Source organism: Segatella paludivivens DSM 17968 = JCM 13650, from assembly GCF_000373185.1.
In the GTDB taxonomy this organism is placed as follows: Bacteria; Bacteroidota; Bacteroidia; order Bacteroidales; family Bacteroidaceae; genus Prevotella; species Prevotella paludivivens.
The window spans coordinates 57,672-115,342 of the sequence record NZ_KB890638.1; the positions used below are offsets into that span (position 1 = coordinate 57,672).

The following is a 57,671-nucleotide window of genomic DNA, read 5'->3' on the forward strand; positions in this document are numbered from 1 at the left end:
TGCAGGAACATACAATAACTATAAAGTAAACATATCATTCATAAATTCAGAAAATATAACTGAAGAGAATGTTGCAGAAGCATTGAAAGGTCAAGACGGCATCATGATTTGTCCAGGATTCGGACAGCGCGGTATTGAAGGCAAGATCATTGCAGCACATTATACACGTTGCAACGACATTCCTACATTCGGAGTTTGCCTAGGTATGCAAATGATGGTTATTGAGTTTGCACGCAACGTACTTGGTTACGCAGACGCAAATAGTAGAGAGATGGACGAAAAGACTCCACATAATGTTATCGACATTATGGAAGAGCAGAAGAATATATCAAATATGGGTGGAACAATGCGACTTGGAGCCTACGAATGTATTCTCAAACAAGGAAGTAGAGTATTTGACATCTACAAGAAGGAGAACATTCAGGAACGTCACCGCCATCGCTATGAGTTCAACAACGAATACCAAACTGAATACGAAAAGAATGGAATGATGTGTGTTGGACGAAACCCAGAAAGTGACTTGGTTGAAATAGTTGAAATACCTGGATTGAAATGGTATATCGGTACACAATATCATCCTGAATATCAATCAACAGTATTGAAACCACATCCACTTTTTGTTGATTTTGTAAAAACAGCAATTGCTAATAAGAAATAATAAATGGATAAAAACAACATTATCGGTTTTCTGTGTATTGCAGCAGTTCTAATAGGATTCAGTTGGTACAACCAACCTTCCAAAGAAGAACAAAGAAAAACTTTCGTACAGGATTCCATCGCTCAAGCACATAAGCTAGAGTCAGAAAAGACAGCTAAGCTGGCTCAGACTCAAAAACAAGAAGAGGTAAAGAAAAATGTATTAGAAGATACAACTGCCCTATTCCACGAAGCCCTTCAAGGTAATGCACAAAAAGTTGTATTGAAAAACAACAAGATTGAGATTACCCTTAATACAAAAGGTGCAACTGTAGAAAAAGCAGTCATCAAGAATTATATAGGTCACGATATCAAAAAGAAAGACGGTTCTAATGACAAAATGGATGTAACTCTTTTTGATGGCGCTGATCAGAGCTTAAACTACACGCTGACAGCTAAAGAGGCAAATATAAGTACAAGTGACTTGTATTTTCAAACTTCTGGCGTTACAGATTCTACGGTTACATTTACAGCTCAAGCTGGATCAGGAAAGGCTATTTCTTTTAAATATGTACTTGGAAAAGACTACATGCTGCACATGCAAATGAGCGCACAAGGTATGGCTGGTCTTTTCGCTCCTAACACCCAGAATATGGATGTTAATTGGAAGGACAAAGCTAGGCAGCAAGAGCGAGGCTTTTCTTTTGAAAACAGATATGCTACATTAACATATCACAAGACAGAAGGTGGAACAGACTACCTGAACGAAAGTAAAGAGAATGTAGACAAAAGTATAGAAGAAAAGATAGACTGGGTAGCTTTTAAAAATCAGTTCTTCAGTGCAGTAATGATTGCTCAGAACGATTTTCAAGAAAATGCCCTTATGACATCTATTCCACAACAGAAAGGTTCTGGATATCTTAAACAGTATGAGGCAAAGATGAAGACATTCTTTGACCCTAGCGGTAAGACTCCTTCTAAATTTGACTTCTATTATGGTCCTAACGATTTCCGCCTTTTACAAAAAGTACAAGGTCAAAGCAAGTTTGGCAAAGACCTACAGATGGAAAGACTTGTTTATCTAGGATGGCCTTTATTCAGAATAATCAACAGATGGTTTACTCTTTATGTATTCGACTTCCTTACTGGTATGAACATCAATATGGGTATCATCTTGATTCTTATCACACTACTTTTGAAACTCTTAACCTATCCTATGGTAAAGAAGAGCTACATGAGTTCTGCAAAGATGAGGGTATTGAAGCCTAAGTTGGATGCTGCCACGGCACAATTCAGCAAGCCAGAAGACCAAATGCAAAAGCAACAGGCCATGATGGCTGAATATTCCAAATACGGAGTCAGTCCATTATCGGGGTGCTTACCCATGCTGATACAAATGCCTATTTGGATTGCAATGTTCAACTTTGTGCCAAATGCTATACAGTTACGTGGAGAGAGTTTCTTGTGGATAAAGGATTTAAGTACATTTGACCCAATATTAGAATGGAACAAAAACATTTGGCTAATCGGTGACCACTTGAGTTTAACTTGTATTCTCTTCTGTATTGCCAATGTATTATATACACTGATGACAATGCGTCAACAAAAAGATCAGATGGTAGGTCAGCAAGCAGATCAAATGAAGATGATGCAATGGATGATGTATGCTATGCCATTGATGTTCTTCTTCATGTTCAATGATTACAGTGCCGGTCTTAACTTCTACTATTTCATTAGTTTGTTCTTCAGTGCTACCATTATGTGGGCTTTGCGCAAGACAACAAACGACGAGAAACTTCTGGGGATTCTGGAAAAGCGTTATAATAAAAATCAAAACAATCCAAGCAAGAAAACAAGTGGACTTGCCGCTCGTCTTCAAGCTATTCAGGAAATGCAGAAGAAACAACAAGAAGAAGTGCATAAAAAGCAGGACGACTTGAACAAAAAGAAAAAAGGACTTTAATATAAAGATAACCACAGATTCAAAAGACTGCACAGATTTTAATATATACATATATTTATTTAAAAATTAAAATCTGTGCTTTATGTTGAAATCTGTGGTTTTTTACTTTTAATTACATCAATGAATAAAACTATTGCTTTAGCAATGACAGCCACGATGCTGGCTGTATCGCCAAAAATTGATGCCCAAACAATGATTGGACCAAACAACATTAAACTAGAATCAGACCTAATGACCCCCGAAGCACTTTGGGCTATGGGAAGAATTGGCTCTTCAGAGGCATCACCTGACGGTAAACAAATTGTTTATCAAGTATCATACTACAGTGTGAAGGAAAACAAAAGCCACACAATGCTTTTCGTACAGAATGCTGACGGTAAGAACAAACGCCAACTAACGAAAGACGAAAAGAGCGAAAGTGACGCTACATGGATTGAAAGCGGAAAGAAAATCGCATTTATTCGCAGTGGTGAAATATGGAGTATGAATGCCGACGGAAGTGAACGTAAGCAGCTTTCAAATACAGATGGAAGTGTAGAAGGCTTTAAGTTCTCTCCTGACGGAAAAAGAGTTGTCTTTATAAAGAGCATTCCATATTATGGATCTATTAAAAAGAATCCAGATGACCTCCCTAAAGCAAGTGGACGTCTTATCACAGACATGAACTATCGCCACTGGGATCATTATGTAGAAACTATTGCACATCCTTTTGTAGCAGAAGTAACAAATGATGGTATCAGTAATGCCAAAGACATAATGGAAGGTCAGCCATACGAGTCACCAGTAGCACCATTTGGTGGTATAGAGCAGATTGCATGGAGTATGGATTCCAAAAGTATTGCATACACAAGCAGAAAAAAGGAAGGTGTTGAATATGCTATTTCAACAGACGCCGACATATATCTTTACAACCTTGCTACAGGAAAGACTGTAAACATATGCAAGCCTGAAGGCTATAAAGAGCCTATAATTGATGCCACTAAGAGTATGAGAGACCAAGAAGTCAATCATCAGCAAGGCGACATGCATGTTGGCTATGACGTAAATCCTAAATTCTCGGCTGACGGCAGATATATTGCTTGGCAAAGTATGGCTCGTAACGGTTATGAGAGTGATCGCAACAGACTTTGCGTTATGGAAATTGCAACTGGCAAAAAGAAATACGTAACAGAAAGTTTCGATTCAAATGTTGACGACTACTGCTGGAGCAAAGATTCAAAGAGCATCTATTTCATGGGAGTTTGGCATGCAACTGAAATGTTATACCAGACAAATCTTGAAGGGAAAATAATGCAAATAACCGATGGTTGGTATGATTATGGAAGCGTACAGCTAGCCAACAATAACAATTATCTCCTAGCAAGCCGTCATTCACATCAATATGGTGATGAACTATATATAGTGAAACCTGGTAAGGAAAAGAAAGCAAAAGTAGAACAAGTAACATTTGAAAATAAGCACATCTACGATCAACTAGCATTGGGTAAGACTCAGCAGCGTTGGGTTAAGACAACTGATGGTAAAGAGATGCTAGTATGGCTGGTATTACCACCACATTTTGATATCAACAAAAAATACCCTACTCTGTTATTCTGCGAAGGTGGACCACAAAGTCCTGTAAGTCAGTTCTGGAGTTATCGTTGGAACCTTCAGATTATGGCTGCAAACGGTTATATAGTCGTTGCACCAAACCGCAGAGGATTACCAGGATTCGGAAGTGAATGGAATGAGGAAGTAAGCGGAGACTGGACAGGTCAATGCATGAATGATTATCTTAGTGCTATTGATGACGCAGCAGAATTACCTTTTGTAGACAAAGATCGTCTTGGATGTGTAGGAGCTAGTTTCGGAGGCTTCTCTGTTTATTATCTTGCAAGCCATCACAACAAGCGTTTCAAAGCTTTCATTGCACATGACGGAGCATTTAATCTTGAAAGCATGTACACAGATACAGAAGAAGCTTGGTTCAGCAACTGGGAATACGAAGACGCGTTCTGGAATAAGAATGCTAGTGCTAACGCAGTAAAGACATATAATAATAGTCCACACAAATTTGTTGATAAATGGGATACCCCAATTCTTGTCATTCATGGAGAAAAGGACTATCGTATCAATGCAAATCAAGGTATGGGAGCTTTCAATGCTGCAAGAATGCGCGGTATTCCAGCAGAGTTACTTTTATTCCCTGATGAAAATCACTGGGTATTGAAACCACAAAATGGTATTCTGTGGCAAAGAACATTCTTCAACTGGTTAGACAAATGGTTGAAAAAATAAAATTATTATAATATTATGGGAGAGAAAATTAGACAAATACTCAGTGATTCTTCAAGTGCCAGATGGACAGCGCTTCTGATAGTTTCATTTACAATGATGATGGGATATTTCATTACAGATGTGATGTCACCATTGGAAGTTTTGCTCACAAAGACCACAGCAGAAGGCGGACTTGGATGGTCTTCTTCTGATTATGGCTTCTTTGCAGGCTCATACAGTTATATTAACGTATTCCTATTGATGCTTTTCTTAGGAGGTATCATTTTGGATAAAATGGGGATTCGTTTTACCGGTTTGATGTCATGCAGCTTTATGGTAATTGGTGTTATCATCAAGTATATTGGTGTATCAACAGATTTCGGTAATCAGCATTTCACAATAAGCGCTATTAACTTTGACATCCCTATGTCTGTGGCAGTAGCTTCTTTGGGATTCTCTATATTCGGAATGGGATGTGAAATATGTGGAATAACGGTATCAAAGATTATCACTAAATGGTTTAATGGTCATGAGCTTGCCCTAGCAATGGGAATTCAGGTTGCACTGTCACGTTTAGGCACAGCTGGTGCCATGATGATATCATTGCCTGTTGCTAATGCATTTCATAATAAGGTAAGTGCACCTGTACTTCTTGGTGCCGTACTACTAATTATTGGTGCACTATCTTTTCTCGTATACAATGTAATGGATAAGAAACTCAGTAAATCAGTTGAAGAAGCTGGACGCGAAGAAAGAAACTCTTCTGATGAACCTGATGACAGCGAACAATTCCGTTTTAAGGATTTAAAATTGATATTCTCAAACCCAGGTTTCTGGTGCATAACATTGCTTTGTATGTTATTCTACAGTGGAGTGTTCCCATTCCTGAAATTTGCAACAAAACTAATGGTTGCTAATTATGGTGTCAGCGAACGTTTTGCAGGTATCCTACCAGGACTTATCCCATTCGGAACCATATTCCTGACACCACTGTTCGGAACAATTTATGACAAGGTTGGTAAAGGTGCAACACTTATGCTTATTGGAAGTATAATGCTTACCATCATTCATATAATCTTCGCTCTACACATTCTTCCTTACGGATGGTTTGCTGTTATTATAATGATTACCTTAGGTGTTGCTTTTTCACTTGTACCTTCAGCAATGTGGCCAAGTGTACCAAAGATTATTCCAATGAAACTATTAGGAAGCGCTTATGCTATAATATTTTATATACAGAATATCGGACTAGCCTTGGTACCTGTATTGATAGGAAAAGTAAACGACTACGATCCGACATATACAACTTCAATGAGTATATTTGCAGGATTTGGTGCAGCGGCAGTTGTAGTAGCTACCATTCTCTTGATAATCGACAAGAAGAAAAACTACGGATTGCAAAAAGCCAATATAAAAAAATAAATTAGACATATATTATGTGGGGAAACAACAAGACCACCAGATGGACTGTTCTGTTAATCGTAGCGATTATTATGATGATGGGATATGTATTTTGGGATGTTGTTTCCCCACTTACTACGGACCTTAAATCTCCCTTGGAAAAAGGAGGCATGAATTGGACAACTGCAGAATATGGATTTTATGCAGGAAGCTACAGTATATTCAACATATTTCTTTTCATGCTATTCTTTGGTGGCATCATCCTTGATAAGATGGGGATTCGTTTCACTGGCATACTCGCAACGGGAATGATGTTTTGTGGTGCCTTGATAAACTTTATTGCCATAAAATACATATCAGCACTAGACTATACAGATTTAAAACTAACCTTATTCGGACTGATTCCTCAGCATATAAAATTACAGGTACTGATAGCAGCATTAGGATTCGGTATCTTCGGGGTCGGATGCGACATCACGGGTATCACGGTTTCTAAAGTTATTACAAAATGGTTTACAGGACATGAACTAGCATCTGCGATGGGAATACAAGTTGCTCTAGCAAGACTTGGAACCGCTAGCGCTATCAGTTTCAGTCCTATTATTGCCTTAAATTTCGGAGGTATTCAAGCATCATTGTTAGTTGGTGCTGTGCTGCTTTTATTAGGTTTCATTTTATTTATCATATATAATTTGAAATTCGATGGAATAATAAAAGAAAAAATTATCAATGCTGAAGAAGATAAAGAACCTTATAACATAAAATCCATTATAACACTATTAAAGAATATAGACTTCTGGTTTATCGCCCTACTCTGCGTAAGTTTTTATAGTAGCATAAGACCTTTTTTAAAGTTTGCTACAGACATAATAGTTGAGAAATACGACATGAATGTAATAGCTGCCGGATGGATTACATCTATTCTGCCTTATGGTACAATTATTCTTACGCCGCTATTCGGATATATAAACGATAAATATGGATATGCAAGAAGACTTCTTGTTACAGGTTGCCTTATCGTAGTATTATCATTATTGCTTCTTCTTTCACCTATAGGAGCTGGCACAGCATGGATGCCTATAATAATAATGATTATGATGGGAGTTGCCTTTTCATTAGTTCCTAGCGTTCTTTGGCCAACAGTACCAAAGCTTGTACCATTAAAACAGCTTGGTACAGCTTATAGCATAATTTATTATATACAGAATCTAGGATTAATGCTTGTACCAATGACTGTAGGGAATATTGTTACAAATTATAATGGAAAGATAAACTACACACCAGGAATAATAATTTTCACGGTCTTCGCTGTTTTCGCAACAATTGTTGCTTGCAAGATCAAGAAATAAAGATTATTACAATTCGCTAATAGTTTAGAATAGCAATAATTTAACGAGTTTTCATTCCGATGTGAGGAAACCTCATCTACATTTCCAGCATTAAGTCTGGCGAACTTTAAAGGTTTCATAAATTTTTCTTTTGAATACATATTGTTTATGCTGTTTATACGGCGGCAGATCAGAATGATATTGGTATTCAGGAAGAGTATTTCTATACATCTTAAATTACGATATATATAGTCATGAACACTTAGGTTCTACTCTAGCGATATAGCCACCTACTAAATAATTAAAAACTTTTTTGGAACTTTTTAATGCCGTTTCCTACATGTTTTTATAAAACGTATTGCTATACAACATGTTAGCTTGTATAGGTTTGTCCATTGTTATACATTAAACGGAGTAATAAGGGCCTTATTACTCTGTTGTATTATATGCTTTACCGAGTGATAAGGCCCATATCACTCAAAGGCGTAACGAAAAAGGTGATTTTATTTTTTGCTAAAAAAGGTAGTTTTATATTCTAGAAAAACTTTATAAGCCCAAATATGTATGAAGTAGATAACATAATTGCGAATAAAACGCAAAAATCAGGTGTGATTTGGAGTTTGTTGTCACTTTTTGCCTGATTATGTCACTTCATGTCACTCGCTCATCCCTTACAAACAAAGGGTTTGTGACATTATGACATTAGTGACATTAAAAAAACTTTTTCTGGTAGATGAAAAATTTTGCTCATAAAAAGTTTAGCGGATAGCTATCATAAAAAATCCCAATGACATTTTTATATCATTGGGACTATATTTAAATTTAAGAATATCTTGTTAGCAAACCTTTTCCAACTTCTTCATAACTGCAAAGATGAAAATGAAAGAAGCTAAACATAAAGCTACAAGAACACCCCATACGTATGTCAATGGAACTACCTTCCAAAGGTATGCTGGTATCTGAACAAGGAAGTTACCTATGGCTGTAGCACCAAACCAACATCCCATCATAAGACCCTTATATTTCTCCGGAGCAACCTTACTTACAAAAGATATACCCATAGGAGAAAGCAAAAGCTCTGCAAATGTAAGTATCAAATATGTGCTTACCAACCAGTTTGGAGAAACGCGCTGAGCATCTGTAAGATTATAACTCAAGCCGATTGATGCCATTATCATCACAACATATCCTAAACCTGCAACAAGCATACCATAACCTATTTTACGTGGAGCAGAAGGTTCCTTACCTTTTAAAGCAAGCCAACCAAACAACGCCATGCTAATAGGAGTCAATGCTACAACAAAGCTAGGATTGAACTGCTGGAAGATTGGTGCAGAAATTTGAACACCATTAACTGGTAATTGAGTGTAATCATAGTAAAGATAACCAACAGATGCTAGTATAACCAAAGCAGAAATCAATTTACCACCCATTTTTTTACTCTGAAACAATGAGAATAAAGAATAGATAATAAAGATAACAGCCACGAGATTAGTAACATTAAACATCATTCCTTCAACACCAGTGCTACTTGTTTTTACAAAGTCACGTGCAAAGTATGTTAAAGTAAGACCATTCTGATGGAAAGCCATCCAGAAGAAAACGACCACAGCAAATACTAAGAACAAAGCCACAAGACGAGATTTTGTATCAGCTGCATCCTCTTCAGTTTCAACTTTATTGTTTTCTACAGAAGAATCTTTCTTCGCTACACTATTATCAACATTAGCAAATGTCCAACGGAAACCATAATAAATAGCTATTGATATAATGAGGGAAACACAAGCAACTCCAAAAGCATAATGATATGCTGTCTGCTCAGATGCACCAAGAGACTTTTCAGCCCAATCAATAATTTTCAATGCAGCTGTAGGGGCAAACAATGCACCTATATTTATAGCCATATAGAATATTGAAAAACCAGAATCACGCTGACCAGAATATTTTGCATCATCGTAAAGATTACCTACCATCACCTGAAGATTACCCTTAAACAAACTTGTTCCTATACATATCATCAGCAATGCACCAGACATCAATGTTATTCCCAATGCGCCTGCACCTGCAGGTATAGCCAATAAGAAATACCCAAGAAACATAACTATAATTCCAAATGTTACACACTTACCGTAACCAATTTTGTCAGCCATAGCTCCACCTACTATTGGAAGAAAGTATACTAACATAAGGAAAGTTGAATAAACTGTTCCAGCAAGTCCCTCACCCCATCCAAAGTTTGATTGTAGGAAAAGAACAAAGATAGCAAGCATGGTATAATATCCGAATCGTTCTCCGGTATTAGCCAATGCAAGGGCAAACAGCCCTTTTGGTTGATTTTCAAACATAATATTATTATTTAGATTTTAATATTGACTTCTTGGTTTTAGAAATATCAAATAGATAAGTAGCCTTTATAACTATATTTCCGATATTCGATTTTGAAAAATAATCACGTTTAGATGAACCATATATATTAGCTAAGCCATAGTAATAGCGAGCTTCTAGAAGTATATGACCAATTTTAGGATGACTATATTCAAGTCCACCACCGACAGCTATTCCATAATCAAACTTATTCTCGACTTTCATAGTATCTTGAGCAATTATAGGATTCACTCGTGCTGCGGTGTTACGACTGCTTAATTCAAAGTTCATATCAGTACTCTCGCTTACGAGATAGCCAAATTGAGGTCCTAGATTCACAAAGAATTGCATGCCCTTATATTCTTTTCCCCATGCTAAGTGTGCTAAAACCGGAACTTGAATATAGTTCAATGTTCGACTGTATTTTTCAGCCAATCCTGTTTTTGCATTTATTACAGGTTGATTATTAGTATCCAGAATACTTTCTTTCCATCCTATCTGCGAATAGTTTATCTCACCCACTATAGAGCAAATAGTATTGAAATACTTTTCACTTTTATAGCGCAAAGATATACCGCCGATAATTCCACCATGATATCCTTGATTAACTTTAGGTACGAAAGCCACATTACTCATAACATATCCTCCACTTACACCAATGGAGAATTCATCTCGGTGCTCTCCTATCTGAGCATGTGAAGGCAAGACTCCAAATAGGATTAGGAATACGCCTGACAGTATTTTTTGTTTAGTTTTCATATTTAACCAATGATACATGGAAATCACTCTCTATTAATTAATAAGCAAGGCTTTCAATACTATGATTATACAGATAATGTATCAGCATAAAACTAGTATTCACATAACCACCTTTACCTAATTTTTCAAAACACAAAGGAGTTTGCAGTGAAGAATAAAGATTTTGTGATTTACTTCCGACAAACTTGTTTCCAAATTTAGTGATGCCTCTTATGAAGAACTGAGCATGATCATAACCTGTAATTGCAAAACGAGGCTGTGCTGGCTGCATTTCTACATTAAACCACCCTCTGTAATTTTTCTCCAATGATGTTGTAGCTGCAGAATATTGATTATGATAAAACACAGTTGGTATATAAGTATCGTATCTACAGAAATTATTGAACTCATAATTAGCATATACCAGCCATTCTGTATAACCAAACATACTAATTACAAATCCTGGATAAAGTGATGACATTTTGTCAAGTTTTGCTATCGCAGCACTAAGTTCCTTATAATGATCAGAATTTAGAATCACAACATTATGTTTATTGCGACTAAACGCCTTAGCAAAAGACTCATCAGAAGACTTTATATTCGTGATATTATATGCTATACTTTTAGCCTCAAGCACTTTTCGCAGGTTTGATGTAAAATTACTCTTTCGACTAGTAGAATCATTACAATCAATAAACACAGGATGACTGTCGCTGAAGCGTTCTATATAGGAATTAATCGCAGAGGTATTAAAACTTAAATTATCCTGATATACTTGAAATATATTCGGATTATTAGCAACATCATTACCTGTTATTGAGAATGGAATTACAAGTTTAATATTATATGCCTTGCAAAATTCAGAAAGAGGCTTTACTTGTTTTGAATAAAGCGGTCCGAAAATCAATTCACATTTATTTGCGTAATTATTCAATAAAATTTGCTTGATATCAGCATCAACTGGCACATTCCATGCATGAACATCAATATGGAATCCTTCCGACTTCAATTGATCACATGCCATAAGAATACCACGATAATACTCTATCATCCTGCGGCCGTCGCCATCTACATTATGCAGTGGTAGCATTACACCTACAGATATAGAATTCTTACTTTTAGGACTCTCCATCACATTATCGGCAGCCCAAATTATATTGCTTGAAAACAACAAGACAACAAGTAGTATATTTCTGTAAAAATGTCTCATAATCTTTAAATTTTAACTTGCAAGTGCAAAAATACAAAAAATATGTCATTACACCATATCTGATGTGTTATCTTTTTAGTAACTTTGCACAAATATATATAATAGGGAATGAAAATTAAGATATCTATAATATTGCTATTATGCATTATTACCGTCAAAGTTGCTTTGGCGGATAATTTTCCTATTGTATCACCAACGGTAACAATTATAGATTCAGAGGGAAAAGAAACAACAGGAAACTATAATGGTTCTGCACCAGTAACAACTACCTTTTATGCACAGCCAGAGAATATTGATGGGTGGACAGCATATTACGAGTGGAGATTCATGACAGAAAATGATACTATTCCATATTTGGTAAGATATGAACAGGATACAAAATATACGTTTACAAAATCTGGCACTCATAAAATTGTTCTTTATGCCAAATTTACTAATGGAAGTAATGTCAAAGAAATAACATCAGACCCTTTAACTATCACATTATCAACAAGTAGACTAGAAATGCCTAATGCTTTTTCCCCAAACGGAGATGGCATTAATGATATATATAAAGCAAAAAGTAACTATCAGAGTATTATTGATTTTCATGCATATATATTTAACCGATGGGGACAAAAACTATATGAATGGAATGATATAAATGATGGTTGGGACGGAAAATACAACGGTAAAGACGTCAAAGACGGCGTATATTTTGTTTTAGTAAAAGCTACTGGTGCTGACGGAAAGAAGTACAACATCAAACGAGATGTTAATATTCTTCGTGGCTATACAGAATCAGCAGGCACATCAAATAACGAATAATAAGAAATTAATAGTATTAACTCTTTATGGAAAGAGAAGATAAAAAGATAAATGTATGGGGAGCAAGAGTCCACAATCTTAAGAATGTAGACGTAGAGATTCCCCGCAATTCACTAACTGTCATCACTGGTCTTTCGGGTTCAGGCAAGTCTTCGCTTGCTTTCGATACGATATTTGCTGAAGGACAAAGAAGATATATAGAAACGTTCTCGGCTTATGCCCGCAATTTTCTTGGCAACATGGAAAGACCTGATGTTGACAAGATTACAGGATTGAGTCCTGTTGTCAGCATAGAACAGAAGACAACAAATAAAAATCCACGTTCTACCGTTGGTACTACGACCGAAATTTATGACTACTTAAGACTTCTATATGCACGTGCTGGCACAGCCTACAGTTATGTGACTGGCGAGAAAATGGTCAAGTACACAGAAGAAAAGGTAATTGAAATGATTACCGATAACTATTCTGATAAAAGAATTTTCATACTTGCTCCATTAGTAAGAAACCGTAAAGGTCACTATCGCGAACTGTTTGAAAGTATGCGCAGAAAAGGTTATCTGTATATCAGAATTGATGGGGAGATAAAGGATCTTGTACGTGGAATGAAAACTGATAGATACAAAAACCACAGCATTGAAGTCGTAATTGACAAGATGAAGGTTGAGGATGTATCGCATGAAAGACTCACCAAGAGTATTCAGACAGCCATGAAACAAGGCGATGGACTAATCATGATATTGGACAAAGACACAGATGAAGTCAAATACTTTTCTAAAAGACTCATGTGTCCTACTTCTGGTATATCATACAAAGACCCAGCTCCAAATATATTCTCATTCAATTCTCCAGAAGGAGCATGTCCTCATTGTAAAGGGTTAGGATATGTCAATGAGATAGATCTAAAGAAAGTTATTCCCGACACAAAATTAAACATTCATGACGGTGCGATCATTCCGCTTGGTAAATACAAAAACCAAATGATATTTTGGCAGATAGATTCTATCTTGCACAAATATGATTGCAATATCAAAACTCCTTTTAAAGACATTCCGCAGGAAGCTGTAGATGAAATTTTATATGGTAGTCTTGAAAATGTAAAGATTGACAAAAGCTTAGTACATACAACATCTGACTATTTCGTAAATTTTGACGGTATTATAAAATATCTTCAAACTGTTATTGAGAACGATGATTCTACATCTGGCAAGAAATGGGCAGACCAATTTCTTGCAACAACAGAATGCCCAGAATGTAAAGGACAAAGATTAAACAAAGAGGCTCTTTCATATAAGATTTGGGATAAGAACATCACAGAAGTTGCCAGCATGGATATCAATGATCTAAATGACTGGCTTGATAATGTTGAAGAACATCTTGAACCTCAGCAGAAAAGAATAGCAAAAGAAATTGTAAAGGAAATCAAGACACGCGTGTCATTTTTATTAGAAGTTGGACTTGACTATCTATCACTAAACAGGCAAAGCGCAACTCTGTCTGGAGGTGAAAGCCAAAGAATAAGACTTGCTACTCAAATAGGTAGCCAGTTAATCAACGTACTTTACATACTCGACGAGCCAAGTATCGGTTTGCACCAACGAGATAACGACCGCCTGATAAAATCTCTTAAGGAACTCCGTGACCTTGGAAATACTGTCATTGTTGTTGAACATGACGAAGATATGATGCGTGCAGCTGACTGGATTATTGATATAGGACCTGAAGCCGGAAGAAAAGGTGGTGAAGTCGTATTTCAAGGAACTCCTGAAGAAATGTTGAAGAAACATACCATAACGGCAGACTATCTAAACGGCGAGCGACAGATTGAAATTCCTAAGATAAGGAGAAAAGGCAATGGAAAGAGCATAAAGATATATGGCGCAAGGGGAAATAATCTTAAAAACGTTGATGTAGAGTTCCCACTTGGCAAACTTATCGTAGTTTCGGGTGTATCAGGATCAGGCAAGTCAACTCTTGTAAATGAGACTTTGCAGCCTATCCTATCTCATCATTTCTACAGATCTCTGAAGAAGCCGATGAAATATGATAAAATCAGCGGTATTGATAATATAGACAAAATTGTAAATGTAGATCAAAGCCCTATTGGAAGGACTCCAAGAAGCAATCCGGCAACATACACAGGCGTATTCAGTGAAATTAGAAGTTTATTCGTGAACCTTCCTGAAGCTATGATAAGAGGTTATAAACCTGGAAGATTCTCTTTTAATGTAAAAGGCGGCAGATGTGAGGCATGTGGAGGAAATGGATACAAGACTATAGAAATGAACTTTCTTCCTGATGTAATGATACCTTGTGAGGTTTGTCATGGTAAAAGATATAATAGAGAAACTCTTGAAGTAAGATTCAAAGGAAAATCAATTGCAGATGTCCTTGACATGACTATTAATCAGGCTGTTGATTTCTTTGAGAACGTACCTAGCATATTGCCTAAAATAAAAACTCTACAAGATGTAGGATTAGGATATATAAAACTAGGTCAAAGTTCCACTACCCTTTCAGGAGGCGAAAGCCAACGTGTGAAACTTGCCACAGAACTTGCAAAGAAGGATACAGGCAAGACTCTATACATTCTTGACGAACCAACCACAGGACTTCATTTTGAGGACATAAGAATACTTATGGATGTACTTCAAAAGCTCACAGACAGAGGAAACACGGTAATCATCATAGAACATAATATGGATGTTATAAAACTTGCAGACTATATTATTGATGTCGGTCCAGAAGGTGGTAGAAACGGAGGAACCATTCTAGCAACAGGAACACCTGAAGATATTATCAAAAGTAACAAAGGGTATACTCCAAAGTTCCTTAAACAAGTACTTGAAAATAAACATAAATAAAAACAAAAATCCCTGGAATACAAATATATTCTGGGGATTTTTATAATTACTTTTATTCTGCTTCCTTGCGATCATCAACATTGTCACCCTGTGTTGGTGCCATTGTTTCCTCAAAGTTAGTTATACCAGCCTTGATTAGGATATTATACCATTGAATCAACTTTTTTATATCACTATCGTGAACACGATCTTGATCAAAGTTAGGCAACACTTCTGCGAAATAATCACGAAGTTCCTTACTGCTTGATTTCTTATAATTAAAAGAAGACTCCTTACCAGCTTCTTTTTTATTCAAATTATCAAGTACCTTCCACAATGGTACATCTTCTGCATCAGTGTACATAGCTATATCACCTAGACTTGTTACACGATCTGCTGCAAATGCAGGAATACGCTTATGACTTTCGTCTAATGTTTCAACTATAAGATTCATTTTACCACGAGAAACCAGTTTGTAAAGTCCTGGCTTTCCTGAGATTGAAAGAATTGTTTCCATTTTGTTTAATGATTTATTGTTATAAATTATTTAATTATTGATAATACTCTATCTAATTGTTCTTCAATATCTGCTACACCATCATTGATGATTTCAAAATCAGACATACTTAAAACTTCATCCTGCGTCAACTGTTTGCTTATCCATTCTAAAGCTTTATCACGTGAAATATTATCACGCTGCATTATTCTTGAGATACGAACTTCATTCGGAGCTGTTACACAAATGATTTTATCAAAGGATATTTTCTTGTTGAATCCACTGTCAAAAAGAATCGCACTCTCCAACCAGTTATATCCACTGCATATAAAATCTTCAGCAACAGCGGGATGTATGATATCATTTACAGCAATTCTATTAGCATCGCTTTCCAATAGGAATTGAGCTAAAGCCTGCTTATTAAAGATACCATTTACATAAACATCCTTACCTAAAAGTATATTTAATTTAGCTTGAAGACTCTTATTTTGAGCAATAAGCCTTTTAGCCGCAGCGTCACAATCATATACATGTATGCCACGAATTTTCAAAAGAGAACAAACATAACTCTTTCCAACACCTATGCCACCAGTTATGGCTATCTTACGATTATCTGTCACTATATTGAAACTTCTATTGTTGTTCTATAAGATAATCAACTTGTTTCATCTCCAATCGAGCCATCGTAACATCAGGCGAGTGCTGTCGCAATCTTAGAATACACTTGTCTGAAGGATGAGCCAAAATATCATTATAATCCACGACAACCAGAAATTGATCCGGTTTTACTTTTCTAAACATGCTTGATCCAACAGTAAACTTTACGTTAATCTTTGAAGGGAATGTACGTAATACTTTGCCTTCAGGCATATTCACGGCAACGATAGGCACCTCAACACTTTCTTCAGTTAAGATATCAACATAAAATCCAATCTTAACAATAGAAGGAACTATTTTGACACCATTAATTGGACGAAGTGGAACCCGTCGCATAACAGTATCCTCAACATTATTTAAATATAATGCATCGGTATATACATACTTAACACTGTCTAACAATGCCTTATTGGCATAAATCGTAACAGTTGAAGGCCAGAACTTTATGCGAGAGATATAATAACTTTTACCAGGATTTACATTACCAGAAAGACGAATTGGTACTCGCTTTGATTGGCCATAATTAAAGAAGAATGACAATGAATGAGGCTTAATAGAAGTTATCTTTGAAGATCCATAAAGCCTTTGCAAGATCATTTTCTGAATATCAGATAAAGGAACATCGCCTTTACCAGTATCACTATCTGCATACGAATTGAAATCTACCGAAATAGGTGTAATCCTATCAGTATATAAATATGTAACAAGAGTAAATCCCTTATCCCTGACTGTTACATATACAGTATCTGTACAAGGTTGAGTAACAACAACATTGTTTGGCACATTATAAAGTCGTACAGGTATTGCTAGTTCTTCCTCGTAAGTTTCATTCAATGCCATTAGAAGCCAGAAAGTTCCACTCAGACCGAGAAAAAACAAAAAAATCAGAAACTCCCTATTCATTGAAGAAAAAAGGAAGCTTCTGACAAATTTATATATTTTTACTATATTATGCATTATGCATCTGAGATGATGCGTTAGCGAATACATAACTTCTGTTCACTGTAATAACAACACCTTTTGCTATTTCTACGTCAACAGATTCATCTTCCATGTTAATACGCTTAACAGTACCATATATACCACCACCAGTGATAACCTTAGATCCCTCTTGAAGAGAATTCTGGAACTTACGTATTTCTTTTTGTTTCTTCTGCTGAGGACGAACCATGAACAACCAGAAGATAACAAGGATAGCAACCATCATGACAATCATGCCCATGCCACCACCCTGTGCTGCCTGAGCAGCCAATAGCATTGTATTCATAAACAAACTCTTTTAGTTAATATATTATTTACTTTCTTTATTTCTTAATGTTTTCATCATCATGCCATTATCTACGAAGAAATGGGCTATTGAATCCAACATACCGTTTATATATCCACCACTACGTGATGTACTATACAATTTAGCCAAATCCACATATTCATTTATTGTTACGCTTGCTGGAATATTAGGGAAAGTAAGCATTTCAGCAATGGCAATCTGCATTATGACAACATCCATATATGCAAGTCTACTAAAATCCCAGTTACGGCTAGCATCACTCAAATAATGTTGATATTGGTCAGCATTAAGAATTGTAGCACGGAACAGCTTACGTGCAAAGTCCTTATCTTCCTCATCATCATATTCAGGAAGGAGTTCCTGTTTATTCTTGTTATCAGTCTCAAAACGCTTTATTGTCTTCAACACGAAAGTATCAACAACTTCCTTGTCATCATTCCAATATAAACTCTTTTCCTCTAATAATGAATCCAAATCTGGATTATTCAGTATAAACAATTTATATAGTTTACGCCATAATTCTCTGTCTGTCTCATAATCAGATTCTGCAGTTTTCATATATTCAATATAATCTTCACTGCTTTCTATCTGATTGCATAATTTACGTACAAATTCAAGATCATCTGCCCAAGTCAACTTCTGACTTTCAACAAATTCATTCAACATTTTGTTTTCTTCCAGTTGTACTGCGAATTTGTTATATACAAACTTTTGAGACGGTACCTCTGTACCTTCTCGCTGAGCACGTTGAGTAGCAATTTCTATCCTATGACGCTCCTCTCTAGTAATATCAACTATCAGCAAAAGCAGATAATTATATAAATCATAAGCCTTTGAAAGACTGAAAAAGAGTTCTTTCTCTGCCGTATCAATATTCTTATTACCATTTTGATAGTATGCGTAGGTTAACTGAACTACCTTAATTCTTATAAGTTCGCGATTGATCATTCTCTTAATTTGTTGTTTTCCTATATACAATAATATTTTTTATGCTGCAAAAATATAGCTTTTCAACTGAATATGCAAGAAAAAGCAAGGTTATTTCGATAAAAACAGAAATTAATTTGGACGATAAACAAAAAAGGCGTAACTTTGCAGCGCTTTTTCCGGGAGATATTCCCGTGGTGATGGCGAATTAATAAACAATATTTAATTTAGAGTAACACAATTATGAAAGAGATTAGTGTGACAGGTCAGAAGCGTGCAGACCTTGGTAAGAAAGCTTCTAAAGAAATTCGTAAGCAGGGAATGATTCCTTGTAATATTTATGGTGAGAAGAAAGACGCTAACGGTGTTCCTGAGGCTTTAGCTTTCGCAGCTCCACTTAGTGAACTTCGTAAAATTATTTACACTCCTCACATCTACGTTGTTGATATTAACATCGATGGTGAGCACCACACAGCAATCCTTAAGGAAATTCAGTTCCATCCAGTAACAGATGCTCCTCTTCACGTAGACTTCTTCGAGGTTAACGATCAAAAACCTATCACAATGGGTGTTCCTGTTAAGCTTGTTGGTCTTGCACAGGGTGTTCGTGATGGTGGTCGTATGAACCTTACTGTACGTAAAATTAACATCACAGCTCCTTATCAGCAGATTCCAGAGCATCTTGATGTAGATGTAACAGCATTGAAGATTGGTAAGAGCATCAAGGTTGGTGAACTTTCATACGAAGGTCTTGAGATTGCTACAAGTAAGAGCGTAATCGTATGTTCTATCAAGATGACACGTCAGGCACAGCAGGCAAGCACTGATGAAGATGCTGCAGCCGCTGCTGAATAATCAAGTATGGACAAATATTTAATTTGTGGTTTGGGCAACCCTGGTGATGAATATCAGGGTACTCGACACAATACAGGATTTATGATATTGGACGCTTTTGCAAAAGCGTCCAATATTTGTTTTGAAGACAAGCGCTACGGTTTTGTGGCTGAAACATGTATAAAAGGTCGAAAGATTATATTACTAAAGCCAACTACATTTATGAACCTTAGTGGAAATGCTGTGAGATATTGGCTTAACAAAGAGAATATCGATCAAAGCAGACTCCTTGTCATAAGTGATGATGTTGCATTACCGTTAGGTGCTTTCAGATTAAAGAGCAGCGGAAGCAATGGTGGACACAACGGACTTGGAAATATCCAGCAGCTTATTGGTCAGAACTATGCCCGATTAAGAATGGGCATTGGTAATGAATATCCAAAAGGCGGACAGATAGACTGGGTTCTTGGGCACTATAGTGAAGATGACATGAAAGTGTTGCAGCCAAGCATTGATAACGCATGCGAGATAATAAAGAGTTTTGCACTTGCTGGTATTGACATCACAATGAATCAGTTTAACAAACTAGGAAAGAAATAATTTTATGGCAGAAGTAGCAAGAATAGATAAATGGCTTTGGGCAACGAGAGTTTTCAAAACGCGTTCTCTTGCTGCCGATGCATGTAAAAATGGACGTGTGACTATCAATGGCATAAATGTCAAACCTAGTCACACTATAAAAGTTGGGGAAACTGTAAGTGTAAAAAAGTCGCCAATAACTTATTCCTTTAAGGTATTGAAATGCATAGAACAGCGCGTCGGGGCAAAACTACTACCTGATATATATAAAAATGTTACAGATGCAAAACAATACGAATTATTGGAAATGAGCAGAATAAGCGGTTTCATTGACAGATCAAGAGGTACAGGCAGACCAACTAAGAAAGACCGTAGAGCATTAGACTCTTTTGCAGACCCTGTTATGTTCGGATTTGAAGATGAAGACGATGATGATTAAACGACTTTGCGAACTGCATTTATTAGCATAATAACGAAATGAAACATTTAGCAATCTTCGCCTCAGGCAATGGAACAAACTGCGAAAATATCATTAATTATTTCGCAGATTCTGATATTGCCGACATAAAGCTTGTTCTTTCCAACAAGTCTACTGCACCTGTCGTTGAAAATTCACAAAGACTAGGCATCAATACCGTTGTAGTTCCTAAAAAAGATTTTAACGATGAAAACATTCTTATGCCTATTCTAAAGGAAAACGACATTGATTTTATTATTCTTTCAGGTTTCCTTCTTTTCATCCCAGATTTTCTTATTAATCATTTCAATAAGCGAATAATCAATATTCACCCAGCCCTATTACCGAAATTCGGAGGTCCGGGAATGTATGGTATTCATGTGCACGCAGCAGTCAAAACTGCCAAAGAGAAAGAAACAGGAATGACGGTACATTGGGTAACTAAAGAAATCGACGGTGGCGAAATAATATTTCAGCATTCTACACCAATAACAGAAAAAGACACGGTAGCGGATATAGCCGAAAAAGAACATAAACTTGAAATTGAGTATTTTCCAAGAGACATTGAAAAAATACTCTCCATCTGCTAAATTATGAAAAAAAGAAAACTTTTTGCAAACTAGAGTTTGCAAATATGGAAATAAGTATTATCTTTGCATTGGATTAAATAAAACAAACTTATTAAATATATGGAAGCTTTCTTTAGCACACACGCTTATCTTGTTGAGCATACAGATGCGCCAGTACGTCGAACCCTGATGGACGAGATTGATTGGAATGATCGTATGATTGGCATTAAGGGAACGAGAGGTGTTGGGAAAAGTACTTTCCTACTGCAATATGCCAAAGAGAAGTTCGGTCCTAATGATCGCCGTTGCTTATATATCAACATGAACAACTTCTATTTCCAAGGAAAAGGCATTGCTGAGTTTGCTGGTGATTTTGCCGCACAAGGAGGAAAGGTGTTACTTATTGATCAAGTTTTCAAGCAACCTAACTGGAGCAAAGAATTACGTAAGTGTTACGACAACTTTCCTAACTTGAAAATTGTATTTACGGGTAGTAGTGTAATGCGTCTAAAAGAAGAAAATCCAGAACTAAACGGCATCGTAAAAAGCTATAATTTAAGAGGATTTTCTTTCCGTGAATTTTTGAATTTGCAAACCGGAAACGATTTCCGTCCATATACACTAGACGAAATCCTACAAAACCACGAACACTTAATTAAGGATATTCTTCCTAAAGTTAGTCCTTTGAAATATTTTCATGATTACATTCATCATGGTTTCTATCCATTCTTTCTTGAACAACGCAACTTTTCTGAAAATCTGCTCAAGACAATGAATATGATGACTGAAGTAGATATTCTTCTTATTAAGCAAATAGACTTAAAATATCTCACGAAAATTAAAAAGCTTTTTTACTTACTGGCAGTTGAAGGTCCGAAAGCTCCAAACATAAGTAATCTTGCACACGAAATAGAAACAAGTCGCGCTACTGTGATGAACTACATCAAATATCTAGCAGACGCACGCTTGATAAACATAATATATCCAATCGGACAGGAGTTTCCCAAAAAACCTAGCAAGGTGATGATGCATAATACTAATCTTATGTATGCTATCTATCCGATTCAAATAAATGATCAGGATGTTATGGAAACTTTTTTTGTAAATTCATTATGGAAAGACCATAAAGTAAACCAAGCATCCAAAGACCATTTCTTCATGGTTGACGGCAACATCAAATTCAAGATCTCAGATGCTCAAAGCGAGCATAAACAAAGATGTAACCCCGATACCATATACGCTAGATACAATACAGAAGTGGGAAAAGAAAACAGAATACCACTTTGGTTGCTGGGATTCATATATTGAAATTCTATAAGAACTTAAATTGAGAATAGATATATAAAACATTTATTAATAATTTTATCAAATATAAAATGGCTAAAGAAAAAAAATTTATCACATGTGATGGTAACACAGCTGCGGCTCATGTAAGCTATATGTTTACTGAGGTAGCTGCCATCTACCCTATCACTCCGTCTTCACCTATGGCGGAGCATGTAGATGAATGGGCTGCCAAAGGTCGCAAGAACCTTATGGGACAGACTGTTTCAGTTCAAGAGATGGAGTCTGAGGGCGGTGCTGCTGGTGCAGTTCACGGTTCTCTTCAGGCTGGTGCACTGACTACAACATTTACAGCATCTCAGGGTCTTCTTTTGATGATCCCTAATATGTATAAGATTGCAGGAGAACTTCTCCCTTGCGTATTCGATGTATCTGCTCGTACATTGGCATCACACTCACTTTGTATTTTTGGTGATCATCAGGATGTAATGGCATGTCGCCAGACTGGTTTCGCAATGTTCTGTTCAGGTTCTGTTCAGGAGGTTATGGACCTTACAGCCGTACCACATCTTGCAACATTAAAGACTAGTATTCCTTTCATCAACTTCTTCGACGGTTTCCGTACATCTCATGAGTATCATAAGATTGAAGAGATTGACCAGGAATCAATCAGAGGTCTTGTTGATCCAGAGGACATCAAGCGTTTCCGCGATCGAGCTTTGTCTCCAGAGCGCCCTGTAACACGCGGTACTGCAGAGAATCCAGAGACATTCTTCACACATCGTGAGGCAAGCAACGAATATTATGATAGAGTTCCTGCTGTTGTTGAGGATTACCTTGGTAAGATCTCTTCTATCACAGGTCGTGAGTATCACTTGTTCAACTATTATGGAGCAAAGGATGCAGAGGATGTTATCATATTAATGGGATCTGCTACAGAAGCAGCTCGCGAAGCTATCGACTTCCTTGTAAAGCAGGGAAAGAAAGTTGGTATGGTATCTGTTCATTTGTATCGTCCATTCTCTGTTGACTTCCTTAAGAAGACTCTTCCTGCTACAGTTAAGCGCATTGCTGTTCTTGACCGTACTAAGGAGCCTGGAGCTGAAGGTGAACCATTGTATCTTGACGTTAAGAGTGCACTATACAACGACGAGCGTAAGCCTCTTATCGTTGGCGGTCGCTACGGTCTTGGTTCTAGCGATACTACACCAGCTAAGATTATTGCTGTATTCAAGAACCTTGAATTGCCAGAGCCAAAGAATCACTTTACTGTAGGTATCGTTGATGACGTTACATTCACTTCTCTTCCAGAAGAGGAAGAAATTCCAATGGGTGGTGACACATTGTTCGAGGCTAAGTTCTACGGACTTGGTGCTGATGGTACTGTAGGCGCTAACAAGAACTCTGTTCAGATTATTGGCAACAACACCAATAAGTACTGTCAGGCATATTTCAGCTACGACTCTAAGAAGTCTGGTGGTTTCACATGTTCTCACCTTCGTTTCGGTGATGAGCCTATCCACTCTACTTATCAGGTAAACACTCCTAACTTTGTAGCTTGCCACGTTCAGGCTTACCTTCATATGTATGACGTTACTCGCGGTCTTCGTGACAACGGTACATTCTTGTTGAATACTATCTTCGAGGGTGAGGAACTTGTAAACTTTATCCCTAATAAGGTTAAGGCATACTTCGCAAAGCACAATATCACTGTATATTATATCAACGCAACAAAGATTGCACAAGAAATTGGTCTTGGCAACCGTACAAACACTATTCTTCAGAGCGCATTCTTCCGCATTACAGAGGTTATTCCTTTGGATCTTGCTGTTGAGCAGATGAAGGCATTTATTGTTAAGTCTTACTCTAAGAAGGGTCAGGATGTTGTTGACAAGAACTTCGGTGCTGTTGAACACGGAAACGAATATAAGGAACTTGCTGTTGATCCAGCATGGGCTAACCTCGCTGACGATTCAGCTAAGGAAGATAATGCACCTGCATTCATCAAAGAACTTGTTCGTCCTATCAACGGACAGAGCGGTGACCTTCTTAAGGTTTCTGACTTTGTTAAGCATGATACTGTTGACGGTACATGGCAGAATGGTTCTGCTGCATTTGAAAAGCGTGGTGTAGAGGCTTTCGTTCCTGTATGGAATTCAGAAAACTGTATCCAGTGTAACAAGTGTGCATATTCATGTCCTCACGCTGCTATACGTCCATTCGTTCTTGATGAGAATGAAGCTAAGGGTTTCGATGGAACAACTCTTGAAATCAAGGCTCCTAAGTCTCTTGTTGGAATGCAGTTCCGTATAGAAGTTTCTGTTCTTGACTGTCTTGGATGTAGTAACTGTTCAGATGTTTGTCCTGGTAAGAAGGGCGAAAAGGCATTGACCATGATTCCATTCAACATCGATAAACCAGAAATGATTAAGGAAGCTAAGAACTGGGAATACCTTGTTAAGAATGTTACATCTAAGCAGAATCTTGTTGATATCAAGCAGAGTGCAAAGAACTCACAGTTCGCTCAACCTTTGTTTGAATTCTCTGGTGCTTGCTCTGGTTGTGGTGAGACTCCTTATGTTAAGTTGGTTTCTCAACTTTACGGTGACCGCGAGATGATTGCCAACGCTACAGGTTGTTCATCTATCTACTCAGCTTCTATTCCAGCTACTCCATATACAACAAATGCTGAAGGCCAGGGTCCTGCATTCGACAACTCTTTGTTCGAGGACTTCTGCGAATTCGGTCTTGGTATGACTTTGGGTAACAAGAAGATGAAAGAGCGCATTGTTAAGTTACTTAACGACGCCATAGCAAATGGAGCTACAGAAGAGTTCAAGGCTGCTGCTGAAAAGTGGATTGAAGCTAAGGATGATGCTGATGGTTCTAAGGTTGCTGCCGCTGAACTTAAGCCTCTTATTGCCAAGGGTGCTGAGGCTGGTTGCGAAATCTGCTCTGAGCTAAAGACTCTTGATCATTACTTGGTTAAGCGTTCACAGTGGATTATCGGTGGTGACGGTGCTTCTTATGATATCGGTTACGGTGGTCTCGACCACGTTCTTGCTTCTGGTGAAGATGTAAACATCCTTGTTCTTGATACAGAGGTTTACTCTAACACTGGTGGTCAGAGTTCTAAGTCTACTCCACTAGGTGCTATCGCACAGTTCGCTGCTCAGGGTAAGCGTATTTGCAAGAAAGACCTTGGTCTTATGCAGGCAACTTATGGTTACGTATATGTAGCTCAGATTGCAATGGGTGCAGACAATGCTCAAACATTGAAGGCTATACGTGAAGCTGAAGCTTATCCAGGTCCATCATTAATCATTGCTTACTCTCCATGTATCAATCACGGTTTGAAGCGTGGTGGTATGGGACGTTCACAACGTGAGGAAGAACTCGCTGTTGAATGCGGTTACTGGCACTTGTGGCGCTTTAATCCACAATTGGCTGAAGAAGGAAAGAATCCATTCATCTTGGATAGCAAGGAACCTAACTGGGCTAACTTCCGCGACTTCCTACTTGGTGAGGTTCGCTACATGAGTGTCCAGAAGGCTTATCCTAACGAGGCTGATGAATTGTTCGCTCAGGCTGAAAAGATGGCAAAACGCCGTTATCAGAGCTATGTAAGAAAGAGCAAGGAAGACTGGAGCGAGGCTATTGACTAAAAAATAGTTTTAAACTAAATATTCCAAAGGGCTGGTACTATTTTGTATCAGCCCTTTTATTTTTTTAGCAACATAATGATTATAGGTTATTTATAATCAACAAGTTACAATACCACTAAATAAATTTTATTTACATCAAGTAGTAATTCAAGACTTTCTACAAACGTTTCATCGATATAATACAAACTTTATATCATAGAAATGAAAACTTTTGATCGAAGAAAAGAAGACTTCATATCGTAGAAACACAAATAACATATTATTATATCAGCATATTTTCAAATATTCCTACATAGTTTTTTCGAAAAAGTAAACGTCTAAGTGGCACCACATTGCTACTAGCAATTTATAAGACTTATTTATATAGTATCAAAGTAATGTCTCACTTTATAAAATCAGCTATAAACTAAATTATTTTTCCGTTTTATGTTTAAAACGGCAGTCGGAGACATAGCTCGAACATAACTCAACGTAACTAAGATTCCATATTTTATTTACGTAAGCTCCTATATACAAAAAGATTCAAGAGTTACTTAACTCTACGTAGCTAAATAAAAAAAAGCGCTGGAGTTAAAGTAACTCCAGCGCTTCTATGTTGTGTGTATAACTATCTAATTCTATCAGCAGCCCTAACGAGCTTTTCATCTGCAATTATCGAATGACGTGCCATAATATATAAAACTAGTGATATAAATGGCAGACAAGCCGCAAATGCGAAGTGCAAAGTTTGATTTTCAAATGCAAGACCACCTAACATTGTGAAATACATATATGCCACATACCACAAAAGTATCAACAATATATTAATAACACAGAGACAAGCCTGAAACTTTCTGTCGTGAAACTTGAATATTGACCATAAGTTAATAGGACAAGTAAGTAAAAGAATCACAAACAGAGGACACACCTTAAAATCTAATGCACCACTTCCGTTCTTTATCCACAAATTATATACCTCTGTATTTACACCCATTCCAGTTGGTTCAAACACAGCAACCGGCAAAGAAAGACATACAATAGTGAGAATAAGAGCTACAAGCAGAAATAAAGTCTGTCTACGCTGTATCATTAGTTCTCGTTATTAACAGTATCCTTTGCAGGATCACGCCAATAAATGTTACCGTCTACAAATTCCTGAGTAGCCAACAAGATTGGCTTAGGAAGTTTCTCATAATAACGTGAAATCTCAATTTGCTCACGATTTTCAAACACTTCCTCAAGAGAATCATTGTAAGAAGCGAACTCTGCCAATTTTTTGTTAAGTTCCTGTTTGATTTCAACAGAGATTTGATTTGCGCGTTTAGCTATGATAGCTACACTCTCATAAATATTACCAGTTTCGTCACATAAATCCATAATGTTACGAGTGACTGTGTTCACTGGTGCTTTTGATTTCTTGTAATCCATTTATTTGTTTATTTATCGTTATTATTTTCTCCAGTATATTTCTTGCATTTCTCAATAAATTTTTGAGCTACATTCTTATCCTTTGAATCTGGAAATTCATTAAGGAAACCATAACACTCATCCTCAGCATCCTGGTATCTGTCAAGGCGTTTCTCGTCAATACTCTGTTCTGCAAGTTCAAACTTACTCTTCATGATTAAAACAGAAAAGTCTTCACGCATACTTGTATAAGGATAATCCTTAAGAGCATTCTGGCTAGTTATAACGCAAGCCTCATAGTTGTTTCCACCATCAGTGCAATTACCGAAATAAGAACCAAGGTTATAATATAGTCTTGCAGAATAAAGTTCCTTCAAAACCAACTTATCTTGCAACTCAAACAATTTCTTTTGAGCAGAATCTTTTTGCTTTGCATCAGGATATAAATCTAAATATGTCTGAAAAGCAGAAATAGCAGAAATAGTCATAGATTGATCAAGACGTGGTTCAGGAGTACTCATGTACAAGCTAAGTCCTTCATAATAATGTGACATCTCTGCCAAATATCCTTTTGGATAAGACTGATAATATCGCTTGAAAGCTTGGGCTGCCCCTTCATAGTCCATACTATTATACTCAGCCATAGCTAACATATAAAGACTTTCCTGGGCATTGTCTGTTCCCTTCTCTATTGTAATAAGATCTGTAAGCAACGTTATAGCACGTGCGTACTTACCATTTGCATAACATTCTTTAGCGTACTCGTATTTATACTGATAATCATCAGTCTTATAAACCTTATTGAATTCACCAGCGCAACTTGAAAAAAGCATCGCTAGGCATATTGGGAATAGACTATATTTCTTCATATTTAAATATATTGAGATGCAAAGTTACTTACTTTTCCCTGATTTACAAAGTAAATAATACACTTTTTCGCAAATTATTAGTCTTTATAACTCATATTAGCTGATAATTTAGTATTTTTGCAGTTTACATAAGGGATGAGACATGGATTTTAAACTAACTTCAAGATATAGTCCAACCGGAGATCAGCCGGAAGCTATAAGACAATTAACTGAAGAATTACAACAAGGAGCATCGGCTCAGGTACTTCTTGGAGTAACAGGTTCAGGAAAAACGTTTACAGTAGCTAATGTTATTGCTAACGTAAACAAACCTACCCTTATATTAAGTCACAATAAAACTCTTGCAGCACAGCTTTATGAGGAAATGAAAGGATTTTTCCCAAATAATGCCGTAGAGTATTATGTATCATATTACGACTATTATCAACCAGAGGCTTATCTGCCATCTTCTGACACATACATTGAAAAGGATCTTGCCATAAATGAAGAGATTGACAAGCTGAGACTGAGTGCCGTTTCTGCCCTATTATCGGGACGTAGAGATGTTGTCGTTGTGTCTTCTGTATCATGCATATATGGTATGGGCGGACCAGCCGCTATGCAGGAAAATATAATAAAAATAAAAAAAGGACAAACTATAGACCGCAATGAATTTTTGCGACAATTAGTAAATGCTCTATATGTAAGAAATGACATTGAACTGCAACGCGGAAACTTCAGGGTAAAAGGTGACACTGTTGATATATCCATGGCTTACAGTGACAACGTGCTGAGAGTTACATGGTGGGATGACGAAATTGACAGCATTGAGGAAGTGGACAATATAACATTTCATACTCTTACATCATTTGAGGAATATGAGATATATCCTGCAAATCTTTTTGTCACAACTAAAGAACAGACAGAGTTAGCCATAAGACAAATACAAGATGATCTTACAAAGCAAGTAAACTACTTTAGTGAAATCGGAGATGATATTAAGGCTCAGAGAATTAAGGAAAGAGTCGAATATGATATGGAAATGATGAAGGAGCTCGGTCACTGCAGTGGAATAGAAAACTATTCAAGGTATTTTGATGGCAGAAATGCTGGAGAAAGACCTTACTGTCTTTTAGACTTTTTCCCTAAAGATTATCTAATAGTTATTGACGAAAGTCACGTAAGCGTTCCACAAATTAATGCTATGTATGGTGGCGACAGAGCTCGAAAACAAAATCTGATTGAATTTGGTTTCCGACTTCCAGCAGCATTCGATAACCGTCCTTTGAGATTTGAAGAATTCCACGAATTAATAAACCAAATAATTTACGTCAGTGCCACTCCTGCCAACTATGAGATAGAGGAAGCTGAGGGGGTTGTCGTTGAGCAGATTATACGTCCAACAGGATTACTTGATCCAGAAATAGAGGTCAGACCGTCTGAAAATCAGATTGATGACCTAATGGACGAAATCCTTACTAGATGCAACAGAAACGAGAGGGTTCTAGTAACGACATTGACAAAACGAATGGCAGAAGAACTCACAGAATATCTTTTGAATCATGAGGTAAAAGCCAATTATATACATAGCGATGTAGCTACTCTTGATAGAGTGAGAATAATGAATGATTTAAGAGCAGGTGTATATGATGTCCTTGTTGGTGTAAACCTACTTCGTGAAGGACTTGATTTGCCGGAGGTTTCATTGGTTGCTATTCTGGACGCAGACAAAGAAGGATTTCTGAGAAGTCACAGAAGTTTAACTCAGACAGCCGGACGTGCAGCACGAAATGTCAACGGAAGAGTTATTATGTATGCAGACAAAATAACAGATAGTATGCAACGCACTATTGACGAAACGGCAAGACGACGTAGCATTCAGCTTAAATATAATCAAGATCACAACATAACGCCTCAACAGATTACCAAGAAGATTGGTTCATCACTAGCAATGGGCAATGACACTAACAGCGCAACAGGTAGAGGCGGTAACAATATCGCATCAAATGCATACATTGAACCAGAGTATGGTACTTTCGCTGCGGATACAATTGTGAAACACATGTCACACGATGAACTCCAACGAAGTATAGACAACACAACAGAGTTAATGAAAACGGCTGCTAAAAATCTTGACTTTATTCAGGCTGCTCAATATAGAGATGAAATTATAAGATTGCAAGACCAGCTAAAATTAAAGGAGTAAATCTATTAATTATAGTTAAGTTTAAGAAATCTACCTATACCTATCTAATTGCTCTCATCTTTTTTTATTACTTTTGCCGTAATTATATTATTATAATAAGTTAGCATTATGAAGAAATTATTTATATTGTCACTCTGCTTTTTGCCAATTTTTGGAATGGCACAAGATATAAAGACAACACAAAGTAATACAAAAATTGAACAGCTGAAGGCTGATGCCATCAAGAAGGCTGCAGAAGCCAAGAAGGCTGCAGAAGAAGCACAAAAGGCTGCCGATGATGCCTTGAAAGCTGCTAAAGAATTAGAACAAGCTACTTCTAGTGATAAGAAAGATGATAACAGTCCTTCTGAATGGACAGTTCCAACACAAGCACCAAAAACAAAAACAATAGTAAAGGAAGAAAATCCAGAAGATAGTCCCAAATACCTTGCAGGAGCCGTACCTGAAGATAATGGCAACGTTGTATTTTCACTCAACGAAGATTTACCAGGAATGGACGCTAGCGAGATATACGCCAAGCTTTATTCTGCGATCAGTTCAATAACAACTGACGCTAATCAAACAAATAGCAGAATTGCGCTTGTAAACAAAGAAAAACACATTATTGCTGCAAAGTGTATTGAATGGCTTGTTTTCTCAAATAACTTTCTATCTCTTGACAGAACAGAGTTTTCATACACCATTATTGCAGAATGCGATAACAACAAGGCAAAAGTCACAATAAGCCGAATCAATTACAACTATGAACAGGGTCGTGTTACAGGTTTCAAAGATTCTGCCGAAAAACTGATTTCTGATAAGGAAAGCATTAACAGTAAAGGTAAAATGAATAGACTTAACGCTAAGTTCAGAATCAAAACTATAGATCGAGTAAACGAAATTTTCAATAATATAAAATTGACATTAGAACAAAAATAATAAAAAGATTATGGAAGAAAATATAAATAAAGACGAGAGAGAATACGCTGTAAAGCCACATCATACTCAGCCTAAATTGAATAATGGTAAAGATTCAATGTTTAGATATCGCAATATCATAAACGTTGCATTTATGGTATTGGCAATTACTGGAGTAATAATTTACACAAAATCAGATTTTAAGATTACAGGCGCCGTGATACTTATCATTGCGGTAGTATTGAAATTTATCGAAGTGTCACTACGAATGTTCCATAAATGAAAAGAATATTATTTATAGTCGTCCTCCTTCTTTCGGTATCTAATATATTCGCCCAATTCAATGACAACGGTTCTTACAACCAAATGGACGAAACAGGAAATATTACCAGACGAGGAGGCAAAAATAAAATAGATTCATTAGGCTCTGACAAAGAAATACCAAAGGGTATTAAAGTTTGGACTATAGACAAAAGGTTTGGTGACAGAACAGATGCTGTTCTTGACACTATTCCGCATATGTTTATGAATTCAATATTCACAACCGGTATGCGAGGTGAATTTAACACTACCGGCAACCTTGGTGCACCACGCATCAACCGCATATTTATTGATAGAGTAAATACAGGACAGTTTATCTTCACACAACCGTATGACTTTTTCATTACGCCAGAAGACAAGTTCTATTTCACCAACACATTGTCACCATTTACTAATATTACGTACAACAATGCCGGAGACAGAATAAATGGAGAAGATCATTTCACAGCTAAATTCGGTGTCAATGCTGGTAAAAAACTTGGTTTAGGTTTCAAATTCGATTACCTATACGGCCGTGGATATTATCAAAACCAAAGTTCGTCGAATTTTAACTATACGATGTATGGTTCATATATTGATGACAATTATCAGGCGCATCTCATTGTCTCAACTAATCATCAGAAGATCGCCGAGAACGGAGGTATCACAGACGACAATTACATAAAGCATCCCGAAAGTTTCAGTGATAATTATGCAACCAACGAGATACCGACTGTATTGGAAAAAAACTGGAACAGAAATGATAACCAGCATATTCTGTTTACACAACGCTACAATATTGGTTTCAGTAGAAAGGTAAAAATGACAGACGACGAAATCAAGGCGAAGAAATTCGCGATGGAGTCTAAAAAAGAAAACGCCACTGCTGAGAAAAATAAAGATAACAAGCATAATGACAAGCCTAACGAAAAAGAGTTAAAATCTTTTGCCGGAAGACCTGACAATGCAAAGATTGCCGGTGCAGAACCTGACAAAAAGGATAATGCCAGCAAACGTTTATCAATCAGCAAAGAAGCCGCAGACAGTATTCTCTTAGCAGAGAAGAATGCTAAAAAAGACACTGCATGGTTAAAAAATGAGTTTGTTCCTGTAACAAGTTTCATTCATACAATGGAGTTCAATAACTACGAACGTATATATGAGGCTTACGAAACTCCAAACAAGTTCTATGCTAACACTTATAAAGCAGATGAGAAGCTACCTGGCGACTCTATATACGACAAAACGAGTCATTACAGTCTTAAAAACACATTTGCAATATCTCTTCTTGAAGGATTTAACAAATGGGCTAAATCTGGAATCAAAGCATTTGTAACATCAGACTTACGTCATTTCACACTCCCCGACTCTATTGGTACAAAATCATACAATGAGCATGATATAAGCATTGGAGGAATGATAAACAAGACGCAAGGAAAGACATTCCATTACAGTGTTATTGGTGAGACTTGGCTTACAGGTACAGACGCTGGACAAATTAAATTTGATGCTACTGCAGACCTTAACTTCAAGTTATTTGGAGACACGGTAACTCTTGCGGCTAGCGGCTTTTTATACAGACTGAATCCAACTTTCTACTATCGTCATTATCACTCAATGCACTATTGGTGGGATAATAACGACTTGGACAAGGTTATTCATTCGCGCATTCAGGGTGTGTTTAGCTATAAGAAGACGCGCACGTCACTACGTGTAGCAGTAGACGAAATAAAGAATTATACATATTTTGCATCTTCGTATACTATAGACAAAGATCTCAACAGACTTGGCAACGCCATTACGGTAAAGCAAAATGGTGGAGCAATAAATCTCGTAACAGCTTCGTTATCACAGGATTTCACACTCGGGCCTCTTAACTGGGAGAATGAAATTACTTATCAAAAATCTAGTAACAAAGATGCGCTTCCTGTACCAGATTTGAACATATACAGTAATCTGTACCTTAGATTCAAGATTGCACATGTTCTAAAATGTGATTTGGGTAGTGATATTAGATATTTTACGGAGTATTATGCTCCTGAATATATCCCAGGTATTGGACAATATACAGTACAGACAAATACAAGTACAACAAACGGAACCGATAGCAGAGTAAATATAGGAAACTATCCTATCGTTAATGTTTACGCTAATTTCCATCTAAAGCATACACGCTTCTTCATAATGATGAGTCATGTGAATGCTGGAAATGGAAACAAAAACTACTTCCTGAGTCCCCACTATCCACTAAACGAGAGAATACTCAGAATTGGAATAAGTTGGAATTTCTTTAACTAGAAATAGGAAAGAGATAAATATGAATAATCAAAATATTATAACTAACAGCTTCAAGGCATGGATACTCGCGGCTAGACCAAAGACTCTTACCGGTGCAGCATTACCTGTCATTGTAGCTTTGGCACTTGTCTTTAATAAAACAGAAGTAACCGACTTTTGCATAATACCAGCAGCTTTATGCTTTCTATTTGCAATGATAATGCAAATTGACGCAAATTTCATCAATGATTACTTTGACTGTATTAAAGGAAACGATGATTCTGAGACACGACTTGGTCCAAAAAGAGCATGTTCTGAAGGCTGGATAACACTAAACGCCATGAAATATGGCATAATTGCGACAACTGCCATCGCATGTGTTATAGGATTGCCACTCATATTTTATGGAGGTGTCGAAATGCTACTAATAGGCGGTATATGCGTTGTTTGCTGTTTCTTATATACGACCAAACTATCATATTTAGGCCTTGGAGACGTATTGGTCATTTTGTTCTTTGGAATAATACCAGTATGCATAACGTATTATGTTGTAGTACCATTTATACAAAAAGATATACAACTTAATGTATTTGCAGCCTCAATTGGTTGTGGATTAGTTATTGATACCTTATTAATAATAAATAATTATAGAGACCGAGATAACGATAAACGTGACGGCAAGATAACACTAATAGTTAGGGTTGGTGAGAAAATAGGTGAAAGATTATATTTCTTTATTGGTTTTATGGGAGCAATCGCAATGTGTTTTGCCGCATATATCACAGGAAAGAATCTGATTTTAACAGCACTACCTTTATTATATGTGCCTTTGCATTACTTAGCATATCGCAAAATGATCAGAATAAAACATGGAAAAGAGTTAAATTCAATATTAGGACAGACATCACGAAACATGCTTATATTCTGTGCACTTTCTGCCCTATCAATCTTACTATAACAAATAAATATCTATACTATAATGCAACAGGTATCACTGGATATAATGGAATTCATAGAAAGGAACATTCTTCCAAAATACAACGACTTCGGCAAAAGCCATGGGCTACAACATGTAATGAGGGTTATTGATAATTCCATACAATTGGCACATCAAACAGGCGCCGACGTTAATATAGCATACGTCGTTGCTGCATACCACGACTTAGGAATGAGTGGTCCAAGAGCAATACACCACATAACAAGCGGTAAAATTCTATCTTCTGATAACAGACTAAAAAAATGGTTTAGCGATGATCAACTAAGGATAATGAAAGAAGCCGTAGAGGATCACAGAGCTAGTTCCAGTCATGCACCACGCAGCCTTTATGGGAAAATTGTTGCAGAAGCAGATCGTGACCTTGATCCAGAAACAGTTTTTACAAGAGCGGTAGAATATGGGCTAGAAAATGAACCAACTAAGAATAAGGAAGAACAATGGAAGCGCTTTCAAAAGCATATGAATGAGAAGTATTCATGTAACGGATATATTCACCTATGGATTCCGGGAAGTCCAAACGCTAACAATCTGAAAACTATACAAAACATTATAAGTGATGATGAATTGCTAAGGGCAGAATTCGAAAGGATATACGATAAAGAAATTGTTGAATAAATTTGGACCTTTAGAAAAAATCAATTACCTTTGCATTCCGAATACCAAACATTAATTTGATTTCGTTGCCGATATGGCTCAGTTGGTAGAGCAATTCATTCGTAATGAATAGGTCCCGGGTTCGAGTCCCGGTATCGGCTCAGATATTGCGGCATTAGCTCAGTTGGTAGAGCGTCGGCTTCCCAAGCCGAAGGTCACGGGTTCGACCCCCGCATGCCGCTCAATGAATATTAGCTTTAGGTTAAAATTCTTCAAAATCAGCATTATATTCTTCCAAATAGTAACATACTAAGCAATTATTTAGTATATTTGCGACTATATTGTTTAAAATAGTTGTCTATGAAACACATTATTGCTATAATTTTGACGCTACTCATTTCGACAAATACCTTTGCCGGAAGTGATAAGAGTGCTATTAGCATTAATGGAAACAAGGCAGAGAAGAGCGTTACAGAAATAAGTTATGAGGATTCTATCATAACACTACATTGGAGTGATAACACTGTAATGACAAACAAGCTTGCGGCAACAATGGCAAAACTAGTTTCCAATTATGATATTGATAAAGCTTACATAGCCTCGATTGGAGGTATTTATGACAATAGTATAATTGTAAGTGGTACCAAAGGCGGATCGAATATCAATATATATAATGTGGAAGGTAAAAAAATCCAAGATATGCCTACAAATAATGATCAGACATATATTGATATAAGCAAACTAAATACTGGTATATATCTACTACAAGACAACAGTACAGTTATTAAATTTATAAAGCGTTAATATATACAACTTTATAAATACCTATTAATATTTTTTTGAAAAAAGTCTCTAAAATATTTGGCACTTAACAAAAAAGGACTTACCTTTGCACACGCAATTCAGAAATATGATTTCTGAGAGAGTTGAATATGCGCCCTTAGCTCAGTTGGTAGAGCAACTGACTCTTAATCAGTGGGTCTAGGGTTCGAATCCCTAAGGGCGCACAAACAGAACTCAGAAAGAACAAATTGCACCAAGCGCCCTTAGCTCAGTTGGTAGAGCAACTGACTCTTAATCAGTGGGTCTAGGGTTCGAATCCCTAAGGGCGCACAAATCAGAGAGAGAACTTTAGTTCTCTCTCTTTTTATTTACATATACATCCTCTATCCTATTCTGCCAACTCACATTTTCACTTAAAAGATAAAATCGCTAACCATGCTGATTTTCAATATAATACATTTTTAATGAAACTTTTTTCAAAAAAAATAGCCAAAAAATTTGGTAATATAGGAAAATAGAATTACCTTTGCACCGCATTTAAGAACAATGCTTGTGAATCGGAAACGATATCAATCCTTAATTGGAAGGATGGGTGAGTGGCTGAAACCAGCAGTTTGCTAAACTGCCGTGCGAGTAATCGTACCGGGGGTTCGAATCCCCCTCCTTCCGCACGCAAAGTTCAAGAATGCACCATGGTCGATTCATCTAATGGTTAGGATACAAGATTCTCAATCTTGGCATAGGGGTTCGATTCCCCTATCGACTACTACCAGTCCTGCAAATCTTAAGATTTGTGGGCTTTTTTCATTTTAAAGCTTTAGACAATGGAATCTATTAAGGAAATTTTTCGCATTGGTATCGGTCCTTCCAGTAGTCACACTATGGGACCTCAAAAAGCAGCAACCATCTTTGCAGAACGCCACAAAGATGCATCTTCATTCAACGTTATTCTATACGGTTCACTTGCTGCAACCGGAAGAGGGCACATGACCGACATTGCTATTGAGGATGTATTGCGTCCTATAGCACCGGTCGAGATTTCATGGAAGCCCAAAACATTTCTTCCATTTCATCCTAATGGAATGAAGTTTATCGCTTACGACATAGACGACAAACCTATTGACGACTGGACTGTATATAGTATTGGCGGTGGTGCATTGTCTGAAGGGAAAGGAGACAATGATTACTTCAAGACAAAGGATGTATACCCTCTTAACACTCTTGATGAAATCAAACAATGGTGTGACAATACAGGTTGCAATTATTGGGAATATGTAGACATTCATGAAGATGATGATATAAATGATTATCTTCTACAGATATGGCAGGTGATGAAAGATTCAGTTGAAAGAGGACTGAACCATGAAGGTGTTCTTCCTGGACCACTTCATCTTCCCCGAAAAGCTTCTACATACAATGTAAAGGCTAGCGGTTACAAACAATCGCTACAAAGCCGTGGATTGGTCTATTCTTATGCATTAGCTGTAAGTGAAGAAAATGCATCAGGAGGTATGATTGTTACAGCTCCTACTTGTGGTGCATGCGGTGTTGTACCAGCAGTGCTGTATCACATATACAAGTCTCACAATTTCAGTGATAATAGGATTATACGAGCTCTTGCAACTGCCGGACTGTTTGGTAGTATCGTAAAGAAGAATGCTTCGATAAGCGGAGCTGAAGTTGGATGTCAAGGTGAAGTTGGAGTCGCCTGCGCTATGGCTTCTGCAGCTGCATGCCAAATTTTTGGCGGTAGTCCCGCACAGATTGAGTATGCGGCAGAAATGGGATTAGAACACCATTTAGGCATGACATGTGATCCTGTATGTGGACTAGTTCAGATTCCATGTATCGAAAGAAATGCCTTTGCTGCCACACGTGCTCTTGACGCACAATTATATGCATCATTCAGTGACGGAAGTCACCGTGTTAGTTTTGACAGAGTTGTAAACGTTATGAAGCAAACAGGACATGACTTACCTTCACTTTACAAGGAGACAGGAGAAGGTGGATTAGCAAAAGGATATAGCGACAAATAAGATTTTTAGACACAATACATTAATACTCATAAGCTCCGACATCTGGAATACCAATGCGTTTTTTACCATTGCGATCAGAAGTTGGAGCTGTTGTTTTATCAGCTTTATCTATTGCTGCAGATTTAGCTGAAAGATGGAAATCATAATACTGATTGTCTGCATCTATTTTAACAAAATGATTTTTCCCCACACTATCAGCATTTACAGTAGACTCATAAATAACATTACTAAAACAAACACTGTCTGAGGTTGAAACAACTGGGGTCCTGATAATACTATTACTAAATTTATAATTAAAATCCTTGCCTTCCGTCTTCAAGCCATACAACTGATCGTCTGCATATCCTGTAATAATAGTATTATAAACAGACATAGATTTCAGAGCATGATTTGAAAGAAAACAGAAAGCAGCACCACGATTAGAATCAAAAGGATAGAACTGAGCTATGGTACAAGCATTGATAATAGCCTTTCCACCATCAATATAAATACAATTATTCAATGTATTAGTTATCTGGGTGTTCAATAAAGCTATATTACAATTTACAGACTTCAATCCACATCCCTGACAATTATGAATAGTTGATTCTTCTATATTTAGCTTTAAATTATCTACGTCACTACTATCACAGACGATTCCATTAAAAGCACTATGAATATCACAATACTTTATTGAGTTACCATAAGAAGATTCATAAAAATGAACACCTTTCCATTGACCACTCATGCGATCGTATGGCAAATAGTCAAACATTTTATCAAGACGGCTACCACGAATTATAACCTCGTTGTCGCTACTACCCTCTATATGAAGGCGTCCATAAACATCAATTCCAGCAGCTGAATCAAAGTAAAGTACTGAACCAGCTACAATATTGAGTACAGCGCCCTTACCTATCGTTATTCCACCAGAAACCAATATTGGTCTAGAACTACCATCTATAGTAGTATCATTATTAACATGTAATGAAGATATTTTCGTCGCATCCCATGACCAAGCCTGCAATTTAATATTCTGCTCTACTCCACTTTCAAGTTCAAATATAAGATTGTCAGAGATTTTTTTAGGTGTAACCTCATTATTTACAGGAGACGTTACTTCTACAAAAACACGCAAACTGTCATCATGATATAACATGACATCATTTGCACGATATCCATTCGTAGAATTAAGATACAAACCATTAACATTTACTCTAAATCCAGTTTGGTTTCCGGACTCCAATCTAACGCTATTACATCTTATACCTGCATTATTCTTATTGTAAACCCAAAAAGATTTTGTAGAAGAAGGAATAGTCGAAAACACGGTATCAAGAGATATGATATCGCCGGAGAAAGTCAGTTTTTCTGCCGTAGATGTAGAAAACTTCTCATCATCATTACATGACAAAAATAGCAAACCAAAAGCCAATAAAAAAAATGTTATGATTTTGTTCATCAATGATATAACGCAAACTAAAGAAGTTTATTTTGCATATATCACTAATGAACAAATAAATTATCAAGAATTAATGACAAGAATACGATGTCATTAAATAGTTCAATAGCTTTCATCTACATTAGGGAACGAAGATTCCTTAACTGTACGAATATAATCCTGAACACCATCTGTCATGCATTTGTTAACATCAGCGAAATGACGAAGAAACTTTGGTTTAAACCCTTGTGTCATTCCCAAAGCATCTGCATAAACAAGTACTTGACCATCAGTTCCACTACCTGCACCAATACCAATAGTTGCGCAACTTACAGCTTTTGTTACCTCATCTGCTAATTTTGCAGGAACCTTCTCTAAAGTAATACCAAAACATCCAGCTCCATCAAGTGCACGAGCATCTGATAACAGTTTCTCTGCCTCTGCCTCTTCTTTGGCTCTTAATCCATAGCCTCCAAATTTATGAATACTTTGAGGTGTCAATCCTAAATGTCCCATAACAGGTATTCCGGCATCAATAATTCCCTTTATAGTATCAATAATTTCTACACCACCTTCAAGTTTCAATGCATCAACACCAGATTCCTTCATAATCTTAATGGCATTGCGTACACCATCTTCCCGACTAATCTGATAGCTACCAAAAGGCATATCACAAACAACCAAACAATGCTTACATGCACGAGCAACTGAACGCGCATGATAAATCATCTGATCTACGGTAATTGGAATTGTATCATTATTACCAGCCATAACATTCGAAGCAGAATCACCTATTAATATTCCATCTATTCCTGCTGCATCTACAATGCTGGCTGTAGTAAAGTCGTAAGAGGTTAGCATAGTGATTTTTTCACCAGCTTGCTTCATATCAACAAATGTCTTAGAAGTAATCTTCTTTTTATCAGTAGATAAGTATCCCATTATATATATTTTATTTTGAGTGCAAAATTACATCAATTGGTGGAGATTGCAAAATAAATGTTAATGAAATTTGTCTATCAGACATTCATAATCAATATTGATATAGTTTTCAATTACTATATCAGAATATTCTTTTATACTTTCGGCTGTATTAGTTGTTGACAATCCTATTGTGAATTCATGAGCAGCCCTAACAGATTTCAAACCATTAAAACTATCTTCAAAGCCAGCACATTCCTCAGGCTTTGCACCAACACTTTCTGCACCTTTCAAATAAGGATCTGGATCTGGTTTACTTGCACAAAAATCCTCACTGGTCAAAATACGATCAAACATGCTTCTGAAATTGTGATGCTGTGCGTATACATTATTCATTTTTTCGACATTGCTACTTGTCACAACAGCCGTCTTTATTCCATGAGCACGCAAATCAAGGATAAAAGCCTCAACACCATCAATAAATGGGAAGTTCATTGTCTTCTCAAATTCATTAAGTCTCTGTGTAATAATTGGTTGCTGATCTTTTACATCATCGAAATACTTATTATAAATTTTAACAAGTGTCTGTCCTTTTATATCATTCTCCAGTCCAGGAATCTCCGGATGATAAAGTTGACACTGACTACGCCAAAAATTTGTATATTGTGGCTCGGTGTCGAAAATCACTCCATCTAAATCAAATAGAGCGGCTTTAAGTTCTACAATTTCATTATGTATCATTTTACCTTTTTATTGTAATTGCTATGCAAAGTTACAAATTTTCTTTGTAACTTTGCCCCAATTATAATGAATTTGATAATTGTGCATATACTAACTTTAATTATACAATCGTCACGTTCTTATAATTATTACATTATCATAAATATAGAGTAAATATATAACACATGATAGAAATCATAACAAAATACTTTCCTGAGCTTAACGAAAAGCAAAAGCAACAGTTTGAAATGCTTGATGCTTTATATCGTGACTGGAATGCAAAAATTAACGTTATCTCTCGCAAAGACATAGACAATCTTTATGAGCATCACGTATTACATTCACTAGCTATAACGAAGGCTATAAGATTTAAAGACGGTTCTAGAATACTTGATTTCGGAACAGGTGGCGGATTTCCAGGCATACCTTTGGCTATAATGTTTCCAAAATGCAAATTCAGACTTATTGACGGTACCGGAAAGAAAATTATGGTTGCTAATGAGGTAGCAAAGGCATTAGGATTACAAAACGTAGAAGCACTTCATAGACGCGGAGAAGAAGAAAAGGGAGAATATGACTTTATTGTGAGTCGTGCTGTGATGCAATTGCCATTACTGATGAAAATCATTCAAAAGAATATCAGCAAGAAACAAAATAATGCACTTCCTAATGGTCTACTCTGTCTTAAAGGAGGTGACCTCAAAGAAGAACTTAAACCATACCAGAAAATTGTTGACGTGATGCCACTTGAAGACATGTTTGACGAGGAATGGTTTAAGGAAGACAAAAAACTTATTTACTTACCAATGGCTTAAAAAATATATTTATATGCTGAATATTAAACGCTTTATGTGCAACATGCTGCAGGAAAACTGCTATGTTGTTAACGACGAAACCAAAGAATGTGTTATCATAGACTGTGGTGCATTTTGGGAAGAAGAGAAAAAAGCTATTACTCAATATATTAATGACAATGAGCTTGTGCCAAAGCATCTTATTGCTACACATGCACATATTGATCATAACTTCGGAAACGCTTATATATATGACAAGTTTGGATTGAAGCCTGAGGTACATGCTGCAGACGAAGTGTTAATGAATAAACTAAATTGGCAGGCTGAGTCAATCGCTGGCATTCATTTAGATTATGAAATGCCTCCTGTAGAAAAATATTTTACGGCAAAAGATACAATAAAGTTTGGAAATCATACATTCACTATCATAGAAACGCCTGGTCATTCTTCGGGTAGCGTTTTTTTCTATTGCGAAGAAGAACATGTAGCATTCTCAGGTGACACTCTATTCCATAATTCAATAGGGAGAACAGACTTTGAAGGAGGTTCTAAATTCATGATTATACAGAGTCTTAGAATTATTTGTCAACTTCCCGACAACACACGTATCTTCCCTGGACATGGTGAAGAGACATCTATCGGACAAGAACTAGCAGAGAATCCATATCTTGACAGATAAGTATATGGACAAAAAAACTGATAAAATAATTTTGGGTATTGATCCTGGTACTAACGTAATGGGATATGGTGTACTGAAAGTAACTGGAAACAAAGCCAAGATGATATCTATGGGAGTCATTGATATGAGAAAGATGCGTGACCCATATCTTAGGCTAGGAAAGATTTATGAAAGAGTCACAGGAGTAATTGAAGAATATCTTCCTGACGAACTAGCTATAGAGGCTCCTTTTTTCGGTAAAAACGTACAATCAATGCTAAAGCTCGGACGAGCTCAGGGGGTAGCTATCGCAGCCGCAATATGCAGAGACATACCAATACATGAATATGCACCATTAAAAATTAAAATGGCTATCACCGGTATGGGGCAAGCATCAAAGGAACAAGTAGCAGGCATGCTTCAACGGCTTCTTAATATTGACGAGAAAGATATGCCTAAGTTTATGGATGCAACAGACGCACTAGGAGCTGCATATTGTCATTTTATGCAAATGGGAAGACCATCAACAGAAGCCAAACATTATTCCAGTTGGAAAGATTTTGCCACAAAAAACAAAGATAAAATTCAATCTTGAAGAACAATATAAAGATTTAAATAGAGACTTATCATGCAAAAGATTATCAAAATTCAGGATGGAACAACACGTATGCCCGAATGGCGTATGGCTGAACCTGTTAACTTTGAAACAAATGACGGCGAACACATAGCTATCGTCGGACCAAACGGTGGGGGAAAATCAATGCTAGTTGATATTATTGTTGGCACACATCCACTGCTTATGCGTGATCCGGAATACGATTTTTCACCAAGTGAAAAACCACTTGTTTCAGACAACATTAAATACATAACTTTCCGTGATAGTTATGGAAGTGACAATGACCGAACATATTACCTACAACAAAGATGGAACCAACAAGAAATTGACGAAAACACTCCTACCGTAGGTGATAAACTAGAAGAGGCTTACGATTTAGCAGGAGAGGATACACCTAAAAGAAGGGAATTACAAAAGCATATATACAAGATGTTCCACATAGAGCATCTATTAGATAAATATATTATATTGTTATCAAGCGGCGAACTAAGAAAGTTTAAACTTGCCTCTACCCTATTTGCCAATCCAAGAATATTAATAATGGATAACCCTTTTATTGGTCTTGATGCTGGCACAAGAGATCAACTGAAAGAATTATTAAAAGAATTGTCTTTGGAGAATGCCCTGCAAATAATATTGGTATTAAGTAAAAGCGATGATATTCCAGATTTCATAACACATGTTGTTGAAGTAAAGAATATGAAAGTATATTCAAAAGTTAAACTTGAGGATTATATCAATAATCGTCAGGCTATACCTAGTAGAGTACTAAGTAAAGAATATGAACAGGATATAATAAACTTACCTTATAAGGGTAACGAATATCATACCAATGAAGTTGTTAAGATGGATAAGGTTTGCATAAAATATGGCAAGCGAACTATTCTTGACAAATTGGACTGGATTGTTATGAATGGAGAACATTGGGCGCTCAGCGGACAAAACGGTGCAGGTAAGTCTACACTATTGAGCTTAATCTGTGCTGATAACCCACAAAGTTACGCATGCGACATAACACTATTTGATAATCCTCGCGGAAGTGGAGAGAGTATATGGGACATCAAAAAGCATATTGGATATGTTTCACCAGAAATGCATCGTGCTTATCAACGTGACATGCCAGCTATAAGAATTGTAGCCAGTGGCATGAAAGATTCTGTTGGTCTATACATGAAACCATCTGAAGAAGAATTTGAACAATGCAAATTCTGGATGAAAATATTCGGGCTTGATAAAATTCAAGATCGTACTTTCCTTAAACTATCTAGCGGTGAACAAAGACTAGTACTTCTTGCAAGAGCATTTGTAAAAGATCCAGAGTTATTAATTCTTGACGAGCCACTACACGGAGTCGATAACACAAATAGACGATTGGTGAAAGATATCATAGAGACTTTCTGCAAAAGACGTAATAAGACTATGATTATAGTGACCCACTATAAAGAAGAACTACCAAACTGCATTGATCACGAGATTCATCTAATAAGACATTCATAGAAAATTTCTTTATACAAAAAATCCTCAAAACAATAAAGTTTTGAGGATTTTAAGCGGTGCGTACGAGACTCGAACTCGTGACCTCCTGCGTGACAGGCAGGCATTCTAACCAACTGAACTAACGCACCAGTTTTACAAATTCATGAAAGGCTTGTGGCGGTGCGTACGAGACTCGAACTCGTGACCTCCTGCGTGACAGGCAGGCATTCTAACCAACTGAACTAACGCACCATAAAAGAGCCTTATTCTGAATTGCGAGTGCAAAGGTAATGATAATATTTTATTTCTCCAAAACTTTTAATATGTTTTTTCTAAAAAAATTTGCATTAAAACAGCATCATTGTATTTTTCTCCATCAAAAAGCCACCCCTCCAATTGCGTTTTATTACTGAAACCCAAAGAGTTAAATAGATTTATTGAAATTTTATTATCATTTCTAATTATAGCATAGATTTGTGCTAAATGTATTACTTTGTGACTATACGAAATAACCTTATGTAATGCAGCCTTGGCAAAGCCACGATTTCTATACTCACTCATTATAACTATTCCTATCTCAGCCCTGCGATGTTGTGGATTAAAATCTACCAAATCTATAATACCTACGCAATTATTGTCAGAAGCAACGATCATTAACCTCACTTGCTTATCCGTGTAGATATCGCCACTTGAATTAGCGATATAGTCATGAAGCAGAAAGCGAGAATACGGAACATTTGTGACTCCTACATTCCACAGCTTATCATCATTCTCTAAATGATAAAGCAATTCCAGATCTTCTGGTTCAATTGCCCTCAAAGTAACCTCTGGTAATTTATCTGTTTTATTCATTACACATCACCTCCTCTGCTGTTATTAATACATTATCATAATATGTACCTATAGATACATGCTTCATTGGACAACCTGCAAATATGCTCAACACATGCGAATAACTATAAACAGTCATGTCATATACAACATATATCATTCTTTCTGGATCAGAATGCAAGTTTTTCAGATGACCTTCAGGACAACTATCTTGACTAGCATTTATATATTCTGAGTCTAATCCATTATTAAGTGCAATGCTCTTACATTGTTCTAACATATCATTTTCACCAATAAACATATATGCTGATTTAGGGCTATTTTCTTTTTCTCTGAATCCTAGCGATCTAGACATGCTTAACAGTCCATTTTTTACAAGAGCGACCATCGCCTTGAAAAATATAGCAGCCTTAACTGGTAAATTTATCAAATAGGATGAATTGCAATAGTGTTTTCGCATAAATATAAGCATGGACTCATAGAACACATGCACATACCTGTAAGATGTCTTTTGGGTGCTTTCACCTTTATAATGAAGTATAGATAATGGCAGATACCAATTCTCCCATCCACTTTCTAAAAGACGGCAGCTCAAATCTATATCTTCACCATACATAAAATAATCTTCGTCAAGTCCCCCTACTTCATTATATGCCTTACGACGAATCATAAAGAATGCACCACTAATGACTTCTATTCTATGTGGCTCATCCCATGACAAGTAACTCATATAGTAATGTGCAAGTTTATGATGTCTGGGAAATCTTGCGCACAATCCACTCATCTTGTAAAATGCAGTCATCGGAGTAGGCAATCCTCGTCGGCTTTCCATAGCATTGCTACCGTCAGCCTTAAGCATCTTCACGCCTACAGCTCCAGTTTCAACATGCATCCTCATAAAATTCAACGCATTAGCAATAACATCTTCTCCAACAATCGTATCAGGATTAACCATCAAGACGTATTCTCCGTTGCTCTGCCTTATGCCAATATTATTAGCACGTGAGAAGCCCATATTATGCCCACAGTGAACGAATCTTACATGGGGGGATATAGGCTTTAAATATTCAATGCTTTCATCATCAGAATGATTGTCCACAACAATAACTTCTGACTCTATACCTTCCAAAGCCTTAGTTAAAGAATGAAGACACTGCCCAAGGTAGTACTTCACATTATAGTTTACAATTATTACAGACAGAAGCATTATTGCTCGCCTTTCATCTTTTCGTATTCAAAGTTACATCTTTCTAATGTTGGAAATATAAAGAAACTTGCTAGAAACAAGATTATTCCCATATAACCAAAAGCTACATTCATATACATATAATACAAAATAGCATTTACTATCATTGGTATTTGCAACATGTCCAAACGTATAATAGCCCAGGCTATAAACGAAGAATGAAGTTCCGTATTATCTGATTGTATAGCATTACGTACGTTCTTGAATTTAAATAGACGTAATGATACAGGGATTAAACATATTGTTATGATTTCCATTAATGAAGTCATCATGAAATCAGAACTTTTGTTATCATGCATAATCCCAACATTATTTAACCAGTCGTTTTCGCCACAGACTATTATTGCCAAAGCAAACGCCAACACGATAAAATAATTTATTGTGAGTATTTTTACTGCTTGTTTCATTGTTTAAATGGTGTTCTGTTTAATATTGAGCGTCCCAATGTAACCTCGTCCGTATATTCCAATTCATCGCCAACAGATATACCACGAGCTATCACACTGAGTTTCACTTCATACTGCATAAGTTTCCTTGATATGTAAAAATTAGTCGTATCTCCCTCCATTGTGGAACTTAATGCGAGTATAACTTCCTTAACATCTCCTGTACTAATTCTGTCAACCAACGAGTCAACCTCGATATCACCAGGTCCTATACCATCCATTGGTGATATTATTCCACCGAGCACATGGTAAAGTCCATTAAATTGTTGTGTTTTCTCAACAGCCATAACATCTTGAATATTCTCTACAACACATATCGTTGATGCATCGCGACGACTATCAGAACATATCGGACAAACATCAGTATCACTGATATTATGACAGACTCTGCAATACTTCACTTCATGCTTTAATGTCATTATTGAATTACAGAATTCATCAACATCAGAGACATCGCGTCGCAACATATTCAACACAAGACGCAAAGCTGACTTACGCCCTATGCCTGGTAATTTTGAGAATTCACTTACGGCTTTTTCTAATAACGCCGAGGGATAAGTTTCAGACATATAATATTTCTAAATACTATTTATATCTTACAAATATATACCTATTCCAACTTTAAGCCCTATAGTAGAATACTGACTATGGTCCTTAAGACTCTGATCATAGTATATAGCTGGTTCTACTGTAACGGTTTTACTTATGAAAAAGGCATACCCAACCTCAACTCCTGGCATAAAGTCATTATAGTGCCCCGTATGCACATATTTCGCACCTGCTCCAAGGAATATACCGTTTTGTTCAATATAATAGCGAGCGCCTGCACCTACCTCATAATGATTAGGAATTACATCGTTCGAACTTGTTTGATAACCTAACTGTGCAGAAAGCATTATGTCATCAGTAATGAAATATCCTGCTTTTGCCTGCAAACCAAGATTAAGTTCATCTGCGCCATTATAACTCAAATTCAAACCTGTAAGCGAAGCTCCGCAATACATCTTGCCTTCCTCAAATTGTGCACTAGCACTAACTGTTATAAGAAGAGCGGCAAAAACCATTAATAGTTTCTTTTTCATAATTTGCATTTAGATATATAATTATTTTGCAATATGTATAGATTTTTATAATAATATTATCTTTCTATACAATGCAAATATAGACATTATTTTACGAACATACAAATTTCTCAACACAATTTCACTAAAAAGATAATCTACGATTTATAACTTTCTCTATATAGCAAATGGATAATGGCAGAACATTATATAGATGGTCATTATAAAATGATTTTTTAACTGAAACCTCGTAACACTCGCTGTGTCATTTAGTTAAAGTACAATAACTATTTGGCCAATCCTTTTTTTTTATTTAACTTTGCCCGTTAAAAAGGAATAGTCATAATATGGCAGAAGATAAACTAAGGCTCATGCAACAATTGGTTGCTCAACTTAACAAAGCAGCAGATGCATACTATAACGGACAAGGTGAACTCATGACCGATTATGAGTGGGACGCCATGTTTGATCAAGTTAAGCAATTAGAAGCAGAGACTGGCCAACGTTTTCCTGATTCTCCAACAAATCGCGTTTCTGAAGACAACATAAATGGCAAAAAAGAAGAGCACGAATTTCCGGCACTTTCACTTGCAAAGACAAAAAGTCCTCAAGAATTGGCGAAATGGGCTGAAAACAGACCTATTTGGTTAAGTTGGAAACTTGACGGACTGACATTGGTTGTTACTTTTGACAATGGCTTATTGACAAAAGTTGTAACTCGAGGAAATGGACATATTGGTACTAATATCACCAATTTGGCATCAGCAATAGATGGTATACCACAACAGATAAAGTCTAAAGGACATGTTGTTGTGCGCGGAGAATGTGTAATCAGCTATCAAGATTTTGAACAATTCAATATCGAAAGCGAAGAAGAATATGCAAACCCACGAAACTTAGCTTCGGGCTCTCTTACTCTAAAAGATGTAAACGAAGTCAAGCGCCGTCACCTAAAATGGATTCCTTTTACATTGGTGTATACCGATGAAGAAATAACATCATGGGGAGCAAGAATGGATTGGCTAGAAAAAAATGGCATGAAAGCTGTTGAAAGACAATTTATTGAAACCCCTGATCTAGAAAATATTAACAAGGCTATTAATAACTGGACGGCAAGAGTAACAGGAGTATCTAAAGGCGATACTACTGAAGACAACTCTAACCCCTACCCTGTTGACGGCCTTGTTATTACATACGATAATACAGAATATGCACAAACGGGCAGTGTTACAGGACATCATGCAACCCGTGCTGGATATGCATTCAAATGGAAAGATGAAAGTGCAGCAACAGAACTAGACCATATAGAATGGAGTTGTGCAGCTAGAACGATATCACCAGTGGCTGTTTTTCAACCAGTAACTTTGGAAGGAACTACAGTAAAACGTGCATCACTGTGTAATATCAGTGAATGTGAGCGACTAAATATTGGAGATAAAGGTACCCGCATCAGCGTAATCAAAGCAAACAAGATCATACCAAAAGTCATTAAAGTCGACAACAAAGTTGGACTATTACAGGTTCCAGACAAGTGTCCGGTATGTGGTTCGCCCACAGAGGTGGCAATAAGTCCTGCTAGTCAGACAAAGACATTGCATTGCACAAACCATAAATGTCCAGCAAAACAACTTAGAAAGTTTGCAAGATTCGTTAGTAAGGATGGTGTCAATATAGACGGTTTTTCTGAACAAACTGTTGCAAAATTCATTAACTTAGGATGGGTTAAGGAATATGCTGATATATATAAGTTGAAGGCTCATGCTCATGAGCTATCCTTCATGGAAGGATTCGGAGATAAGAGCGTAAGAAATCTTATTAAATCAATAGAGGCTGCGCGCAACGTAGAGGCTCATCATCTATTATATTCACTCAGCATTCCACTATGTGGACAGGATGTATGCAATAGAATTCTGAAAGTTTATCCTTTTCAACAATTTATTGAAATTGCAAGTGGGAATAATCAAGAATTCGTAGCTGGAGGAGATTCTCCTTTCGCTATTATTCCTGGTATTGGACCTGAGAAAAGCGCAAGAATTGTAGAATGGTTTCATGATGAGGAAAACAGAACGATTGTTGACAATCTCCTCAAGCAGATAAATGTAACGCAAGAAGAAAAAGAAACAGAGGGTGACTTATGCAATGGACTCACATTTGTCATCACAGGCGATGTATACGAATACAAAAATCGCAATGAACTCAAAGCATATATAGAAAGTCAAGGAGGAAAGGTTACTGGTAGTGTGAGTAAATCAACGAACTATTTGATAAATAACGACTTACAATCAACTAGTTCAAAAAATCAGAAAGCCAACCAACTTGGTATTCAAATTATTTCGGAAAAAGACTTCATAGATAAATTCAAGTAAATAAGATAAACAAGCCCCATACGACTCATGGTAAATTTTAAGAGAATTATTTTAATTACTATATATATAATATGTATAGCAATACCGTCACCTGCTCAAGATGCCGGTAACAATAGTTATTCTCCAAAAATAGCACTCAAGACAAACATGCTATTTGATGCAGCTATAACTCCAAACTTAGAAGTAGAAACCTGCTTAGGCAAGCAAAAACGAATGAGTTTAATGGCTGAGATTTGGTTTCCTTGGTATAAAACTAAAAACAATACCAAAGCTTACGAAATTAATATGGCAGGTATTGAGACTCGATACTGGATGAATAAGCAAGATGCAAGTCATCCATTACTTGGGCATTTTATTGGTTTATATGCAGCAATTGGCAAATATGACTTAGAATGGAATGCAAAGGGTAACCAAGGAGAATTCTTTAGTACTGGTATAACTTACGGATGGACTCATAAATTAGGAAGAAAACTAAATATAGAATTATCTTTATCTTCAGGTATTGCTGTTGGCCCCTACAAACATTATGAGGCCAAATATGAATACCAGCATTTAATTTATCAATATAGTAAACATTGGACATATTTGGGCCCAACCAAAGCCAAAGTTAGTCTTGTATGGCTATTAGGAAAAAGAAGAAAAGGAGGTTTAAAATGAAAAAGCTCATATTCATATTAATCATATCACTAATCATTTTTTGTTCATGCGATAGAAGGCCTTTAGAATATGTTTCTGAAGAAAATGCAGCTATTGCTATCAAATATGATTGGCAAAAAGCTTTTAGTGAAACTCCAACAGGTGTAACATTAATAGCTTATGGCAGCAATGGGTCTACACAGCAAAATACATCTAACAATACTACGAACATGCCATTAAACCTTGAAGTAGGAGAATGGAAAATGCTTTCTTTTAATCTTAGCACAACAGAATTTAATTCATTCACCTTCAACAAAATGGAAAATTATGATTCAGCGCAGGTTAAACTTAACAACATGGAATCAGATACTTATACTAATGGGGCATGGGATAAAGGTGTGACATATAAACAAGAGCCAGAAGATCTTGCTGTTATTACAGATACGATTAGAATTACAGAAGATATGGTTTACAGTTCTAAAAACTTCAACACAACAGGAAGTGACACCACAACCAAAACATACGAGATAAAAGTTACGCCAAAACCTGTTAACACCAAATTTACGATAAGAATTAGGGTTTACAATATTAATAGTATAAAGAATTCTATCGGATCAATATCTGGTTTGGCTGGAGGTTATATTCTAACTAGTCATCATGCATCAACTGATAGAGCAACATTCCTTTTACAGGATTTAAAGACAACAGTTGATTCAACGGGATCTACAAGTGGTTGGCTAACTGTTACATTGTCAACGTTTGGTTTGCCATACGGAAAAGAAAATAGCAATGCAAGAATTGATACAGACAACATATTGACATTATATTTACAACTAAGCGATGATAAAACTGAAAAGCTACTAACATATAATGTTGGAAGCATGATAAATTACGCTAAGGAAGTAACAAGAGCGTTAGAACCGACAACTGGTGTTACTCAAAACTTGTTGCTTATCATTAACAACGGTCCTGAATTACCCAAGATAGACAATGGTACTTCGGGAGGTAGCGGATTTGATGCAGAAGTGGATAATTGGGGTGATGGTGGAAATGTAGATATTGACATTTAAATGACATTAGAGTGTTATTATATAATAATAACTTTAAATACGAGCCCAATTTTGTTAAACTACATTAAATAGAAAGTAAGATATTTGGTAAAGACAATATTAATACTTAATTTTGCACCGTTTTTAAGGATCATGATAAATAATACTAATATCATGTTTCAATTCAAGTAAATATTAAGAGTAAATTAAAGCCGAAAAAAGGCAAACAAAAAGTTCAAGTAAATTAAAAAACACTTATGAAAAAGATTCTATTTTTTACTGTTGCTGCTGCGACGGTAATGGCATTAACTGGGTGTTCTCAAAGTTCTGATTTAACAGAAACTGCAGAAACAAGTCAAACAGCAATATCATTTGATACTTATTTGGCCAAAACTCGTGCCGGAGCATCAGGATCAGAAACTACAGAAACTCTTAAAACAAATGGATTTGGAGTTTTAGCTTATTATACAGCGCAGGAGAATTACGTTTCAAATAAATTTATTCCAGACTTCATGTATAATACAAAAGTTACAGGAACTACAACATCTTGGGAATATAGCCCCGTACGTTATTGGCCAAATACAAATGGAGACAAGATAAGTTTCTTTGCATATGCTCCTTATGTTGATGTAACTTCAAACAGTGGTACTGCTAAAGATCAATCAACAACTGGAATCACTGCGATCTCAAGCAATAATGTTAATGAGACACCTAAAGTTAGTTACACACTTGCAGATACCAAGACTCAGTCAGTTGACCTTCTTTGGGGTGTTAAAAAGGGCACGGTAAGTGATCTAAATAAAGATTTAACACGCATTCAAGCTAATATTTCTGGGATAGGATTTACCTTCAAACATGCACTAGCTGTGTGTGACGGAAACGGCTTACAAGCAAAAGTTGCGACTGATGATCCTACATTTGACCCAAGTAAGACAAAAATCACAATAGAAGAAATCAACATCCAGAGTAACACAATAGCAACAAGTGGTAAATTTGATTTAACAACTGGAACATGGGAAATTACTAAGCAAGACGGAAGTATGGTTTTCGATTTTAAGAAAGAAAATATTAATACGAATTTTGCAGAGCCTCAAGGTTCATTAATGAACAATGTTGATAACTTGAGCAAACTTAGTGGTCTTACAACAACAGCGCAGAACGTATTACTAGACAACACAAAATCATGTTACTTTATACCTGGATCAACAAGTAGTAAAGCAACTGTTACTATTACATATTGGGTTAGAACTTTAGACCCAAGTCTTTCTAACGGTTGTACAAATGTTAAGCAAATCATAACAAAAGAGATACAGCTACCTGTTTTTGCTGCTAATAAGAAATATGCACTTGTTCTTAATATTGGTATCAACACTGTGAAATTCACAGCAGAGGTTTCAGATTGGTCAACAGATAATAGCACCCCAATAACAACGACAGTTGATGTACCTGAAGTTATTTAAGAATAAAAATAGAATCTAATTAAATATATTCGATATATAAAGGACAATACCTTTCGGTATTGTCCTTTTTGCGTTTATGTTATAGAGAATCATATAAGAAACTACAATTTTAAGTAATTATACTTGCTATTTATTAAAAAAAGTTTATCAATATTGTGTTTGGGCGCACATTGTTAAACAAATTTAACCAAACAAGATAAAATTAGTGACTTTAATTTAAAATCACTATATTTGCTATAGATAAAAAAGTAGATTTAGGAGTAAACATAAAAGGCTAAGAAGTAGAAAAAAATAAAGAATAGAATATTTTAGAGCGATAAAATATCAATGTGATCACAATATTACTAAATTCAACTTTATTCTAGACTGATTATTGAAATCGTTGAACGCATTAAACATTTTGATTATGAAAAAGATCGCCTTACTTATCATGATTGCAATCGTTAGCTTGTCATCATGTACTAATGAAGAACTCACTGATTCAGCATTAAACAAAACAGAATCACAAAATGAGTACAAACCTGTTGTTTTCGGTACATATATCGAAAATACAGCTTCTAGCCGTGCGGTCAACAATTCAACAACATCTCTATCAGCAAAAGATGGTTTCGGTGTTTTTGCATTTAACACTTACGAATCAGATATCAAAACAATATCACCTAACTTTATGTATAATCAGAAGGTTGCGTCTACAAACAAAGGTGATTCATGGAACTATAGTCCTGTAAAATATTGGCCAACAAGTAGCTCTTCAACTGAAAACAAAAATAGCTTTTTTGCTTATGCTCCATACATAGACTCAAATGTAAATACAGAAGGCATCATAGACATAACATCAAACAGCACTTTAGGTGCTCCAAAACTTAGTTTCAAGAATTCCACAAATGTAGAAAACACAATTGATTTGTTATGGGCTGTTTCAAAAGAAAACGGTAAAGCTTTGAAAGATATTACCTCATTAAACACTAATGGAGAAGTAAATTTCAACTTTCGTCATGCCCTTGCTAAACTAAGCCTCAATGTCAAGGGAGTATTCAACTCTAATTCAAATGAAAATATTGCAGATGGTAATAAGATTACTATTGAGAGTATAAATATATCGGGGTCTTTTCCAAGCAATGGAACACTAAATCTTGATAACGAAATAGCATATACACCACAATGGGAAAATACAAGTGGTGAAACGGTATTCAATATCAGTAATCAGCAAATAGCAGAAAGTTTAAGAGATGGCGGTAGCAGTAAAAGTAACGACAGCATAAGTGGTGTTACAAATATAGCTACTAATCTTTTAGCGAATACTTCTGACGGTAAAGAATGCTATCTCACATTTATCCCGACGACTGGTAATCTAACCATATCTCTAACTTATTGGGTAACAACAAAAGACAGTAAATTAGCGGAAGGATATTTTAAAATTAAGAATAGTGCAAAAAAGACCATATCAAATATGACTTTAGTAGCAGGAAAAAACTATTCGATAAATGTTATTATCGGCATGAGCGGAGTTCAATTTGACTCTAATGTTGACAATTGGGAAACCGTAATTACTGAATAATAAGTTAAAAGTTAATGAAGAACTGTAAAAGGTTTGGTAATTTCTCCTATTTTGATTAATTTTGCAGCAGAATTGACAAATAAGTAAGTAATTGATTGACCAAGTAATTGAAGATTTTATATTGTATTTTAATTCTAGTATTACCATTGTTAACAACAGGTTGCAGTGATAATTCTATGTTGGAAAGTGATAACCAAACAGGCAAATCACTTTCTATGGACTTTTCATGTTATACAAGTCAATCTTCATCAACTCGTGCGAATAGCAATTATCTTATTGATGGAACTAACAATACGACGATTCCAAATGGCAATTCTATCGGAGTATTTTCATTCTATCAAGGTTCTGCAAAATGGGATGACATCACCTATCACGTTGCATCTTTTATGAATAACCAGCAGATGGTGGCTAGTACTTCAAACAACACCGTAAATTTCACATACTCACCAATAAAATATTGGCCTAATAATGCAGACGACAAATTAAGTTTTTTCGCCTACTATCCTTGGAATAATTTTTCAAATAGCAGTTTTGGTATTGGTATTGAGAATATAGATGATGAAAGTAAAATGTGCGCAAGATTCAATGTCAATGATAATCCAAGTGAACAGATTGACCTTATGCTTAGCAACTTAATAAAAGACATGACATATCAAAATACAAATAACAACGGAAAAATAAGTTTTGTATTTTATCATGTATTAAGCCTTATAAATATAAAACTCAGTATTGATCCCGATATGAAAAGTGTTGCAAAACTAAACATTAACAGTGCCAGTATTACAGGACTATATAATGCCGGCACTTGCCATCCTAGTTTTGACGCAAGCTTAATGAAACCAAAATTTACATGGTCACCATATTTCAAATCAGGTACTTCAAGTCAACAATACGTTCTTGATAGTAATGTGCTGTCTTCGTCAACTTCTAACCAAACAGGAAACACGCTACTGATGGTTCCACAACTACTCACCACAGACGTTGTTTTCAACATAAATTATGATATAATATTTATTGACAGCAAAGGTAACGAAAAATATAGATACACAAATAACGAGCAAAATGTAGTACTTAGAAACAGCGGTAATATAACAGAATGGTTACCAGGAAAGAAGTACAACTATACATTTACGTTAGGTTTAAAGCCTATAAAAATGGATGCAGCCTATGATGAATGGTCTAACAGTGCATACGACGCAGATATAAAAAACACAAATTGACGAATTGAGAAATGAAGATTACACGACTATATATATCATTCATACTGTGCGCTTTATGCGTAATCTCATGCACAGAAAAAAATGACATTGCTGATAATAGTTATTTGAATAACATCAGCGATACAGCTATCGGTATATTTGCTGAAACTGATAGTATGAAAACACGTAGCGTGACATCAACTCCATTTTCAATAGAAAATAGCACAGATCTTCAAACAAACGGTTTTAAAGTTTACGCATACTATCATGGAACAAATAATTTCGTCAATGCCAACCAAAGCCTTTACACGATTATGGATAGTGTGAACGTAAAATATCAAAACGGTGGATGGGTTTATGATGGAGATACTAGATATTGGCCGTTAGGAAAGAATATGCTATCTTTCCTCGCAACATCATACAATCCGAACTTAAATAAAACTCGAATACTTTTAAATAAAAACAGCAGTACTGGAAATCCTGAAATAACTTATATTGCATCTACAGATTTAGACAAGCAGGAAGATATACTGTGGGGAACAAGGAGTAATGGAATGCCATACATTAATGAAACTAGACCTAGCGATG

General features: G+C 36.3%; 52 protein-coding genes and 8 tRNA genes (2 of these 60 cut by a window edge). 39 read left to right on the plus strand and 21 right to left on the minus strand.

Annotation, left to right across the window (positions count from 1 at the left end):
* The 5 genes from B045_RS0105580 to B045_RS0105600 form a co-directional block, all read left to right on the plus strand.
* A protein-coding gene (locus B045_RS0105580) for a CTP synthase (RefSeq protein ID WP_018463292.1) crosses the window boundary here: on the plus strand, positions 1-658 show its end. 947 nt of this gene lie to the left of the window's left edge; only the last 658 of its 1,605 coding nucleotides appear in the window; its start codon lies off the left edge, out of view; it ends in the stop codon at positions 656-658.
* Between the two features lie 3 nt (positions 659-661).
* Positions 662-2,599, plus strand: coding sequence for a membrane protein insertase YidC (gene yidC / locus B045_RS0105585; protein ID WP_018463293.1), 1,938 nt, complete (start codon positions 662-664; stop codon positions 2,597-2,599).
* A 120-nt stretch (positions 2,600-2,719) separates the two neighbouring features.
* On the plus strand, positions 2,720-4,876 hold the full coding sequence (locus B045_RS0105590) for a S9 family peptidase (protein ID WP_018463294.1): 2,157 nt from the start codon (positions 2,720-2,722) through the stop codon (positions 4,874-4,876).
* A 15-nt stretch (positions 4,877-4,891) separates the two neighbouring features.
* The gene (locus B045_RS0105595) at positions 4,892-6,277 is read left to right on the plus strand and encodes an MFS transporter (RefSeq protein ID WP_018463295.1); all 1,386 of its coding nucleotides are present in this window, start codon (positions 4,892-4,894) and stop codon (positions 6,275-6,277) included.
* A gap of 14 nt (positions 6,278-6,291) precedes the next feature.
* The gene (locus B045_RS0105600) at positions 6,292-7,605 is read left to right on the plus strand and encodes an MFS transporter (RefSeq protein ID WP_018463296.1); all 1,314 of its coding nucleotides are present in this window, start codon (positions 6,292-6,294) and stop codon (positions 7,603-7,605) included.
* 815 nt (positions 7,606-8,420) lie between these two features.
* Here the strand turns inward: B045_RS0105600 and B045_RS0105605 are convergent.
* From B045_RS0105605 to B045_RS0105615, 3 genes are read right to left on the minus strand one after another with little or no spacing between them, the layout of a single operon-like run.
* Entirely contained in the window at positions 8,421-9,929 is a 1,509-nt protein-coding gene (locus B045_RS0105605) for a peptide MFS transporter (protein WP_018463297.1), read from the minus strand.
* A gap of 7 nt (positions 9,930-9,936) precedes the next feature.
* Positions 9,937-10,707 carry a porin family protein gene (locus tag B045_RS0105610; protein WP_025883154.1) on the minus strand — a complete coding sequence of 257 codons (771 nt, stop codon included), beginning with the start codon at positions 10,705-10,707 and terminating at the stop codon, positions 9,937-9,939.
* Between the two features lie 37 nt (positions 10,708-10,744).
* On the minus strand, positions 10,745-11,896 hold the full coding sequence (locus tag B045_RS0105615) for a hypothetical protein (protein ID WP_018463299.1): 1,152 nt from the start codon (positions 11,894-11,896) through the stop codon (positions 10,745-10,747).
* Positions 11,897-12,004: 108 nt separating this feature from the next.
* Between B045_RS0105615 and B045_RS0105620 the strand changes: the two genes are divergently transcribed.
* Together B045_RS0105620 and uvrA are read left to right on the plus strand one after the other, a co-directional pair.
* A complete protein-coding gene (locus B045_RS0105620) occupies positions 12,005-12,703 on the plus strand; it encodes a gliding motility-associated C-terminal domain-containing protein (protein ID WP_018463300.1) in 699 nt (232 codons plus the stop codon).
* Positions 12,704-12,729: 26 nt separating this feature from the next.
* Positions 12,730-15,567, plus strand: coding sequence for an excinuclease ABC subunit UvrA (uvrA, locus tag B045_RS0105625; protein ID WP_018463301.1), 2,838 nt, complete (start codon positions 12,730-12,732; stop codon positions 15,565-15,567).
* A 52-nt stretch (positions 15,568-15,619) separates the two neighbouring features.
* On the opposite strand, the gene B045_RS15430 is transcribed toward uvrA, so the two are convergent.
* From B045_RS15430 to nusB, 5 genes are read right to left on the minus strand one after another with little or no spacing between them, the layout of a single operon-like run.
* A complete protein-coding gene (locus tag B045_RS15430) occupies positions 15,620-16,063 on the minus strand; it encodes a DUF5606 family protein (protein ID WP_018463302.1) in 444 nt (147 codons plus the stop codon).
* A 26-nt stretch (positions 16,064-16,089) separates the two neighbouring features.
* Positions 16,090-16,662, minus strand: a complete 573-nt coding sequence (gene coaE / locus B045_RS15435; protein ID WP_018463303.1) for a dephospho-CoA kinase — start codon at positions 16,660-16,662, stop codon at positions 16,090-16,092.
* A gap of 13 nt (positions 16,663-16,675) precedes the next feature.
* The gene (locus tag B045_RS0105640; RefSeq protein WP_026234351.1) at positions 16,676-17,656 is read right to left on the minus strand and encodes a CdaR family protein; all 981 of its coding nucleotides are present in this window, start codon (positions 17,654-17,656) and stop codon (positions 16,676-16,678) included.
* Positions 17,649-17,966 (minus strand): preprotein translocase subunit YajC, encoded by a 318-nt coding sequence (gene yajC / locus B045_RS0105645; protein ID WP_018463305.1) that lies wholly within the window; start codon positions 17,964-17,966, stop codon positions 17,649-17,651. The genes B045_RS0105640 and yajC overlap by 8 nt, the downstream gene beginning before the upstream one ends.
* Positions 17,967-17,990: 24 nt before the next feature.
* The gene (gene nusB, locus B045_RS0105650) at positions 17,991-18,935 is read right to left on the minus strand and encodes a transcription antitermination factor NusB (RefSeq protein WP_025883158.1); all 945 of its coding nucleotides are present in this window, start codon (positions 18,933-18,935) and stop codon (positions 17,991-17,993) included.
* Between the two features lie 41 nt (positions 18,936-18,976).
* Here nusB and B045_RS15510 point away from each other — a divergent pair, with 41 nt between their 5' ends.
* The 7 genes from B045_RS15510 (at position 18,977) to nifJ (ending at position 26,302) form a co-directional block, all read left to right on the plus strand.
* Positions 18,977-19,126 carry a hypothetical protein gene (locus B045_RS15510; protein ID WP_018463307.1) on the plus strand — a complete coding sequence of 50 codons (150 nt, stop codon included), beginning with the start codon at positions 18,977-18,979 and terminating at the stop codon, positions 19,124-19,126.
* 31 nt (positions 19,127-19,157) lie between these two features.
* The gene (locus B045_RS0105660; RefSeq protein ID WP_018463308.1) at positions 19,158-19,769 is read left to right on the plus strand and encodes a 50S ribosomal protein L25/general stress protein Ctc; all 612 of its coding nucleotides are present in this window, start codon (positions 19,158-19,160) and stop codon (positions 19,767-19,769) included.
* A 6-nt stretch (positions 19,770-19,775) separates the two neighbouring features.
* A complete protein-coding gene (gene pth / locus B045_RS0105665; protein ID WP_018463309.1) occupies positions 19,776-20,348 on the plus strand; it encodes an aminoacyl-tRNA hydrolase in 573 nt (190 codons plus the stop codon).
* A 4-nt stretch (positions 20,349-20,352) separates the two neighbouring features.
* Positions 20,353-20,766, plus strand: a complete 414-nt coding sequence (locus B045_RS0105670) for an RNA-binding S4 domain-containing protein (RefSeq protein WP_018463310.1) — start codon at positions 20,353-20,355, stop codon at positions 20,764-20,766.
* 38 nt (positions 20,767-20,804) lie between these two features.
* On the plus strand, positions 20,805-21,374 hold the full coding sequence (gene purN / locus B045_RS0105675) for a phosphoribosylglycinamide formyltransferase (RefSeq protein WP_018463311.1): 570 nt from the start codon (positions 20,805-20,807) through the stop codon (positions 21,372-21,374).
* A gap of 99 nt (positions 21,375-21,473) precedes the next feature.
* On the plus strand, positions 21,474-22,661 hold the full coding sequence (locus B045_RS0105680) for an ATP-binding protein (protein WP_018463312.1): 1,188 nt from the start codon (positions 21,474-21,476) through the stop codon (positions 22,659-22,661).
* Between the two features lie 68 nt (positions 22,662-22,729).
* Positions 22,730-26,302: a pyruvate:ferredoxin (flavodoxin) oxidoreductase gene (gene nifJ, locus B045_RS0105685; RefSeq protein WP_018463313.1), complete on the plus strand. Its 3,573-nt coding sequence runs from the start codon at positions 22,730-22,732 to the stop codon at positions 26,300-26,302.
* Between the two features lie 607 nt (positions 26,303-26,909).
* On the opposite strand, the gene B045_RS0105690 is transcribed toward nifJ, so the two are convergent.
* The 3 genes from B045_RS0105690 to B045_RS0105700 are packed head-to-tail and all read right to left on the minus strand — an operon-like array spanning position 26,910 to position 28,557.
* Positions 26,910-27,371, minus strand: coding sequence for a DUF4293 domain-containing protein (locus tag B045_RS0105690; RefSeq protein ID WP_018463314.1), 462 nt, complete (start codon positions 27,369-27,371; stop codon positions 26,910-26,912).
* Entirely contained in the window at positions 27,371-27,709 is a 339-nt protein-coding gene (locus B045_RS0105695) for a DNA-directed RNA polymerase subunit omega (RefSeq protein WP_018463315.1), read from the minus strand. The genes B045_RS0105690 and B045_RS0105695 overlap by 1 nt, the downstream gene beginning before the upstream one ends.
* Positions 27,710-27,717: 8 nt before the next feature.
* A complete protein-coding gene (locus B045_RS0105700) occupies positions 27,718-28,557 on the minus strand; it encodes an outer membrane protein assembly factor BamD (RefSeq protein ID WP_018463316.1) in 840 nt (279 codons plus the stop codon).
* Between the two features lie 142 nt (positions 28,558-28,699).
* Here B045_RS0105700 and uvrB point away from each other — a divergent pair, with 142 nt between their 5' ends.
* From uvrB to B045_RS0105770, 14 genes are all read left to right on the plus strand, one after another.
* Positions 28,700-30,742, plus strand: a complete 2,043-nt coding sequence (gene uvrB / locus B045_RS0105705; protein WP_018463317.1) for an excinuclease ABC subunit UvrB — start codon at positions 28,700-28,702, stop codon at positions 30,740-30,742.
* Positions 30,743-30,850: 108 nt separating this feature from the next.
* The gene (locus tag B045_RS0105710; protein ID WP_018463318.1) at positions 30,851-31,660 is read left to right on the plus strand and encodes a DUF4468 domain-containing protein; all 810 of its coding nucleotides are present in this window, start codon (positions 30,851-30,853) and stop codon (positions 31,658-31,660) included.
* A gap of 10 nt (positions 31,661-31,670) precedes the next feature.
* The gene (locus B045_RS0105715; RefSeq protein ID WP_018463319.1) at positions 31,671-31,922 is read left to right on the plus strand and encodes a hypothetical protein; all 252 of its coding nucleotides are present in this window, start codon (positions 31,671-31,673) and stop codon (positions 31,920-31,922) included.
* Complete coding sequence (locus tag B045_RS0105720; RefSeq protein WP_025883167.1) at positions 31,919-34,237, plus strand: putative porin; 2,319 nt, start codon at positions 31,919-31,921, stop codon at positions 34,235-34,237. Before B045_RS0105715 ends, B045_RS0105720 begins: the two co-directional genes overlap by 4 nt.
* A gap of 19 nt (positions 34,238-34,256) precedes the next feature.
* Complete coding sequence (gene menA, locus B045_RS0105725) at positions 34,257-35,174, plus strand: 1,4-dihydroxy-2-naphthoate octaprenyltransferase (protein WP_018463321.1); 918 nt, start codon at positions 34,257-34,259, stop codon at positions 35,172-35,174.
* Between the two features lie 21 nt (positions 35,175-35,195).
* Complete coding sequence (locus B045_RS0105730) at positions 35,196-35,828, plus strand: HD domain-containing protein (RefSeq protein ID WP_018463322.1); 633 nt, start codon at positions 35,196-35,198, stop codon at positions 35,826-35,828.
* Between the two features lie 67 nt (positions 35,829-35,895).
* Positions 35,896-35,968 (plus strand) — tRNA-Thr (locus tag B045_RS0105735).
* Positions 35,969-35,976: 8 nt separating this feature from the next.
* A tRNA-Gly gene (locus B045_RS0105740) sits at positions 35,977-36,049 on the plus strand.
* Between the two features lie 118 nt (positions 36,050-36,167).
* Positions 36,168-36,611: a T9SS type A sorting domain-containing protein gene (locus B045_RS0105745; protein ID WP_018463323.1), complete on the plus strand. Its 444-nt coding sequence runs from the start codon at positions 36,168-36,170 to the stop codon at positions 36,609-36,611.
* Between the two features lie 130 nt (positions 36,612-36,741).
* Positions 36,742-36,814 (plus strand) — tRNA-Lys (locus B045_RS0105750).
* 33 nt (positions 36,815-36,847) lie between these two features.
* Positions 36,848-36,920, plus strand: a tRNA-Lys gene (locus B045_RS0105755).
* A gap of 252 nt (positions 36,921-37,172) precedes the next feature.
* A tRNA-Ser gene (locus B045_RS0105760) sits at positions 37,173-37,259 on the plus strand.
* 25 nt (positions 37,260-37,284) lie between these two features.
* Positions 37,285-37,356 (plus strand) — tRNA-Glu (locus B045_RS0105765).
* 58 nt (positions 37,357-37,414) lie between these two features.
* Positions 37,415-38,626: an L-serine ammonia-lyase gene (locus B045_RS0105770; protein WP_018463324.1), complete on the plus strand. Its 1,212-nt coding sequence runs from the start codon at positions 37,415-37,417 to the stop codon at positions 38,624-38,626.
* 19 nt (positions 38,627-38,645) lie between these two features.
* On the opposite strand, the gene B045_RS0105775 is transcribed toward B045_RS0105770, so the two are convergent.
* From B045_RS0105775 to B045_RS0105785, 3 genes are all read right to left on the minus strand, one after another.
* Complete coding sequence (locus tag B045_RS0105775; protein WP_018463325.1) at positions 38,646-40,067, minus strand: choice-of-anchor Q domain-containing protein; 1,422 nt, start codon at positions 40,065-40,067, stop codon at positions 38,646-38,648.
* A gap of 102 nt (positions 40,068-40,169) precedes the next feature.
* Positions 40,170-40,988 (minus strand): 3-methyl-2-oxobutanoate hydroxymethyltransferase, encoded by an 819-nt coding sequence (gene panB, locus B045_RS0105780; RefSeq protein WP_018463326.1) that lies wholly within the window; start codon positions 40,986-40,988, stop codon positions 40,170-40,172.
* A 60-nt stretch (positions 40,989-41,048) separates the two neighbouring features.
* The gene (locus B045_RS0105785) at positions 41,049-41,708 is read right to left on the minus strand and encodes an HAD family hydrolase (protein WP_018463327.1); all 660 of its coding nucleotides are present in this window, start codon (positions 41,706-41,708) and stop codon (positions 41,049-41,051) included.
* A gap of 164 nt (positions 41,709-41,872) precedes the next feature.
* Here B045_RS0105785 and rsmG point away from each other — a divergent pair, with 164 nt between their 5' ends.
* The 4 genes from rsmG to B045_RS0105805 are packed head-to-tail and all read left to right on the plus strand — an operon-like array spanning position 41,873 to position 45,252.
* Positions 41,873-42,502, plus strand: coding sequence for a 16S rRNA (guanine(527)-N(7))-methyltransferase RsmG (gene rsmG, locus B045_RS0105790; RefSeq protein WP_018463328.1), 630 nt, complete (start codon positions 41,873-41,875; stop codon positions 42,500-42,502).
* A 13-nt stretch (positions 42,503-42,515) separates the two neighbouring features.
* Positions 42,516-43,160, plus strand: coding sequence for an MBL fold metallo-hydrolase (locus tag B045_RS0105795; protein ID WP_025883176.1), 645 nt, complete (start codon positions 42,516-42,518; stop codon positions 43,158-43,160).
* 4 nt (positions 43,161-43,164) lie between these two features.
* Complete coding sequence (gene ruvC, locus B045_RS0105800; RefSeq protein ID WP_018463330.1) at positions 43,165-43,734, plus strand: crossover junction endodeoxyribonuclease RuvC; 570 nt, start codon at positions 43,165-43,167, stop codon at positions 43,732-43,734.
* A 33-nt stretch (positions 43,735-43,767) separates the two neighbouring features.
* A complete protein-coding gene (locus tag B045_RS0105805; protein WP_018463331.1) occupies positions 43,768-45,252 on the plus strand; it encodes an ATP-binding cassette domain-containing protein in 1,485 nt (494 codons plus the stop codon).
* Between the two features lie 54 nt (positions 45,253-45,306).
* On the opposite strand, the gene B045_RS0105810 is transcribed toward B045_RS0105805, so the two are convergent.
* From B045_RS0105810 to B045_RS0105840, 7 genes are all read right to left on the minus strand, one after another.
* Positions 45,307-45,380 (minus strand) — tRNA-Asp (locus B045_RS0105810).
* A 26-nt stretch (positions 45,381-45,406) separates the two neighbouring features.
* A tRNA-Asp gene (locus tag B045_RS0105815) sits at positions 45,407-45,483 on the minus strand.
* 66 nt (positions 45,484-45,549) lie between these two features.
* Positions 45,550-46,083 (minus strand): GNAT family N-acetyltransferase, encoded by a 534-nt coding sequence (locus tag B045_RS0105820; protein WP_018463332.1) that lies wholly within the window; start codon positions 46,081-46,083, stop codon positions 45,550-45,552.
* Positions 46,076-47,269, minus strand: coding sequence for a glycosyltransferase family 2 protein (locus tag B045_RS0105825; RefSeq protein WP_018463333.1), 1,194 nt, complete (start codon positions 47,267-47,269; stop codon positions 46,076-46,078). The genes B045_RS0105820 and B045_RS0105825 overlap by 8 nt, the downstream gene beginning before the upstream one ends.
* Positions 47,269-47,715, minus strand: coding sequence for a hypothetical protein (locus B045_RS0105830; RefSeq protein WP_018463334.1), 447 nt, complete (start codon positions 47,713-47,715; stop codon positions 47,269-47,271). Before B045_RS0105830 ends, B045_RS0105825 begins: the two co-directional genes overlap by 1 nt.
* Positions 47,712-48,323 carry a recombination mediator RecR gene (gene recR / locus B045_RS0105835; RefSeq protein ID WP_018463335.1) on the minus strand — a complete coding sequence of 204 codons (612 nt, stop codon included), beginning with the start codon at positions 48,321-48,323 and terminating at the stop codon, positions 47,712-47,714. The genes B045_RS0105830 and recR overlap by 4 nt, the downstream gene beginning before the upstream one ends.
* 27 nt (positions 48,324-48,350) lie before the next feature.
* Positions 48,351-48,836, minus strand: a complete 486-nt coding sequence (locus tag B045_RS0105840) for a porin family protein (RefSeq protein WP_025883179.1) — start codon at positions 48,834-48,836, stop codon at positions 48,351-48,353.
* 326 nt (positions 48,837-49,162) lie between these two features.
* Here B045_RS0105840 and ligA point away from each other — a divergent pair, with 326 nt between their 5' ends.
* The 7 genes from ligA to B045_RS0105875 all read left to right on the plus strand — a co-directional run.
* Positions 49,163-51,181, plus strand: a complete 2,019-nt coding sequence (gene ligA, locus B045_RS0105845; RefSeq protein WP_018463337.1) for an NAD-dependent DNA ligase LigA — start codon at positions 49,163-49,165, stop codon at positions 51,179-51,181.
* Between the two features lie 27 nt (positions 51,182-51,208).
* On the plus strand, positions 51,209-51,838 hold the full coding sequence (locus B045_RS14315; protein ID WP_018463338.1) for a DUF3575 domain-containing protein: 630 nt from the start codon (positions 51,209-51,211) through the stop codon (positions 51,836-51,838).
* Positions 51,835-52,887, plus strand: a complete 1,053-nt coding sequence (locus B045_RS0105855; RefSeq protein ID WP_018463339.1) for a DUF5119 domain-containing protein — start codon at positions 51,835-51,837, stop codon at positions 52,885-52,887. Before B045_RS14315 ends, B045_RS0105855 begins: the two co-directional genes overlap by 4 nt.
* A 236-nt stretch (positions 52,888-53,123) precedes the next feature.
* A complete protein-coding gene (locus tag B045_RS0105860) occupies positions 53,124-54,326 on the plus strand; it encodes a fimbrillin family protein (protein ID WP_081618595.1) in 1,203 nt (400 codons plus the stop codon).
* 406 nt (positions 54,327-54,732) lie between these two features.
* On the plus strand, positions 54,733-55,884 hold the full coding sequence (locus B045_RS0105865; RefSeq protein WP_044067647.1) for a fimbrillin family protein: 1,152 nt from the start codon (positions 54,733-54,735) through the stop codon (positions 55,882-55,884).
* Between the two features lie 176 nt (positions 55,885-56,060).
* Positions 56,061-57,104, plus strand: coding sequence for a fimbrillin family protein (locus B045_RS0105870; RefSeq protein ID WP_018463342.1), 1,044 nt, complete (start codon positions 56,061-56,063; stop codon positions 57,102-57,104).
* Positions 57,105-57,115: 11 nt separating this feature from the next.
* Positions 57,116-57,671, plus strand: partial view of a fimbrillin family protein gene (locus tag B045_RS0105875; protein ID WP_018463343.1) — the 5' portion only. 1,121 nt of this gene lie beyond the right edge of the window; the window shows 556 of its 1,677 coding nt (coding positions 1-556); the start codon lies at positions 57,116-57,118; its stop codon lies off the right edge, out of view.

What these genes read in the sequence shown, in the direction of transcription:
- yidC (WP_018463293.1), top strand. Translation starts at nt 662, where the DNA reads ATGGATAAAAACAACATTATCGGTTTTCTGTGTATTGCAGCAGTTCTA.
- B045_RS0105590 (WP_018463294.1), top strand. Translation starts at nt 2,720, where the DNA reads ATGAATAAAACTATTGCTTTAGCAATGACAGCCACGATGCTGGCTGTA.
- B045_RS0105595 (WP_018463295.1), top strand. Translation starts at nt 4,892, where the DNA reads ATGGGAGAGAAAATTAGACAAATACTCAGTGATTCTTCAAGTGCCAGA.
- B045_RS0105600 (WP_018463296.1), top strand. Translation starts at nt 6,292, where the DNA reads ATGTGGGGAAACAACAAGACCACCAGATGGACTGTTCTGTTAATCGTA.
- B045_RS0105605 (WP_018463297.1), bottom strand. Translation starts at nt 9,929, where the DNA reads ATGTTTGAAAATCAACCAAAAGGGCTGTTTGCCCTTGCATTGGCTAAT.
- B045_RS0105610 (WP_025883154.1), bottom strand. Translation starts at nt 10,707, where the DNA reads ATGAAAACTAAACAAAAAATACTGTCAGGCGTATTCCTAATCCTATTT.
- B045_RS0105615 (WP_018463299.1), bottom strand. Translation starts at nt 11,896, where the DNA reads ATGAGACATTTTTACAGAAATATACTACTTGTTGTCTTGTTGTTTTCA.
- B045_RS0105620 (WP_018463300.1), top strand. Translation starts at nt 12,005, where the DNA reads ATGAAAATTAAGATATCTATAATATTGCTATTATGCATTATTACCGTC.
- uvrA (WP_018463301.1), top strand. Translation starts at nt 12,730, where the DNA reads ATGGAAAGAGAAGATAAAAAGATAAATGTATGGGGAGCAAGAGTCCAC.
- B045_RS15430 (WP_018463302.1), bottom strand. Translation starts at nt 16,063, where the DNA reads ATGGAAACAATTCTTTCAATCTCAGGAAAGCCAGGACTTTACAAACTG.
- B045_RS0105640 (WP_026234351.1), bottom strand. Translation starts at nt 17,656, where the DNA reads ATGCATAATATAGTAAAAATATATAAATTTGTCAGAAGCTTCCTTTTT.
- yajC (WP_018463305.1), bottom strand. Translation starts at nt 17,966, where the DNA reads ATGAATACAATGCTATTGGCTGCTCAGGCAGCACAGGGTGGTGGCATG.
- nusB (WP_025883158.1), bottom strand. Translation starts at nt 18,935, where the DNA reads ATGATCAATCGCGAACTTATAAGAATTAAGGTAGTTCAGTTAACCTAC.
- B045_RS15510 (WP_018463307.1), top strand. Translation starts at nt 18,977, where the DNA reads ATGCTGCAAAAATATAGCTTTTCAACTGAATATGCAAGAAAAAGCAAG.
- B045_RS0105660 (WP_018463308.1), top strand. Translation starts at nt 19,158, where the DNA reads ATGAAAGAGATTAGTGTGACAGGTCAGAAGCGTGCAGACCTTGGTAAG.
- pth (WP_018463309.1), top strand. Translation starts at nt 19,776, where the DNA reads ATGGACAAATATTTAATTTGTGGTTTGGGCAACCCTGGTGATGAATAT.
- B045_RS0105670 (WP_018463310.1), top strand. Translation starts at nt 20,353, where the DNA reads ATGGCAGAAGTAGCAAGAATAGATAAATGGCTTTGGGCAACGAGAGTT.
- purN (WP_018463311.1), top strand. Translation starts at nt 20,805, where the DNA reads ATGAAACATTTAGCAATCTTCGCCTCAGGCAATGGAACAAACTGCGAA.
- B045_RS0105680 (WP_018463312.1), top strand. Translation starts at nt 21,474, where the DNA reads ATGGAAGCTTTCTTTAGCACACACGCTTATCTTGTTGAGCATACAGAT.
- nifJ (WP_018463313.1), top strand. Translation starts at nt 22,730, where the DNA reads ATGGCTAAAGAAAAAAAATTTATCACATGTGATGGTAACACAGCTGCG.
- B045_RS0105690 (WP_018463314.1), bottom strand. Translation starts at nt 27,371, where the DNA reads ATGATACAGCGTAGACAGACTTTATTTCTGCTTGTAGCTCTTATTCTC.
- B045_RS0105695 (WP_018463315.1), bottom strand. Translation starts at nt 27,709, where the DNA reads ATGGATTACAAGAAATCAAAAGCACCAGTGAACACAGTCACTCGTAAC.
- B045_RS0105700 (WP_018463316.1), bottom strand. Translation starts at nt 28,557, where the DNA reads ATGAAGAAATATAGTCTATTCCCAATATGCCTAGCGATGCTTTTTTCA.
- uvrB (WP_018463317.1), top strand. Translation starts at nt 28,700, where the DNA reads ATGGATTTTAAACTAACTTCAAGATATAGTCCAACCGGAGATCAGCCG.
- B045_RS0105710 (WP_018463318.1), top strand. Translation starts at nt 30,851, where the DNA reads ATGAAGAAATTATTTATATTGTCACTCTGCTTTTTGCCAATTTTTGGA.
- B045_RS0105715 (WP_018463319.1), top strand. Translation starts at nt 31,671, where the DNA reads ATGGAAGAAAATATAAATAAAGACGAGAGAGAATACGCTGTAAAGCCA.
- B045_RS0105720 (WP_025883167.1), top strand. Translation starts at nt 31,919, where the DNA reads ATGAAAAGAATATTATTTATAGTCGTCCTCCTTCTTTCGGTATCTAAT.
- menA (WP_018463321.1), top strand. Translation starts at nt 34,257, where the DNA reads ATGAATAATCAAAATATTATAACTAACAGCTTCAAGGCATGGATACTC.
- B045_RS0105730 (WP_018463322.1), top strand. Translation starts at nt 35,196, where the DNA reads ATGCAACAGGTATCACTGGATATAATGGAATTCATAGAAAGGAACATT.
- B045_RS0105745 (WP_018463323.1), top strand. Translation starts at nt 36,168, where the DNA reads ATGAAACACATTATTGCTATAATTTTGACGCTACTCATTTCGACAAAT.
- B045_RS0105770 (WP_018463324.1), top strand. Translation starts at nt 37,415, where the DNA reads ATGGAATCTATTAAGGAAATTTTTCGCATTGGTATCGGTCCTTCCAGT.
- B045_RS0105775 (WP_018463325.1), bottom strand. Translation starts at nt 40,067, where the DNA reads ATGAACAAAATCATAACATTTTTTTTATTGGCTTTTGGTTTGCTATTT.
- panB (WP_018463326.1), bottom strand. Translation starts at nt 40,988, where the DNA reads ATGGGATACTTATCTACTGATAAAAAGAAGATTACTTCTAAGACATTT.
- B045_RS0105785 (WP_018463327.1), bottom strand. Translation starts at nt 41,708, where the DNA reads ATGATACATAATGAAATTGTAGAACTTAAAGCCGCTCTATTTGATTTA.
- rsmG (WP_018463328.1), top strand. Translation starts at nt 41,873, where the DNA reads ATGATAGAAATCATAACAAAATACTTTCCTGAGCTTAACGAAAAGCAA.
- B045_RS0105795 (WP_025883176.1), top strand. Translation starts at nt 42,516, where the DNA reads ATGCTGAATATTAAACGCTTTATGTGCAACATGCTGCAGGAAAACTGC.
- ruvC (WP_018463330.1), top strand. Translation starts at nt 43,165, where the DNA reads ATGGACAAAAAAACTGATAAAATAATTTTGGGTATTGATCCTGGTACT.
- B045_RS0105805 (WP_018463331.1), top strand. Translation starts at nt 43,768, where the DNA reads ATGCAAAAGATTATCAAAATTCAGGATGGAACAACACGTATGCCCGAA.
- B045_RS0105820 (WP_018463332.1), bottom strand. Translation starts at nt 46,083, where the DNA reads ATGAATAAAACAGATAAATTACCAGAGGTTACTTTGAGGGCAATTGAA.
- B045_RS0105825 (WP_018463333.1), bottom strand. Translation starts at nt 47,269, where the DNA reads ATGCTTCTGTCTGTAATAATTGTAAACTATAATGTGAAGTACTACCTT.
- B045_RS0105830 (WP_018463334.1), bottom strand. Translation starts at nt 47,715, where the DNA reads ATGAAACAAGCAGTAAAAATACTCACAATAAATTATTTTATCGTGTTG.
- recR (WP_018463335.1), bottom strand. Translation starts at nt 48,323, where the DNA reads ATGTCTGAAACTTATCCCTCGGCGTTATTAGAAAAAGCCGTAAGTGAA.
- B045_RS0105840 (WP_025883179.1), bottom strand. Translation starts at nt 48,836, where the DNA reads ATGAAAAAGAAACTATTAATGGTTTTTGCCGCTCTTCTTATAACAGTT.
- ligA (WP_018463337.1), top strand. Translation starts at nt 49,163, where the DNA reads ATGGCAGAAGATAAACTAAGGCTCATGCAACAATTGGTTGCTCAACTT.
- B045_RS14315 (WP_018463338.1), top strand. Translation starts at nt 51,209, where the DNA reads ATGGTAAATTTTAAGAGAATTATTTTAATTACTATATATATAATATGT.
- B045_RS0105855 (WP_018463339.1), top strand. Translation starts at nt 51,835, where the DNA reads ATGAAAAAGCTCATATTCATATTAATCATATCACTAATCATTTTTTGT.
- B045_RS0105860 (WP_081618595.1), top strand. Translation starts at nt 53,124, where the DNA reads ATGAAAAAGATTCTATTTTTTACTGTTGCTGCTGCGACGGTAATGGCA.
- B045_RS0105865 (WP_044067647.1), top strand. Translation starts at nt 54,733, where the DNA reads ATGAAAAAGATCGCCTTACTTATCATGATTGCAATCGTTAGCTTGTCA.
- B045_RS0105870 (WP_018463342.1), top strand. Translation starts at nt 56,061, where the DNA reads ATGTTGGAAAGTGATAACCAAACAGGCAAATCACTTTCTATGGACTTT.